The organism is Paenibacillus sp. BGI2013, from assembly GCF_002843485.1.
Taxonomy (GTDB): Bacteria; Bacillota; Bacilli; order Paenibacillales; family Paenibacillaceae; genus Paenibacillus; species Paenibacillus amylolyticus.
Genome location: NZ_PJFA01000005.1, coordinates 1 through 57,671, shown reverse-complemented (window position 1 = coordinate 57,671; position 57,671 = coordinate 1). Strand labels below are relative to the sequence as shown.

General features: G+C 46.6%; 53 protein-coding genes (1 of these 53 running past the window's edge). 6 read left to right on the top strand and 47 right to left on the bottom strand.

All coding sequences use genetic code 11. The features are described 5' to 3' along the window. From CXK86_RS14230 to CXK86_RS14195, 8 genes are all read right to left on the bottom strand, one after another. Positions 1–97, bottom strand: the 5' portion of a protein-coding gene (locus CXK86_RS14230; protein WP_101313897.1) for a DeoR/GlpR family DNA-binding transcription regulator. Its footprint begins 665 nt before the window's first position; 97 of the gene's 762 nt are visible here — the first part of the coding sequence; the start codon lies at positions 95–97; the stop codon falls past the left edge of the window. Between the two features lies 1 nt (position 98). Continuing rightward, entirely contained in the window at positions 99–1,592 is a 1,494-nt protein-coding gene (locus CXK86_RS14225; RefSeq protein ID WP_101313896.1) for a rhamnulokinase, read from the bottom strand. 235 nt (positions 1,593–1,827) lie between these two features. Continuing rightward, positions 1,828–2,328 carry a DUF2500 domain-containing protein gene (locus CXK86_RS14220; protein ID WP_257467852.1) on the bottom strand — a complete coding sequence of 167 codons (501 nt, stop codon included), beginning with the start codon at positions 2,326–2,328 and terminating at the stop codon, positions 1,828–1,830. A gap of 125 nt (positions 2,329–2,453) precedes the next feature. Then, positions 2,454–4,256 (bottom strand): oligoendopeptidase F, encoded by a 1,803-nt coding sequence (pepF, locus tag CXK86_RS14215; RefSeq protein WP_101313895.1) that lies wholly within the window; start codon positions 4,254–4,256, stop codon positions 2,454–2,456. 488 nt (positions 4,257–4,744) lie between these two features. Next, entirely contained in the window at positions 4,745–5,104 is a 360-nt protein-coding gene (locus CXK86_RS14210; protein WP_036608849.1) for a winged helix-turn-helix transcriptional regulator, read from the bottom strand. Between the two features lie 267 nt (positions 5,105–5,371). Next, positions 5,372–5,935 (bottom strand): 6-phospho-3-hexuloisomerase, encoded by a 564-nt coding sequence (hxlB, locus tag CXK86_RS14205; RefSeq protein WP_047842632.1) that lies wholly within the window; start codon positions 5,933–5,935, stop codon positions 5,372–5,374. Positions 5,936–5,939: 4 nt separating this feature from the next. Further along, positions 5,940–6,572 carry a 3-hexulose-6-phosphate synthase gene (hxlA, locus tag CXK86_RS14200; protein WP_036670570.1) on the bottom strand — a complete coding sequence of 211 codons (633 nt, stop codon included), beginning with the start codon at positions 6,570–6,572 and terminating at the stop codon, positions 5,940–5,942. 387 nt (positions 6,573–6,959) lie between these two features. Next, entirely contained in the window at positions 6,960–8,042 is a 1,083-nt protein-coding gene (locus tag CXK86_RS14195; protein ID WP_101313894.1) for a lactonase family protein, read from the bottom strand. 214 nt (positions 8,043–8,256) lie between these two features. On the opposite strand from CXK86_RS14195, the gene CXK86_RS14190 reads away from it, so the two are divergent. Continuing rightward, positions 8,257–9,186, top strand: a complete 930-nt coding sequence (locus CXK86_RS14190) for an AEC family transporter (protein WP_047842630.1) — start codon at positions 8,257–8,259, stop codon at positions 9,184–9,186. Here the strand turns inward: CXK86_RS14190 and CXK86_RS14185 are convergent. The 5 genes from CXK86_RS14185 to CXK86_RS14165 form a co-directional block, all read right to left on the bottom strand. Next, positions 9,164–9,754, bottom strand: a complete 591-nt coding sequence (locus tag CXK86_RS14185; RefSeq protein WP_074094725.1) for a DUF2062 domain-containing protein — start codon at positions 9,752–9,754, stop codon at positions 9,164–9,166. The two genes, CXK86_RS14190 and CXK86_RS14185, sit on opposite strands and share 23 nt — an antisense overlap. A gap of 58 nt (positions 9,755–9,812) precedes the next feature. Then, on the bottom strand, positions 9,813–10,271 hold the full coding sequence (locus CXK86_RS14180) for an OsmC family protein (RefSeq protein ID WP_074094724.1): 459 nt from the start codon (positions 10,269–10,271) through the stop codon (positions 9,813–9,815). A 20-nt stretch (positions 10,272–10,291) separates the two neighbouring features. After that, a complete protein-coding gene (locus CXK86_RS14175) occupies positions 10,292–11,059 on the bottom strand; it encodes a DeoR/GlpR family DNA-binding transcription regulator (RefSeq protein WP_101313893.1) in 768 nt (255 codons plus the stop codon). A 137-nt stretch (positions 11,060–11,196) separates the two neighbouring features. Next, entirely contained in the window at positions 11,197–12,327 is a 1,131-nt protein-coding gene (locus CXK86_RS14170; protein WP_076249620.1) for an NADH-dependent flavin oxidoreductase, read from the bottom strand. A 187-nt stretch (positions 12,328–12,514) separates the two neighbouring features. Beyond that, entirely contained in the window at positions 12,515–13,192 is a 678-nt protein-coding gene (locus CXK86_RS14165) for an SOS response-associated peptidase (RefSeq protein ID WP_036608866.1), read from the bottom strand. 228 nt (positions 13,193–13,420) lie between these two features. Here CXK86_RS14165 and CXK86_RS14160 point away from each other — a divergent pair, with 228 nt between their 5' ends. Both CXK86_RS14160 and CXK86_RS14155 read left to right on the top strand, forming a co-directional pair. Further along, positions 13,421–13,942 carry a zinc metalloprotease gene (locus tag CXK86_RS14160; RefSeq protein WP_101313892.1) on the top strand — a complete coding sequence of 174 codons (522 nt, stop codon included), beginning with the start codon at positions 13,421–13,423 and terminating at the stop codon, positions 13,940–13,942. A gap of 44 nt (positions 13,943–13,986) precedes the next feature. Beyond that, positions 13,987–14,658 (top strand): hypothetical protein, encoded by a 672-nt coding sequence (locus CXK86_RS14155; protein WP_101313891.1) that lies wholly within the window; start codon positions 13,987–13,989, stop codon positions 14,656–14,658. A gap of 132 nt (positions 14,659–14,790) precedes the next feature. Here the strand turns inward: CXK86_RS14155 and CXK86_RS14150 are convergent, their stop codons facing one another. The 10 genes from CXK86_RS14150 to CXK86_RS14105 all read right to left on the bottom strand — a co-directional run bounded on the left by CXK86_RS14150 (position 14,791) and on the right by CXK86_RS14105 (position 26,867). Continuing rightward, positions 14,791–16,701 (bottom strand): AraC family transcriptional regulator, encoded by a 1,911-nt coding sequence (locus tag CXK86_RS14150; protein ID WP_180361763.1) that lies wholly within the window; start codon positions 16,699–16,701, stop codon positions 14,791–14,793. A 236-nt stretch (positions 16,702–16,937) separates the two neighbouring features. Next, entirely contained in the window at positions 16,938–18,026 is a 1,089-nt protein-coding gene (gene msrB / locus CXK86_RS14145) for a peptide-methionine (R)-S-oxide reductase MsrB (protein WP_101313889.1), read from the bottom strand. A gap of 16 nt (positions 18,027–18,042) precedes the next feature. After that, positions 18,043–18,624, bottom strand: coding sequence for a redoxin family protein (locus CXK86_RS14140; protein WP_101313888.1), 582 nt, complete (start codon positions 18,622–18,624; stop codon positions 18,043–18,045). Between the two features lie 18 nt (positions 18,625–18,642). Beyond that, positions 18,643–19,368, bottom strand: a complete 726-nt coding sequence (locus CXK86_RS14135; RefSeq protein ID WP_257467851.1) for a cytochrome c biogenesis CcdA family protein — start codon at positions 19,366–19,368, stop codon at positions 18,643–18,645. A 34-nt stretch (positions 19,369–19,402) separates the two neighbouring features. After that, positions 19,403–20,443 (bottom strand): sensor histidine kinase, encoded by a 1,041-nt coding sequence (locus CXK86_RS14130; protein ID WP_017688949.1) that lies wholly within the window; start codon positions 20,441–20,443, stop codon positions 19,403–19,405. Further along, a complete protein-coding gene (locus tag CXK86_RS14125; RefSeq protein WP_101313886.1) occupies positions 20,440–21,144 on the bottom strand; it encodes a response regulator transcription factor in 705 nt (234 codons plus the stop codon). The genes CXK86_RS14130 and CXK86_RS14125 overlap by 4 nt, the downstream gene beginning before the upstream one ends. A 77-nt stretch (positions 21,145–21,221) precedes the next feature. Then, complete coding sequence (locus tag CXK86_RS14120) at positions 21,222–21,737, bottom strand: hypothetical protein (protein ID WP_101313885.1); 516 nt, start codon at positions 21,735–21,737, stop codon at positions 21,222–21,224. 166 nt (positions 21,738–21,903) lie between these two features. Beyond that, positions 21,904–24,453, bottom strand: a complete 2,550-nt coding sequence (locus CXK86_RS14115) for a beta-mannosidase (RefSeq protein WP_101313884.1) — start codon at positions 24,451–24,453, stop codon at positions 21,904–21,906. A 246-nt stretch (positions 24,454–24,699) separates the two neighbouring features. Further along, positions 24,700–25,731, bottom strand: coding sequence for a LacI family DNA-binding transcriptional regulator (locus tag CXK86_RS14110; RefSeq protein ID WP_101313883.1), 1,032 nt, complete (start codon positions 25,729–25,731; stop codon positions 24,700–24,702). Between the two features lie 188 nt (positions 25,732–25,919). Beyond that, the gene (locus tag CXK86_RS14105; RefSeq protein ID WP_101313882.1) at positions 25,920–26,867 is read right to left on the bottom strand and encodes a DMT family transporter; all 948 of its coding nucleotides are present in this window, start codon (positions 26,865–26,867) and stop codon (positions 25,920–25,922) included. Positions 26,868–27,032: 165 nt separating this feature from the next. Here CXK86_RS14105 and CXK86_RS14100 point away from each other — a divergent pair, with 165 nt between their 5' ends. After that, positions 27,033–27,908: a LysR family transcriptional regulator gene (locus CXK86_RS14100; protein ID WP_101313881.1), complete on the top strand. Its 876-nt coding sequence runs from the start codon at positions 27,033–27,035 to the stop codon at positions 27,906–27,908. Between the two features lie 42 nt (positions 27,909–27,950). On the opposite strand, the gene CXK86_RS14095 is transcribed toward CXK86_RS14100, so the two are convergent. The 5 genes from CXK86_RS14095 to CXK86_RS14075 all read right to left on the bottom strand — a co-directional run bounded on the left by CXK86_RS14095 (position 27,951) and on the right by CXK86_RS14075 (position 31,038). Further along, a complete protein-coding gene (locus CXK86_RS14095; protein WP_101313880.1) occupies positions 27,951–28,148 on the bottom strand; it encodes a hypothetical protein in 198 nt (65 codons plus the stop codon). Positions 28,149–28,178: 30 nt separating this feature from the next. Next, on the bottom strand, positions 28,179–28,661 hold the full coding sequence (locus tag CXK86_RS14090) for a tetratricopeptide repeat protein (RefSeq protein WP_101313879.1): 483 nt from the start codon (positions 28,659–28,661) through the stop codon (positions 28,179–28,181). A gap of 196 nt (positions 28,662–28,857) precedes the next feature. Beyond that, on the bottom strand, positions 28,858–29,715 hold the full coding sequence (gene cyoE / locus CXK86_RS14085) for a heme o synthase (RefSeq protein ID WP_076318604.1): 858 nt from the start codon (positions 29,713–29,715) through the stop codon (positions 28,858–28,860). A 157-nt stretch (positions 29,716–29,872) separates the two neighbouring features. Then, positions 29,873–30,439 (bottom strand): hypothetical protein, encoded by a 567-nt coding sequence (locus tag CXK86_RS14080; protein ID WP_036609022.1) that lies wholly within the window; start codon positions 30,437–30,439, stop codon positions 29,873–29,875. Between the two features lie 245 nt (positions 30,440–30,684). Continuing rightward, complete coding sequence (locus CXK86_RS14075; RefSeq protein ID WP_036609024.1) at positions 30,685–31,038, bottom strand: DUF3243 domain-containing protein; 354 nt, start codon at positions 31,036–31,038, stop codon at positions 30,685–30,687. Between the two features lie 246 nt (positions 31,039–31,284). On the opposite strand from CXK86_RS14075, the gene CXK86_RS14070 reads away from it, so the two are divergent. Then, on the top strand, positions 31,285–31,500 hold the full coding sequence (locus CXK86_RS14070) for a hypothetical protein (RefSeq protein ID WP_036670540.1): 216 nt from the start codon (positions 31,285–31,287) through the stop codon (positions 31,498–31,500). Between the two features lie 116 nt (positions 31,501–31,616). Here the strand turns inward: CXK86_RS14070 and CXK86_RS14065 are convergent, their stop codons facing one another. The 13 genes from CXK86_RS14065 to CXK86_RS14005 form a co-directional block, all read right to left on the bottom strand. After that, positions 31,617–32,534: an NAD(P)/FAD-dependent oxidoreductase gene (locus tag CXK86_RS14065; protein WP_101313878.1), complete on the bottom strand. Its 918-nt coding sequence runs from the start codon at positions 32,532–32,534 to the stop codon at positions 31,617–31,619. A gap of 181 nt (positions 32,535–32,715) precedes the next feature. Further along, positions 32,716–34,347: an S-layer homology domain-containing protein gene (locus tag CXK86_RS14060; protein ID WP_257467850.1), complete on the bottom strand. Its 1,632-nt coding sequence runs from the start codon at positions 34,345–34,347 to the stop codon at positions 32,716–32,718. A gap of 94 nt (positions 34,348–34,441) precedes the next feature. Further along, on the bottom strand, positions 34,442–35,041 hold the full coding sequence (locus CXK86_RS14055; protein ID WP_074094703.1) for a nitroreductase family protein: 600 nt from the start codon (positions 35,039–35,041) through the stop codon (positions 34,442–34,444). A 148-nt stretch (positions 35,042–35,189) separates the two neighbouring features. Then, the gene (locus tag CXK86_RS14050) at positions 35,190–35,444 is read right to left on the bottom strand and encodes a hypothetical protein (RefSeq protein ID WP_036609033.1); all 255 of its coding nucleotides are present in this window, start codon (positions 35,442–35,444) and stop codon (positions 35,190–35,192) included. Between the two features lie 136 nt (positions 35,445–35,580). Then, complete coding sequence (locus CXK86_RS14045) at positions 35,581–36,444, bottom strand: AraC family transcriptional regulator (RefSeq protein ID WP_047842609.1); 864 nt, start codon at positions 36,442–36,444, stop codon at positions 35,581–35,583. A 65-nt stretch (positions 36,445–36,509) separates the two neighbouring features. Next, positions 36,510–37,058, bottom strand: a complete 549-nt coding sequence (locus tag CXK86_RS14040) for a glutathione peroxidase (protein WP_047842608.1) — start codon at positions 37,056–37,058, stop codon at positions 36,510–36,512. Between the two features lie 189 nt (positions 37,059–37,247). Then, entirely contained in the window at positions 37,248–38,144 is an 897-nt protein-coding gene (locus tag CXK86_RS14035; protein ID WP_373888064.1) for a carbohydrate ABC transporter permease, read from the bottom strand. Positions 38,145–38,161: 17 nt separating this feature from the next. After that, positions 38,162–39,043, bottom strand: coding sequence for a carbohydrate ABC transporter permease (locus CXK86_RS14030; protein WP_036670532.1), 882 nt, complete (start codon positions 39,041–39,043; stop codon positions 38,162–38,164). Positions 39,044–39,251: 208 nt separating this feature from the next. Further along, positions 39,252–40,568 carry an ABC transporter substrate-binding protein gene (locus tag CXK86_RS14025; RefSeq protein ID WP_101313877.1) on the bottom strand — a complete coding sequence of 439 codons (1,317 nt, stop codon included), beginning with the start codon at positions 40,566–40,568 and terminating at the stop codon, positions 39,252–39,254. 168 nt (positions 40,569–40,736) lie between these two features. Next, positions 40,737–41,588 (bottom strand): response regulator transcription factor, encoded by an 852-nt coding sequence (locus CXK86_RS14020; RefSeq protein ID WP_101313876.1) that lies wholly within the window; start codon positions 41,586–41,588, stop codon positions 40,737–40,739. Between the two features lie 182 nt (positions 41,589–41,770). Beyond that, positions 41,771–43,591 carry a cache domain-containing sensor histidine kinase gene (locus tag CXK86_RS14015; RefSeq protein ID WP_076327786.1) on the bottom strand — a complete coding sequence of 607 codons (1,821 nt, stop codon included), beginning with the start codon at positions 43,589–43,591 and terminating at the stop codon, positions 41,771–41,773. A 198-nt stretch (positions 43,592–43,789) separates the two neighbouring features. After that, entirely contained in the window at positions 43,790–46,123 is a 2,334-nt protein-coding gene (locus CXK86_RS14010) for an endo-1,4-beta-xylanase (RefSeq protein WP_257467849.1), read from the bottom strand. 360 nt (positions 46,124–46,483) lie between these two features. Continuing rightward, complete coding sequence (locus tag CXK86_RS14005; RefSeq protein WP_101313875.1) at positions 46,484–47,248, bottom strand: helix-turn-helix domain-containing protein; 765 nt, start codon at positions 47,246–47,248, stop codon at positions 46,484–46,486. A 146-nt stretch (positions 47,249–47,394) separates the two neighbouring features. Here CXK86_RS14005 and CXK86_RS14000 point away from each other — a divergent pair, with 146 nt between their 5' ends. Beyond that, positions 47,395–49,644 (top strand): FAD-dependent oxidoreductase, encoded by a 2,250-nt coding sequence (locus CXK86_RS14000; RefSeq protein WP_101313874.1) that lies wholly within the window; start codon positions 47,395–47,397, stop codon positions 49,642–49,644. Between the two features lie 59 nt (positions 49,645–49,703). On the opposite strand, the gene bglB is transcribed toward CXK86_RS14000, so the two are convergent. From bglB to CXK86_RS13970, 6 genes are all read right to left on the bottom strand, one after another. Beyond that, positions 49,704–50,774, bottom strand: a complete 1,071-nt coding sequence (gene bglB / locus CXK86_RS13995; RefSeq protein WP_101313873.1) for a beta-galactosidase BglB — start codon at positions 50,772–50,774, stop codon at positions 49,704–49,706. Positions 50,775–50,815: 41 nt separating this feature from the next. Next, the gene (locus tag CXK86_RS13990) at positions 50,816–53,317 is read right to left on the bottom strand and encodes a hypothetical protein (RefSeq protein WP_257467848.1); all 2,502 of its coding nucleotides are present in this window, start codon (positions 53,315–53,317) and stop codon (positions 50,816–50,818) included. A 53-nt stretch (positions 53,318–53,370) separates the two neighbouring features. Next, on the bottom strand, positions 53,371–54,195 hold the full coding sequence (locus CXK86_RS13985) for a carbohydrate ABC transporter permease (protein ID WP_036609056.1): 825 nt from the start codon (positions 54,193–54,195) through the stop codon (positions 53,371–53,373). Beyond that, a complete protein-coding gene (locus CXK86_RS13980; RefSeq protein WP_036609058.1) occupies positions 54,195–55,100 on the bottom strand; it encodes a carbohydrate ABC transporter permease in 906 nt (301 codons plus the stop codon). Before CXK86_RS13980 ends, CXK86_RS13985 begins: the two co-directional genes overlap by 1 nt. Positions 55,101–55,191: 91 nt before the next feature. Continuing rightward, positions 55,192–56,463: an ABC transporter substrate-binding protein gene (locus tag CXK86_RS13975; protein WP_101313871.1), complete on the bottom strand. Its 1,272-nt coding sequence runs from the start codon at positions 56,461–56,463 to the stop codon at positions 55,192–55,194. Between the two features lie 22 nt (positions 56,464–56,485). Next, positions 56,486–57,367, bottom strand: coding sequence for an AraC family transcriptional regulator (locus tag CXK86_RS13970; protein ID WP_036609061.1), 882 nt, complete (start codon positions 57,365–57,367; stop codon positions 56,486–56,488). Positions 57,368–57,671: the final 304 nt, after the last annotated feature.

Here is a 57,671-nt window from a genome sequence, read left to right as displayed (position 1 = left end):
CCGTCACCCGGCAGCGCTCACTAAGCTCGGATACACGCATACTGCCCTTTACATTCACCATCTCCACAATCCGGTCATACCGCTCGGCTGCCAGCATGTTACACCTCACTCCCCGCTTGTGAATTAGATGAAGCCGTCACACGCAGAAATCTGCCATAAGCATCTTCCCAGATTGATCCGTCCTGCGGCTCATACACAGTTACCGGAAATGAATCACGAATGGCCTTACGAGCTTCCCAGATATCTTTAAAAGCTCCGCTCGCCATCCATTGCACAGCCATATTCCCGATGGCACTTCCCTCTGCTGGACCCGCCCATACCGGCTTACCAATGGAATTTGCAGTCCACTGACATAACAGGCGGTTCTGGATGCCTCCACCGACCATATGCAATCCGTTGAACGCCTGACCCGACAATTGCTCCGTCCATTCCAGAACTCTTCTATACTTCAATGCAAGACTCTCCAGAATTGCCCGGGCAATAGCCCCCTGATCCTCTGGTACCACTTGCCCTGTATCACGGCAATACTGACGTATACGGGTCGTCATATCTCCTGCTGGCATGAATAGTTCATCATCCGGATCAAACAAACTGGCAAATGGAGGTGCTTGTTCCGCCTGCGCCAATAACGCATCATAGCTAATTCCCTGCCCCTGGCGCTCCCACTCCCGCATGCTTTCCTGCAAAATCCATAGTCCCATAATGTTCTTCAGCAGACGGAATGTTCCGCCCGCCCCGCCTTCATTCGTGAAGTTCAAGGCCAGACTCTGGCTACTTATCGCAGGATGATCTATCTCCGTACCCATCAGGGACCAGGTTCCACAGCTCAGATAAGCAAATGAACGTTCCGTTGCAGGAACAGCCACAACGGCTGAACCCGTATCATGCTCCGCAACAGCGATCACGGGAATCGGGGACAATCCCAGATCGTTACAGATACTGCTTCGCAATTGTCCAACACGGGTACCTGGCAGCACGGCTTTACCAAACAGTTTCTCCGAAATACGAATATGCGCCAGCAACTCACTATCCCACTGCCCCGCTGATGGATTGTATAATTGTGTTGTGGTTGCATTGGTGAACTCATTCACCGCTTCCCCTGTCAGGAAATAACGTAGCAAATCCGGAATCATGAGAAAACGCTCTGCTTCATGAAGTAACGGGGAACCGCTGCGTTGAAGCGTTGCCAATTGATACAAAGTATTAAAGCTAAGAAACTGAATCCCTGTACGTTCGAAGATTCGCTGAGAGGTCAGCTCTTGCCGTACCTGATCCATCATGCCGTTAAACTGTGTATCACGGTAATGATACGGGTTACCAAGCAACTCACCATTACTGCCAAGCAAACCAAAATCAACGCCCCAGGAATCGATCCCCAGGCTCTCTGGCTTTTCTCCCTGCTGTTTCACCAAGGTAAGCCCCTGCAACAATTCATGATGCAATCGCAGAATATCCCAGTGCATCCGCTCGCCAACCTTCACTGGTTCATTCTTGAACCGATGAATTTCGCTTGTTTCGATCCCACGATCATTCAGATGTCCCAGTAGCGCTCTCCCGCTCCCAGCGCCCAAATCATAAGCCAGCACACTCACCGCGCTTCACCAACCTTTCGAACCAATCCTATTTTCCAAACCGTATCACTTGATTCAGTCCGTAACCCTGTACTTTATTCTGCATTTGTTGTTTGTTTGTTTTTGTTTAATACTGTTTAACTTTATTTTACGAGTATATCACCATTGTAAGCGTTTGAATACCCTTCGGTTTTTCTTTCTTTTGGGTATAGCAAAAACGACTCTCTCCCACCTGGGAGGAGCCGCAGTTCTTTTTTTACGTATAAAATTGACCTTTGCTTACCCCCGACTGGGGTTGTACATCTCTCTCAAAATGCTTGAAACGTGTCCCCTGATACGTCAGCATCCCTCGATCATTTTCCACCATCATACCATAATGGTTTCCGCCAACAATCAGTTCAGTGCGCTCCCCATTGTCGAATTCAAATGTAACATAATACCGGGTAGTCGCACTGCTATCGCCGCTTCCACCTGAGACTTCCGTTCGTTTAGCCACCACTGTTGAGTGCAGGGTTAACAAGGTTGCTGCGTTATTTGACATCCCTGAGCGTATGCCTGAAAAAATAACAAAAACAATGACTCCCGCAATGATGAGAAATATGGCACCAATGAAAATCGAAGCAAATGCATTCATTGCAGCAAACTCACTAAATCCCGAAAAAAAACCACCCTGATTGCCTTCAAAACCTGGTACTCCATTCATGTCGTCAAACACACCAAAGCCATCTACGCTTAATCGGCCCATCGATGAGGACACGCTTGTTAACGCCATTCATCATCGTTCCTTTCCCCTTGCAAAAATAAGATGCACCGCCCCCACGCAAGGAAGGCGGTGCATGCAGACAACCCGTTCTGCCTTGTCCATATACTATATGAACCAGATCAGGAATACAGACGTTCAAGTTCGTCGACCAGACTGCCGACATAAGCAACCGCAGAGCGAATCGGCTCAGGTCCGGACATATCCACACCCGCAAGCTTCATTAACTCCTGTGGTGTGAGACTTCCACCAGCTTTGAGTGCATCAAGCCAGCGATCTACCGCAGGCTGTCCTTCTTCACGAATCTGCTGTGCAGCCGCTGTGGAAGCCGTCAAGCCTGCCGCATAGGTATACGGATATAGTCCCATATAATAATGAGGCTGTCTCATCCACGTGAGCTTGGCCCCTTCATCAATTACCAGATCAGGTCCCCAGAATTCGGAAAGGATGTCTCCCTTGAGTTGACTTAACGTCTTCGCCGTAATGGGCTCATCATTGGTTGCGCGTGCGTACACCCTGCGCTGTAATTCACCTTCCAGCAGATGTGTAACGAAGTTATGGTAATACGTGTTCAACAATTGCAAAATGACCCAGCGACGCATTCTCGGATTATCGGAACGCTTCAATAGATGATCGGCCAGAAGCATTTCATTCATGGTCGACGGCGCCTCAATGAAATAAAGAGATGGCCGTGTATTCGTGAGCCGTTGGTAACGTCCCGCAAGCATGAAGTGGCCTGCGTGCCCCACTTCATGGGCAAGTGTAAATGCTCCGCGCATATTGTTCGCCCATGAAATTAAGATATAAGAGTGTGAACCATATATAGAGGAGCAAAATGCCCCTGTGGATTTGCCTGCGTTATCTGCGTAATCCACCCAGCGATCACTGAATGCGCGCTCTACGATCTCGCCGTACTCCGGCCCAAGCACATCAAGTGCTTCTCGAATGAGTATGCACGCCTCATCATATGTAATGGCAGGGCTAAATTCAGGATCAAGCGGCGCCTTCAGATCACAAAACATCAGTTTGTCCAGACCCAGCTCACGTTTCTTGAGAGCCGCCAGTCTGCGCATATGAGGTGCGAGTTCCTGCTGGATAATATCCAGAATATTATTGTACATCTCTTTGCTCACTTGCTGTGGGCTGAGAAGCATATCTGTAACATCGTCGTAACCACGCAGCCTGGATAAAACAACCTGTTTCTTCACTTCGGTTGCATAACCTTCTGCAAACGTATTTTTGTAATCATTTAATGTCGAGCTGAATGCAGCATAAGCAGAACGGCGCAGCTTTGTATCAGACGACATCTCATAATTATTTTCATAAAATGACCAGGATAACGGACGATTATTGTCCTCTCCATCGAGAGCATCGTCAAACGTCATGTCTGCCAGTTTACCGCGCAGATAGATACGGTATGGCGAATCCAGTACCTCTCCTAATGAAGCGAGTACCTTCTCGGTCTCGGGCGTAAGCCGATGTTCTTTTTCTCGAATCAAACGCTCCAAACTGCGCGCATACGGCTCCAATCCCGGAAGTTCTTCAAGGTAACGTTCAACGGTTCCCTCCGGCAGATCAACGATCTCCGAATTGACAAAAGACAAGGACGAAGACAGATTTGATAGGATATCTCCTGCCTTGGCTGAATTCTCAATATTCACCGGATTGGTGCTGTCCTCTGACTGCTTCAGTCGAGCATAAGAAGCCGTCTTGCCGATCCGCTCCTGCAAAGCTTCACGCGCATCTAGACAAGCCAGTAATTGTTCAGCCCCTTCGCCCAGACGTCCTTTGAACGTTTCGATCTGGGTAGCAGCCTGAGGAAGTGATCGAAGCTCCTGCTCCCACTCTACATCGGTTACAAACAAGTCTCTCAGATCCCAAGTGGTTTCTGGGTTTACCTCAGCACGTGTACGTATTTTTTCCATCTTTAGTTGTCATCCTCCTTGCATTTTCCAATATCTCTCATCGTATCATATTCCAGTTCAAGGGAGTATAGATTGGACTAAAGATTATTCACACTTACCACTTCGATGACAGAACAACCTTCCGATCGCTGTTATCCCCAGATTTTTTGATTCCCCTTTTTCAAAGGTGAAAATCCGGGGATAAAGGCGAACGCTCCGCTTCTTCAGGTTCTTTCTGTCCTCTACGTTCTCGTGTGAATGTTTAGTTCCATCTATATAAAAGGGGTATTTAGGATAAAGGCCAGTATATGCTTGCGATGTAGCTTTCTTTCAGAAAGCTTTTAGCTACGCTTCTTCAAACTATTTCTGTCCTCTACGTTTCGTATAAACTTTTGCTCATGTGACCATGGTCTGAAAGTAACTAAAAAAACCGCCGGGTAATGGAAGAATCCATTTACCCGGCGGTTCATTATAGAACTTACTTATTTAGCTTCTTAGAACTTACTTATTTAGCTTTCTTTCCAAATTACATTTTCACCATAGTTTTTACCCCAATTATACATCGCGTGCAGGACGGGCATCAGGCTTTGACCGTGATCTGTCAACGTATATTCCACCCGAGGTGGTACCTCTGCATACACCTTGCGCTCAATCAGTTTGTCTTCCTCCAGCTCACGTAACTGGTTGGTCAGCATCTTCTGGGTAATATGAGGGATTAGGCGTTTCAGCTCACTGAAACGTTTGGTGCCTTCCAGGCCCAAGTGCCACAAAATAATCAGTTTCCACTTGCCACCGATCACCGCAAGGGTCAATTCCTTCTCACAGTTGATTTCTTTCAGATTAATCCGTTCCTTCACTTCGGACGCCATGGCTCCGAGCCCCCTCATCTTCAATCTTATATCGCGTATATTACGCATATCACGGGGACACTTCACACGAGGTAAGTTTTCCGCTCCATGCATGATGTAATAAGTACATTCATTCGATACAGCTATCTATTAATTCTACTACAGCCTGGTCGGGATGCAAAGTTTAACTGTAAATCACGGATAAAACCTATACAGATGAATGATTATGTATCGCAGAAAAGACCAGAACCCTTCATAATCAAAGGATTCCGGTCTTTCATCTATTCACTATTCCAGGTTCGCGTGGCGGCCAAACATATCCGCTCCGGTCATACCCTTCATTTCCATCATCGTAAGGATGAGAGCATCCATGCCGATTAACAGTCCTTGTTCGAACAACGAGCCCATCGGCTGAATGGTTACTGCCGCTCCGGAAGTTGCTGTGTCCTCTTTGGCTGAAGCCGGGAGACGTACTACCGTAGTTGCCAATTTCCCAATCGTGGACTCTGGCTTAATCGTAATGAGACCTACAGGCGCACCAGCTTGACTAGCCTTTTGAGCCATGGCCACCAGACTGCCTGTCTCTCCTGAGCCAGAGCACAGCAAGAGGAAATCTTTCGAGCTGATCCCAGGTGTTACGGTCTCGCCCACCACATATACACGAAGCCCCATCTGCATCAGTCTCATGGCAAAAGCCTTCCCCATAAGTCCTGACCGGCCTGCTCCTGCTACAAAAATCTGTTCCGCAGCCAGAATGTGCTCAGCCATCGCTTGCATCTCTGCATCGTCGATCTGGCTTAGCGTACGTTCCAGCTCCTTCAAGATGTCAGCTGCGTACTGTGTTTTGCTCATCTGCTTACCCTTGTTTAACGAGACGTTGCATTTCAGCTGCAACTGCCGCTTTGTCTGCTTGTCCTGTGATACCGCCGCCTACAATAACCAGATCCGGTTGTGCTTTGATTACTTCTGGCAATGTTTCCAGCTTAATTCCACCAGCGACAGCCGTTTTAGCATTTTTCACAGCAGCTTTGATCGTTTGCAGATCTTCGAACGGGCTTTGTCCTTCAGCTTGTAGATCATAACCTGTGTGTACACAGATGTAATCTACGCCAAGCGCATCAATTTCACGAGCACGTTGTTCCAGGTTAGGCACGTTGATCATGTCTACAAGAACTTGTTTGTTTTGTTTCTTCGCTTCTGCTACTGCACCTTTGATCGTACTGTCATTGGTTGCCCCAAGCACAGTGATCAGATCCGCACCAGCTTCAGCTGCTTTCATGATTTCATAACCACCAGCGTCCATGATTTTAAGGTCTGCAAGAACTTGCAGATTAGGGAATGCTTCTTTCATCGCTTTTACCGCGTGCAAACCTTCATTAATAACGATTGGAGTACCAATCTCAACGATATCAATATATTGTTCAACCTCTTTAACCAATGCGATACCTTCAGGGATATTTACCAAGTCAAGCGCCAATTGCAATTTCATCATTTATTTCTCCTTTGTTGTTCAAGTATGATTCGTTCCTGAAAAAATAATAATCAGATATTTAGCCTGCACCAATTGGTCTGTTCAGATGCATGCAGTGTTTGTTTTGGCTACTCACTCATTGTAGACCCTGACTATCCATTCAGGAAGTACGCACTTTGAAGTGGGGTAGTTACTTGGGGGATACTATTGATAATTATCCGTTGTTAGGTGAATCAAATATAAAATTAATCCTCTATTCCAATCCACATGCTTACAGCAGAACAGCAGCCCAATCATCCAATTATATATTCAATATAAAAGACCCCGCCACATGGCAGGGTCTTTATCTTTATCTTTATCGTTTCATTTTCAATCCAGCCAAAGCTGGTTTAGAAATTTATCATTTTACAGATATACAGGTTTCACGCATACCGGCTTGGATACACCTGTGCTGTGACCAGTGTATTTCAGACGTCCGCTCTCCTGATCTACCGTGAATGTCACGAGGTTGTTGGTATCGCGGTTAGCTGCGATCAGCAATTTGCCGTTAGGTGTCAGCGCAAAGTGACGCGGGTGCTCACCTTCTGCAGATACATGCTCAACCAGTGTCAGGTGACCTTTGTCTGCATCTACTGCAAATACAACGATGCTGTCATGTCCACGGTTAGAACCATATACATAACGTCCATCATTGGAAACCGTGATTTCGGCTGTTGTATTCTCTTTGCCATCATATCCATCAGGCAGTGTGGATACAGTAGACAATTCAGTCAACGTGCCCGCTGCTGCATCATATTTGAACGAAGTAATGGAAGAATCCACTTCATTGATGACATATGCGAACTGACCATTCGGGTGGAACGCCAAGTGACGTGGGCCTGCTCCCGGATGTGTTTTGGTTTCACTGTGCAGCACAAGTTCATTTTTGTCTGCATCAATAGAATAGATCGCGATGTTATCTGCGCCCAGATCCTGTACCATCATGTATTTACCATCTGGGCTGAAGAATGCGGAGTGAACATGTGGCTTGTCCTGACGTTCAGGATGCGCACCTTGTCCATCATGTTTCTTCTCGTCCAGAAGCACTCCAACTTCACCGTTATCCGTCAAGGCTTGCAGACCTACCAGACCACCGTGGTAGCTGGAGAGGATCAAGTATTTGCCGGAAGGATCACGCTGGATATGACATGGTGGAGCTGAAATGGAGTCATTCCGGTTCAGCAACGTTAATTTTCCTGTAGAAGGATCAATGCTCAGAGCTACAGCTTCAGACATTTTGTTGCCTTCAGCTGACGCTGTTTCACCAATCGCATACAGTTTGTTACCTTCAGCATCCACGTTGACAAACGTTGGGTTTTTCACACCAGCGATGCCGTCAAGCTTGGACAAGCTGCCTGTATCCTCATTCAATTCATATGCATAAATGCCCTCATTTTCCGCTTCGGCGTAAGAGCCAGCAAGTACGAGCAAGCGTTTTGATTCACTCATTACAGTTTCCTCCTCTATGTGTATGTAATCTTGTTGCACCTCTTCTATAATAAATCTGCCATATCAAAATAGCAATCCGCTGTCGCTGCACATCAGGGAAATCCTTAGTTAAGCAAGGCGATTACTACACATCATCATACTGAAATCCATTCATATGAGATGCATCTTCTGCTATGATAAGATAGGTTTTTCATCCAGAAGGGACTGAATTGCATTGCTTCACTCATTTTTACTCACCTTATACCATGTGTTCTTGCCGATATCACTTCCCGTAATCGGAGGTATTCTGTTAAAACGCTTCAAGAATTGGGATACCCGGTCGCTCTCGACCTTTTCCCTTTATATTTTGAGCCCTGCGCTCATCTTCAATACATTGCTGCATGCAGAGATTACCTGGACGGATGTCACCAGCACGTTCTGGTTCTCTATTATTAATCTGATTGCTCTGTGGGCACTCGCCGAGCTGTTAAGCCGGATTTTCCGTCTGGGTGCAAGCGAAAAAGCGGGTCTCACCCTCGTCTCCACGTTTACGAACTGCGTGAATTACGGGCTCCCGCTTGTACTGCTTGCCTTTGGTCAGCTTGGACTGGACAAGGCTTCGGTCTACGTCATTGGACAGATGATCATTGTTAATACGGTAGGTATCTTTTTTGCCGCGAGATCCGAATTCACGGTGAAAGATGCGATCCTTTCCGTTTTCCGCATGCCATCCATCTATGCTGCTGGCATCGCCATTGCGCTACGTGCATCCAATCTGAGCCTGCCTGAAGCGCTGGATGGAGGGATCTCCATGCTGGCTGCGGGCTACTCTCCTGTCGTTCTCGCTATTCTGGGAGCACAGATGCTCAGACCAAAAGGTGCAACGGTACCTTGGTTGCCCAATGTACGCCGAGCTTTCTGGACCGGGCTTGTGGTCCGTCTCGCAGCTGCGCCAATCCTGTCCTGGCTGATACTGACCGCGCTTCAGGTCGAAGGTACATTGTTCAGTGTACTGCTGATCCTCGCATCGATGCCGACCGCAGTGAACGCTGTTATTTTGGCTGAACAGTTCAATGCTTCTCCGCAGTTTGTATCCCGCTGCATTCTGTGGACCACCGCTGCATCCATGTTGATGCTACCCATTATGATTGTGATGGCTTCCTGATTAATACCGGAGGTGATACCGAAGCGATATCCGCTTGTCGGCGTTTCTCCAGCCGGCGTTCATAACGCCGGTTGAGCGCTCTGACGTAGAAGAATTTCACGACAAAGTACGAAATCACACCCAGAATGACACCAAATACGGACATGCCTGCCAGAATATCCAGTCCACCAAGCAACAATTCACTCACAGCCGACCAGTTACCGCGAAACAGCTCCATGAATGCACTCTCATGTACCGGTCCCTGTCCCATGCTGTGAGCAGGCAATATCCATGAGCCAATTTGTTTCGCGAGCGGCATCAGGATAATAGGTAAAAACGTAAGTTTCCCGATCACATTACCAACAATGGCTGCTGGCACCGAACCCCCAGACAGTCGCACAATCGGATAAAATACGAGATAGATCAGGGAAGCCGTCGAGATCACGATCAGTTCCAGTCCGAACCCTATGGCAAATCCGGTAGATACTTTATGGGCACCTCCGGGAGCACGTAACAATTTGAGAAAATTCAGCTTCATAACACGTGTTAAACGTACCCAGCGGTTAGTCTTGCGCTTCTGTGTGTTCATACCGAATTACTCCTTATTTTACACAAATGACAACTTGAATTGTCTATTCTTCAGTATATCACACCGCGTTAGCACCTGTAGTAACAACGACCGGCTGTGTCTCCATCTGGACATTACCTGCAACCGCTCGGGAGATCATACAGGAGGATTCAGCCTTATGCGCCAAGCGCTCAGCCTTGGTCAGATCCGCCTCAGAGGCATCTGCGCTGAGCACAATCCGGGGTCTATGTACGATCCGTTCGTACGTAAATACGTTATTCGTAACATCTACCGTTGCTTCCGATTCAAGCGTTAATTCATCCGGCGTAATATCCGAACGCTCCAGCATCGCTGCCAGCGTGATCAGGTAACAGGTGGAGGCTGCACCCAGCAGCATCTCGTCCGGGTTAGTTCCCGTACCGGGTCCGCCCATCTCCTGCGGAATCGATATGACCGTTTTTAATCCACCTGCATCGATTGTTCCCTCACTGTTACGCCCACCATTCCATACCGCTTTCAGATGAAAAGGATGTTTCATGACATTCATTCCTTTCTTGTTTACACACGTATACACGTAATATTCTGCTCAATCAATGCGCTAACGTGCTCTTCATCTACACCCTGATCTGTAATCACTTTGCCCACACTGCTCATCTCAGCAACTCTGGTAAACGCCTGTATGTTAAATTTGCTGGAATCTGCAAGTAGAATGACCTCATCCGCAATATGGATCATTTTCTGCTTCACCAAGGCCTGTAATTCATTGGATTCACTGATGCCTTTGGTCAGATGCACCCCTTTGCATGACAAAAACACTTTATCAACATGATAGGCATCAAGCGAACGTTCCGCCAGCGGTCCTACAAAAGACAGTGACTTCGAAGCCAGCTGCCCACCTGTGGCAATCACACGAATCTGCTCCTTGTTACTCAGCTCTGCGGCGACCTTAATCGAGTTGGTTAATACCGTCAGTGGAATGTTTGGCAATCCTGCCGCCATATACCACGCCGTTGTACTTGCATCCAAGGCGATCCGGTCGCCGGATTCCACCATTTTCACCGCTTCGATTGCAATTCTGCGTTTCGCTTCTGCATGGGCTACAGCCCGTTCGGGATACGGAATCTCCGACTGTAATTCATCCTTGTATTTTACGCTGACCGCCCCGCCATGGGACCGTCTGAGCCTGCCCGCCTGTTCGAGCTTGTCCAGATCACGACGAATCGTCTCTTCCGTCACCCCGCAGCGCTCACTAAGTTCGGTCACACGCATGCTGCCTTGCGTATCCACCCATTCCACTATTTTCTCATACCGTTCAGCTACGAGCATATTCCTTCACTCCAAACCGTTGATTATCCAGTTGATCCTGTTCATCCATCATACCACAGAGCGATGACAAGGAGAATTTGGACCATGTGCAAAAAGAGGGAGCTTTCGCCCCCTCCATTCCAGTTCTGAAGTGTATCTTATTTATCTTCTGCCATAGGGAACCAGCCTGGCGTGTGGATGATTGCATTCCACAATCCGTCAGGGATAACCAGACGCTCCTGATCCGATTTGGTCAGAATCGTCTCAATATCTTCTTCCCGTCCGCTCTCGATTTTCTCAACCCAATCCGGTTCAATAATCAGCTCACGTCCAATGGCAAGCAAAGGTACTCCCGTTTGAAGCGCCTCAGCGGCCTGATCAGCCGTATGAATTGAACCTACGCCAATAACAGGCAGTTTACCGTTCACACGATCCAGAATGAATTCCATTCTCGAACGCGTATCTGCTTCGCCACGTCTTGGCTTGGACCAGAACTCGTTCACAGAGACATGAAGGTAATCCAAGTTTTTATCTTTAAGCGCATCCACCAGTGCATACGTATCTTCCATTGTGAGTCCCGGTGTTTCCGGTTCTTCCGGAGAGAAACGGTAACCAATGATGAACGGCAGTTTGGTATGTTCGGCAACCACTTTCTGAATCTCATCTACTACAGCAAGCGGGAATGTCAGACGTTTCTCTACACTTCCGCCCCAACGATCTTCACGTCGGTTGGAATGCGGGGAGAAGAATTGCTGGATCAGATAACCATTAGCACCGTGAATCTCAACACCATCAAAGCCGGCTTCGATTGCACGACGTGTCGCTTCACCAAAGTCTTTGATAATCGAAGTAATCTCGGCATCCGTCAATTCTCTTGGTTCAGGAGATCCTGGACGCTCACTTGCAACCGCACTAGGAGCAACCACTTGACCCACAGGTACAGCTTGTTCAGGAGTCAGACGGCCCGCATGGAAAATTTGCAATACGGCTACGGAGCCTTGTTGTTTAATGGTCTCAGCCAGTTTTTTCAGACCAGGAATGAAGCGGTCGTCATAAACACCAAATTGAGCTGGGAAACCAATGCCTGTCTCTGTTACATGCCCTACAGCCGTAATTGACATGCCCGCACCACCGGTGCGACGTGCATAATAAGCAAGTTCAGCGTCGGATATTGTACCATCAGCATTCGAGGACATATGAGTCATGGGAGCGAGCACGATTCGGTTTTTCAGTGTAATGCCAGTCGGTAGTGAAACTTGTTCAAACATCTGGTTAAACTTTGGATTCATTCGTGGTTCCCTCCTGATTATAAATATCTCTTTTAATAGATATATGAATATATGCGTTCACTTACTGTAATGATTATAGTTACGTTTCACTGCAATTGCAACTTTTCATTTTCAGAAAGGAAAAAAAGAGCAGAGTGTCTCCAGACTCTCAGCCCTCTTCATTTTCTTCACATCATCCAAAAGATACTCAGAAACTCCGAACGTAAGCCAGCTTCTGATCCATCTCTTCTACGCATTCGTAACAATCGTGTTCATCGTTGGCGACCATTGGGGTTACTGGATACAGATTCATCTCTGTACTGTTATACGATTTCAATAGCGGTAACAACTGAGTCACCCGTGTATTTGCCGGGTCAAGCCAGGTGTTGATCTCTTCTTCGGAAAGGATCGCTGGCATTTTACTGCCAAACTCACGTGTAACCATGTTTGCGCCTGTCATAAGCATCGTGCAGGTACGAAGCGGCTCTTTCCGTGTATCTCTCCACACCTCATATAACCCAGCAATACCGAACAGGCCACGATCCGGCATAACAACACGAACCGCATAACTTTTTTTGCCCTCTTGCCGCCAGTAATATAATCCATTGCAGGGAATAACGCAGCGCTTGGTCTCTACCAGTTTGTAATAGGAAGGATTCTCATGCACCGTCATGAGATTTGCGTTAACGGCATCACGACCCCAGAATGGAATGAACCCCCACCGGAACTCATCCAGTACACGCTCACCATCCTGATGCAAAATAATCGGCGTATGCTGGGTTGGACTGATATTGTATCGGTTTTTGTAATAATACATCACTCGCTGAATCTTGAAATGATCTCTGACATCGTCCAAATCGGCTGCCAATGAAAAACGGTTGCACATGTTCAAGCACTACCTTTCCCTATGAGAAGTTGAACGTATTGTTTGTAATTTTAGGGAAATTATTCATGAACATTGAACAGGAAATGACTTATTTTGACACCATTAGGGTCGGATCAAGATATATTTCATGTTTTTCACGACAAAAACAACGACCTCGGACTCATTTCAACTCCAATATTACTTGTTACTATAATAGAGAATAAAATACATTTATTGGAGGTTTTAAGTATGAAAAGGAAGATTTTGATGAGCATCATGTTGTTCTCAGCGATTGCGATGTTTGGCAGTACCATCTATGCGGCAACCTTTCTGACCTACGGTTACCCCAGCACCACCATCCCCATTCGTACGTATAATTACGCCTCCGCATGGCAGACTCCCATGGACGCATCCCTTACCAACTGGAACAATGCAGGTGCCAAAGTTAAATTCACCAAAACAAGTAACTCCCCAAACACCATCACCGCAGGAAACTTCAATAATACAGCATATGGTGTCAACTACGCCTCCGTATCCGGCAGTCAGGTCGTAAGCTTCCGCATCGAACTCAATGCATCCACGATCACCCCTGACGCGACCAACTTATCCAACTTCATTCAAAGCGTATTTGTCCACGAACTCGGACACTCCATCTGGCTCGGTGACAACCCGACAACAAGCAGTCCTTCCATTATGTCTTACTCCCGCAACCGCAATTCCATGACCCAACCCCAAACTTTTGATATCAATAACGTAAAATCCAAGTACTAATCCGCTACGAACTTATTCCAAAAATCCAAGGAGGATTCCTGTCCATGAACAAAAATCGAGTATTAACGCTGCTTCTCTCTTCCATTTTCATTTTATCTGCTGTTGGATGTTCTTCTGTTACACCTACCGCGTCCCCATCCGATGCACCCATGACCATTATTGCTTCTGAAGATTACCCGAGTTATGCCAGCATTGGTGACCTGTCCGAGAGAGCAAATACCATTGTGAAAGGCAGTGTTGTTGAGACTCGTGTGGAAGCTTTAAACGATATCGTACAAGTTACCGATGCTGCCAATGAAAACGAGTTAAACCCCGCGTCCGATCCAGGCGGAGAGCCAGCTTCTTTTGACAAAATCTATACGATCCACACGATTCAGGTCGCTGAATCCTATAAGGGCGGTTACACTGCCGGGGAAAAACTTGAAGTGAAGCAACTTGGCGGACAACTAGGCAACACCGAGATTATTAATGATGACAACCTCAAGCTGATTCCTACCAAAGACTATGTACTCTTCCTGGAAACGTATGAAGACACCCCTGCCAGCCTGCTCAACTCCGTTCAAAGTCTCTACGTGATCAAACCTGCCTCCAAGTCGAATCAGCCAGGTCAGCAACAATCACAGTCAGAAGTCATTGTGAGCGCAAACCCCGAGAATGACCTCACACTGCAACTGGAGGATCTGCAAGAAATTCAGAACGAACAAAAGAGCGAATAAACTCTTATACGGTAATCACACTGTTATTTCATCTCCGTACAGGCAGCTAATCCCCTCTACTGTTCAGTCCTACATAAGAATATGAAAACCGTGCTGCTCAGCAAACTGGGCGGCACGGTTTTTTGAAGTTCCTTATTTAGACGGTGTATTAAGTCCAATAATCCATTCAGCCAGATCCTGTGTCTGTTTCAACAAGGCGATCGGATCACGGAACCAGGATTGCTCTTCCGTCCATATGTACACATTTCCATTTTTGATAGCAGGCAATGAACCCCAGATCGGATCTGCCTGAAGGTCCTTCAACTGAGACTTGCTGGTCAGCACAATGTAATCTCCAGCGTATTTGGAGAGCAGTTCTATGGAGAATTCATGATAGGCGCCCTGCATCAACTCGGATGGAATGTTTTTTGGTGCTTGCAAACCAAGCAATTCATAGATGTTACGCCCTCCCCGGCCCGACTGATTGCCAAAAATGAAGACTTGGCGATCATATTCCTGCATAACGGAGAATGTAGCATCAGCTGGAACAACACTCTGCACCTCCTGCTTGATTTTGGCAATCTCCTCATCAAAATCAGCCAGCCACTTCTCTGCTTCCGCTTCTTTGCCAAGGACTTTACCGAAATAGTTCACTTCGTCCTTGAGTGTCGGAAAAGTGATGGATGCGATCGAAACGGTCGGAGCAATCTTGCTATATTTCTCATAAGCCGCCTTGTCCGGATTCAATGTAATAATAAGATCAGGTTCCAGCTCCATCAATTGTTCAACGGAATCCCCTATCGTTCCAAGACCATCCATGTGACCTTCCAGATAAGGACTGTTCATCAGAAATTGGCCTCCACCAATCGGTTTGACACCAAGAGCAAGCACCGTTCCCAGATAATCTATGGCAGCAACTCGCTCGGGATGTGCAGGAATCTCTACCTCACCAAAGGTCGTATTTACCATTTGGGTTTCCACGACTGCCGGTTGTTCGGGTTCAGCCGCAACTTCGGATGTTTCTGCCCCCTGCTGGGCTGTTCCACAAGCACTCAATGTGAGTACAAGCGCAAGCGACATAATCGCTGATTTAAAATGGTTAAACATGTTGATTTCCTCATCTCCCTTATATTGATAATGATTATCATCATCAATTAAAGGATAACGTTCATCCCCTCCTGTTACAATGGATTGATTTGTTGCATTTAATGTACTTTTTGAAACTGATTTCGAGTTTTCCTGCTGCTTCAACCGATATTGCCCCGGTGTTATACCGATCTCTTTTTTGAATATACGATTGAAATAAAACGGGTCCATATAACCCACATACGCAGCAATCTCCTGTAATGAAGCTTCTGTGGACGCAAGCAGACTCTTTGCCTCACCCATTCGTAACCGAATCACATATTCTGTCGGTGTACATCCCGTCTGTTCCTTGAATTTGCGTGATAAATATTGCGGACTGTAACTCAAGGACTGGGCAAGCAAATCAAGTGAGATCGATTCCCGGTAATGAGCTTTGATATATCGCAAAACCTGATCGGTAAGCGAAGGCTGTTCAAATTCGTTAGACATGCGACTCCGCTGTAACAAGACAAGCTGTACCAGTTGAAAAAAATACACTTTGACCTGAATTTTGCCCACTCGCTCCTGCCCTGACCAGCATTCATGTATATTCCGCACAAGCTCACGCAGCTCAAGTGTATGATCCGGCACTGTCGCCCAGGACTCTTCAAACGGATTACGCTGGTTCAACATCATTCGGTACTCCACAAGCACATTGGAGGGCAAGGTTGATTTGTACAAAATCAGATGTACCTCCATAACCCCTGTCGCTTCAAGTGTCAGACGTCTTCCTTTTCCCCCATGCAGCAGCAAGAACTGGTTTGTAGTCCATACCTCTTCATCCAGCCAGACCTGCCCCCTGCCTTGAACATACACAAATGCACTCGTCGGTAACACATAATTGCGTATGAACTCGTGTGTTGCGAGTGATATAAGACGCACATCTAGCACGCGAACCTGTACCTGATCCCACAGCTTGATGTCATTCTGAATTCCCATATAAACTCCCTCTCCTAAGCGCTCAAACATGCACAATACCCTGGCATTGTGACTAAAAACCCACCTATAATTGATAATGATTATCAATTATAGCAATGATGGAACCATCTTAGAAGCCTACCTCCATTTTTGTTAGATGCCGCAGAATAAAAAACGGTCGAAATCCCTTATAGAGAGATCTCAACCGTTCTAAAATTATGGCCTTATTATGTTTTGATAAAGTCAGCTGCCCTTCTCTACTCGATAAATGACAGTAAATACCCGTATCTTTCTTCCTCCATCTTGTCTAACGGAATAAACCGGATCGATGCACTGTTAATACAGTAACGTTTGCCGCCGCGATCTTCGGGACCATCATCGAACACATGACCGAGGTGGATGTCACCTGCCCGGCTTCGTACCTCCGTGCGTTCCATCCCAAAGCTCGTATCCGTTGTATAGGTAACAACCTCAGGTACAATCGGCTTTGTAAAACTCGGCCACCCGCAACCGGAATCGTACTTATCCCGGCTGGTGAATAACGGCTCTCCCGTTGCAATATCCACATACAGACCGGGCTCCTCATTATCCCAGTATTCGTTACTGAACGCATGCTCCGTATCATTGTTTACCGTGACCGCATACTGTTCGTCTGTTAATCGTTCCTTTAATTGTTCATCTGTTGGACGTGGATATTGAGCGGGATCAATTCCAATCTCCAGGTCATTCAGGACAGTCATATCAATGTGACAATATCCGTTCGGATTTTTTTCCAAATAATCCTGATGGTACTCCTCCGCCAAATAATAATTCTGCAGAGGCATTACTTCCGTTACAATGGGTTGGTCATATTTTTCTTGCTCTGCCTCTACAGCCTGCTCGATGATTTTGGCATCTTCAGGCAACGTATAATATATGCCAGTCCGATACTGAATGCCACGATCATTGCCCTGCTTATTCAAGCTGGTAGGATCAATAACTCGAAAATAAGATTCAAGCAATTTCTGCAAAGATACTTGCTGCGGATCATATTTTACATGAACGGTCTCTGCAAACCCCTGGTCCCCGCGGATAACATCCTCATAGGTTGGATTCTTTCCTTCACCGTTGGCATAACCGGAAGTCACATCCTGAACCCCCGGAATACGAGCCATATATGCCTCCACACCCCAGAAGCAGCCTCCTGCCAAGTACAGGTTACTCAGGTTTTCCTCAGAGACACTCGATGCCTTGACAGGTTGAGTGGATATCGAAGATGAAGCTGAATGGCTCTCAGCCCTGTTTCCACAAGCAGACACAACTATCGCTATAACAAGGAGGCACAGGCCCAGCAGCGTCCTTTTCATGACACTTCCTCCTTTCTCACAAAATCTCTTGTAATGACTCCATGATCTGTTCATTGGATGCATGCCCTGGCTGCGATTTCGTTAAAATACCATCAGAGCCAATATAAAAGGAACTAGGATATGCTCTTACGCCAAATTTCTTGGCCCATACACCTTTCTCATCCAAAAGAACAGTTATGTTATCATACGGCTGTTGGTCAAACCATTCGGTAAACGCTTGGGAGGATTTCTCTCCTTTGTAGTCTGGCGTCACAATCGTAATGACTTGAAAATCATTGTTTTGACCAGCCAAATTGTTCAGGTCTTCCAAACCCGCAAGACAGATGGAACACCAGGAAGCCCAGTATTTCACATACACTTTCTTGCCTTGAACATCAGAAAGTCCAACCGTGTTTCCTTTCAGATCACGCAATGAAAATTCAGGAGCCGTCTCTCCCTTGTTCATCATGGTTGACGAACTCATATCGGATGTTGATGCTGGGGTTGATGATGACCCCGTTTGTTTTGTATCTGTTTGCTGTGATCCACATGCGCTCAAGATCAATAGTACTCCAGTGAATACGATTACAGATACCATCCATTTCCGTGCCGTCTTCATACCAAATTCCTCCAATGATTATTGAAACCAGGTCACTAAGCTGTTTAGCCGGTCTGTCATTAACAATAGTCCCATGATAATAAGAATACAGCCGGAAGTTATTTTGATGACGCCCATGTACCTGTATAAACGACGTATCCGCTTCATAACATATTCCGAAAAAACAGACAGAATCAGAAAAGGAATCGCTAACCCAAGGGTATACAGGAACATGAGAAACCCGCCATACAGTGGAGAGCCTTCTCCTGCGGCGATACCAAGAATGGCCGCGAGCACAGGCCCGATACAAGGCGTCCAGCCAAAACTAAACGTTAGACCCAACAGGAACGCTCCGACATCCCCTCCCCGTTTGGCTTGATTGTTTGACAGCTTTCTCTCCCGTTCCAGCCAGGATAGTCGGATCAACCCGGTTTGATAAATCCCAAAAAGCACTACGATGGCTCCGCAGATCGCAATAAACACAGGACTTGAGATCAAATTACCAACGATGCCGGAACCAAAACCGAGTAAAACAAATACCAGGGACAGCCCAAGAACAAATAAAAATGTCCGCAAAACAAGTGTGGACCGCAACCGATCCGAAGTGGTGTCGGACTGCTGCTGATTCGTACCGTTGACCATGCTTCCGGACAGATAAGACACGTATACCGGGATCAGCGGCAGAATACATGGCGCAAAAAACGATAACAATCCTGCACCAAAAACACCGAAAAGGAATACTAAATCACTGGTCAAGTCATTCACCACCTGAATAAATACTGCGTTGGATTAACCAAGGTTAACGACTGACGTAGATCGGAAGCGTGAACCAGAAGCAGCTTCCTTCTCCTTTTGTACTCTGAACCCCGATCTCGCCACCATGGAGTTCCACAATCGATTGAGCGATGGCAAGGCCAAGCCCGGCCCCCCCATTGCTCTTGCTACGTGATTTGTCAATTCGATAAAAACGTTCAAATATACGCGAAGTTTCCTCCGCTTCAATGCCTTCCCCTTCATCCGTAACTGAAATTCGTATAAACGGCCCCTTTTCTTCGGCAGCCAGAATGATTTTCCCTTCAATAGGAGAGTATTGAATGGCATTTTGCAGCAAATTGGAAAGGACCCGCTTCATTTGTGCAGGCATCATGACCGCGGCTGGTAATTTATCGGGCAAATCGATTTCAACGTTCAGCGTTTTCTCGGCGAGATGAAACGAAAAACTCTCCAACGTACTGAGCAGCAACTCATCGACGTGACAAGGCTGAGGGTCAAATACCTCCCCTTGCGCTTCCAGGCTGGATAATTCAAACAAATCTTGAATAAGCCCTCCCAAACGCTTCGTCTCAAGTCGTATCGTGTTCAGGTAACGTTGAAAGGTTTCTTTATCCTTAATGACATCATCCTCCAACGCTTCGACGAATGACTGAATGGATGCCAATGGAGTCCGTAAATCATGGGAAACATTGGCGATCAACTCTCGTCTGGCGGTTTCTGAGTGATGCAGATGATCAAAGCTTTCCTTCAGCTTGGAACTCATTTCATTAAATTGCTGTGCCAGAAGCTTAAATTCCTGCGTACCGATGAGAGGGACTTCCGTATGGAAATCCCCTTCGGCAATTCGTATAGTCTGCTGTGTAATACGCGCAATTGATTTCTCTAATGGCTTAGTCAGCAAATATTGAAGAATAAACGAAAGTAAGCCTACCCCTGCCGTTATAGCCGATAACCAATACAATTGTTCGATCGTAAGCAGCATTTTGGAATAACTGATGAACAAACAAATTAATAATACGCCAATGCCCGTGAGACTGGACAACACCAAGTATGTGCGAAGTTTCATGAACTACCACCCGCAAACTTGTATCCTATGCCCCAAACTGTTTTAATATATTTTGGATCAGAAGGATTCTGTTCGATCTTCTCTCGTAATCTCCGAACATGTACAGTCACCGTTGTTGTATCTCCCTCATAGCTAAAATCCCAAATCTTGCTTAACATCTGATTACGGGAGAACACCTGACCCGGGTGACTTGCCAGCAAATACAACATCTCAAACTCTGTAACGGTCAATTCAATTACCTGCCCGCTGATATGCACTTCACGCTTGGTAAAATCAATGGTAAGCCCTTCATAATTGATCGTATATTCAGATGTTGTAACAGGTGATGCCTGCGCAGTTCGCATTCTCCGCAGGATTGCCTTTACACGTAAAACAAGTTCTCTCGGACTAAATGGTTTGGTCAGATAATCATCCGCCCCCATCGTCAGTCCCATCAGACGGTCCTGTTCCTCACCCCGGGCCGTCAGCATTACAATGGGCACATCCTCAGTTTGCCGAATCTCGTTGCAAACTTCCCAGCCATTCTTATGTGGCATCATCAGGTCGAGCACAATCAAGCTTGGCGTTTCGCTGTGCCACAGCTCAATAGCCTCCAAACCGTCCTTAGCCGTCACGACAAGATAACCTTCCCGTTCCAGATACCTGCGACAAACGTCCGTAATATTTGTATCATCATCAGCAACAAGTACACATTCATTCAAACGAACCCACCCCATATTCCAGAAAATACATTTGAGCCAATCATATCATATGGTGATGGCGATGCTTAGCCCTTAAATTACTTCATTACCATGGCGGGCATCATGTATTGTTTAATTACAGACTCAGCCGCATACGAATTCCCTTCATGGATGACAGGCATCGATTTCAAGTTAACTTGCATACCGTCTACCATGATTTTTTTCGATCCAATCCACAATTTAATCGTTTTTCCCGCAGGCATCATCGTTTCTTCCATCATCATGTCGTCTTTCATCATCTTATCGTCTTTCATCTTCATGTCATCTTCCATCATGTTGTCGTCTTTCATCATCATGTCATCTTCCATCATGTTGTCGTCTTTCATCATCTTGTCGTCCATTTTGCCCATATACATCAGAGTTACAGATCTATCCTTGCTGTCCCACATAATGCTGTAATCATACATTTTCGCCGCCTGTCTCAATTGAACAAGCTCCATGCCATCCTTTTTAATCGTTTTCATATCTGCAGCACTTGCCAATCCAGAAAAGGCCATAGACATCACCAATACCGCTGCTACCATCACTTTTTTGCTCTTATTTGTTTTCATCATTCTTATCACTCTCCATTCGTTTATTACTTACATGGATTACAATAAGCAAGACAGCTTACGATTCTCTAAGCGAAGTATTACGAAACCATTACGATATATAAATGGGGTCAGGTTTCAATAAAAAAACGGTTGAAATCTCTCTTACGAGAGACTCCAACCGTTTCTTCTAGGTCAAACGAATAAAATCAATCATGGATCGAACCTCGATCGGTCCCGGATTTGATATCACATCATTAGACTGCAATCCCTCTCTGGAAGTGAACTGCACCTTCACCGGAATGCCAGGAATCAAGTCGAAGAAGTTATCTGAGAAGACACCCTCCACATCCGAAGATAACCATACCTGTTTAGCAAGCACGTCACTTTCCAGTACCAGATGAACGCCGTTCTCATCCGCTCCTCCGCTTACATTGATGTTTGCAGGCTGCAGAGCAAGGTCTTTGGACGGTACAAAATAGTGTTCCTGTACGATATTCGCAGCACCTTCCTGTTTCAGATCCAGGCGCAGCAGCGTGTTAGCTGTATCATGACCTTCAAGCCATTCCACGTTACGTAATGACAGCACTCGATCACCTGTATTAGATGCCAAGGTCACGTCATGTGTTTCATCACAATGCACCGTTCCATCGAACCCGAGCAAACGAATCTGTAACTGCCCTTTTACAGGTTGTAATTGATCCGAGATGATATATATATCTGTTGTATCTTCTTTTGTTCCATCTACCGATACCAACACATCGCTGAAGCTGCGTTTCGCATAATATTGCAATGCTTTCCAACGACCAAGGTAGTCCATACCTGCCCATGAAGCCACTGGCCAGCAGTCATTCATTTGCCAGTAAAGTGTGCCCATGCAGAATGGTTTGCGGCGACGGTGCGCTTCAATGGCTGTCTTCATCGCTTCCGCTTGAAGCACCTGACTCATATACAGGAACGATGGGAAGTCCTTCGATTCATGCATGTACATATCCATATACTGTTTGATCAGACGATTACCTGCTCCATTCTTTTGATGAGCCAACATGACTTCCGATTCCAGAGCCAGATCCTCTTCTTCTGCATAAGTGCGTACTGACTTGTACTCCGGGAAAGACTGGAATCCGTATTCACTCATGAAACGACCCACATGCACGTTGTAGTTTTCGAATGGTTCTACATTGTGCCACACGCCCCAGTAATGGATATCCCCTTCAGCTGTGGATGGGTGCGCATGTTGCGTCTCATCCCCTGTCAGTGATACCAGTGGTGAGGAAGGCCAGTAATCCACACCTGGCGCATACGCTTCAACGACTTCTGGCAGCAGATCATGGAAGATGGCTTCGTAATCGGCCCAGATGCTTTCACGCTGCTCGGCAGTAAATTCCTTTTTCCAACCCCAGCCACCATTCTCAACATAGTGAGCCCAAGCCGAATCAATCTCGTTGTTCCCACACCAGAGTGCAATACTTGGATGGTTGCGCAGACGTTTCACATTATCAATCGCCTCATGTCTCACACTGTTCAGGAACGCTTCATCTCCTGGATACATGCTGCATGCAAACATGAAGTCTTGCCATACCAGGATTCCGTATTCATCACACAGTTCGTAGAACACATCCTGCTCATAGATTCCGCCACCCCACACGCGCAGCATATTCATATTGGACTCGGCTGCGGATACGATCTCATGACGATAACGTTCATGAGTAATTTCAGTGATGAAGCTATCATTTGGAATGTGATTGGCCCCTTTGCCAAAGACCGCAACCCCGTTTAATTCAAAATAAAAGGATGCTCCTGCTTCATCTTTGTCACGTACCAAGCGAATGGAACGAAGCCCAGTCTTCACTGTAGATTCAGCCACAGCTCGCTCACCTTGAAGCACTTCGGTAAGGAAGGTGTACATATGCGGATCACCAAGCCCACGGCTCCACCACAGTTTCGGTTCATCCATGGAGATTGGAATCTCCACAGTCTGAGTTCCGGGTTGTAGTGATACGGATCTTTCCCATCTCTGTCCATCTGCGCCGATACGAATAATCGTATCTACCGCTTGTGATGTCTCGACTTCCACAACAGCAGTTAATGAAGCTGAGGTAGCGCTTACTTCATTTTGCTGGATATACACATCATTGATTCGTACCTGTGTCCAACCTTCAAGACGTGCTTCACGCCAGATCCCACTGGTTACAAAACGCGGACCCCAGTCCCAACCATAGTGATACGGGGCTTTACGTGCAAAAATACTTACTCTCTTGTCGCCAAGTCCGCCAACATCGGACTGATCATTCGATGCCGGTAATGCATATCCGAGCTTCTCTAGCTTCGGCAGATCTTCCTGAATTGGTGACCGAAAACGTATTCGGAGAATGTTGCTTTTCCCCTTCAATACAGACTTTACATCTGCCTTCCATACTCGGAACATATTATCTGCTGATAACACATGCACCTCATTCACATACACATCAGCATATGTATCCAGACCATCAAACACCAGTTCCAGATGTTCCTGCGAGAACAACGTTTCGGCAACGTCAAATTCCGTCTGATATTCCCAATCTATCTTATCAATCCATTGTACTTCCTTCTCGTTTGTTCCATAAAAAGGATCTGGAATCTTGCCCAGCTTCAGCAAATCTGTATGCACACAGCCGGGCACCTGAGCCGGCATCCACTCTTGATCTTCGCAAGCCTTGAACGTCCAATTCTGAAAAACATGTGATTGTATTGTGCTCATGACAGCCTCCATTGTTGTTAGAGTTGGTAAACATTATTTTGTTAGGTTTTGTTATTATAAAAACAAATAACTTACAAAACAAAATTAACACGATATGCTTCTTATAGTCAATCTGTTTTGTAATTTAATTTATTATTTGGTTTCTGCATACCAAAAAGACATGAAGCTCTAACCTCTCCATGTCTTTCACCTGATTTCATTTACCCGTATGATCATTGTTAAAATGACCCTTAAATTCATATCCCATTACTGTATACTGGCGTTATATTCATCACGAATAATTAATTCCGAATAGATCAGCTTGCGTTCATAAGGCTCATCGAGATGTTTAATCCGCCACAATAGCTGATCTACTGCTCTCGTTCCCAGATTCTCTTTGTTAATATGTACCGAAGCAAGAATGGGTTCATCCGTCTGCGTATTGTCAAATCCGGTTACGGCACAGCGTTCGGGCACCTGAATGCCTCGACTTTGGAGTGCCTGAATGACAATGACAGCTGTATGGTCATTTGCACATACGATAACTTCAGGTATATCCTCCAGTTCCATTTCAGCAATGGATCTCCGGATCTCATCATACTCTGGTCCCAGCAAGCCTTCTTGCTGTTTCCCCTCCAACTGCTTCTCTTCCAGCACCGTACGATATCCAAGCCAGCGTTCTCTAAAACTTGCCGCATCGGGCAGTTGCCCTGCAAACTGGAACCTTCTATATCCTTTTCCAACGAGCATAAGAACCAGTTCTTTCATACATTTCATATTGTCCGTAAAAACCGAGTCTGCGTATATGGCAGGGTCTTCATGATCCACCATGACAAGCGGAATACGCAGCCTGTAAATCTCCAGCAATACCGATGTCGAGATGGTACCCACGGTAATGACTCCGCTGATCGCTTCGGGATTAAGGACCGAGAACATCCGATCTGAAGAGGGTTCTGTCAGCGTTAAAATATCCATTCCCTTCTCATTCAACCTCTCAGAAATGCCATCAAATACTGGCCCCCAGTATAAGGAAGATCGATTCTGAGAACGAACGTTAGGAAACAAAATCAATATCGTGCCTTGTCGCTCCGCTTCTGGCTTCATCTCAGCTGATATCTGTGTCTCCCCCGGATAACGCTTAGGCTCAGTTCTGAAATACCCAAGCTGCCCCGCCGTTCTGACAATCATCTCGCGTGTATGCTCACTCACACCAGGCTTGCCCGTCAGCGCACGGGAGACTGCGAATTTGGACACCCCCGCAGCATCCGCAATTTGCTGCATCGTTACTCTTTTGGCCATCCTACTCACCCGTTTTTCCTAATTTTCCATTCAGTGTAGCATAAAAAACAAAAATCAACAAAACAAGGTTATGTTATTCTGTTTTTGTTAGGTAGTTGTTTATCTGTTTCACAAGGTGTTCGACATAACCAAAAAAGGCCCTCTCCCCACCTTCCATAGAAGATGACGAAAGGACCCTTGTCCCCCAATTATACGCCTGATACTCCCTGATCGCCAAGTTCCGACTGTAAAACAGGGCGTTTTCTGCGCCAGAAGATAGGCTGTGGAAGTTTGATCTCTGTGATCAGAACACCGACCAACATCAAAGCTGCTCCCACATACCCTTGCAACGTTAGCGATTCCCCTTGAAAGGTAAATGCAAAGGCTGCTGCAAACAGTGGTTCTAGTGAAAAAATCAGACTTGTTCTTGTAGGAGAGGCATGACGCTGCGCGAGTGTCTGCAGAATATACCCCAAGCCGCTACACAAAACACCTAACCCAAGAATGGCTGCCCAGGATTCAGCCGTATCGGGCATACGTGGCGTTTCCAGCATAAATGTAGCTGCAATTCCCCACATCGCTGCAACACCTAATTGAACTGTCCCCAATGTTAGTGGATCATGCTTCGGTGTGAACTTGCCAGCAATCATGATATAGATGGCATACACAAGTGCTGCTAGTATGCAGAGAATATCCCCCGTGTGCAGACTAAGCTGATGCTGAAGCGTCAGCAAGCCAAGCCCGGTAACGGCAACCAGGATACTGAGCGTCAATCGTTTATCCGGCATACGACGATGCTGGATCGTCGTCAGGATCGGTACAAAAATAACGGCCAAGCTTATCAGGAATCCCGCTTGGGATGTCGTGGTTCGTTGCACACCATAGGTGATGAATACAAATGCAGCGAATAAAGCTGTCCCCATAATAGCGCCTGCCACAAGTGTTCTGCGATCCATGTTAAACAACCGCCGATGAAAAAGAAGTCCTGCGGCAATAAAGGCAATTCCGAAACGAAATGCGACCAGATTCAATTCTTGCATGGACTCCAGGCCCGATTTCATAAACAGATAGGAAGATCCCCATATAACCGTTGCGAGCAGCATCTGTATGTCCGCTCTTCTTGTTGTCTGACCTTGATTAACCTGTACACCATTCATCTTGCTTCAACCTTCATTCTATGTATTCTGAGCTGTGTGATCGTGCGTCAAACTAACTCGCCTTGGCAAGTATAAACCATCTCTTTGCATTATAAAAATGAATATTTATAATGTATTATATGAAATAAATTCATTCATCAAAAATGGGAAGGAACGGAACCATTCATGTCACTAATCAAATACGAAATTTTGAATACCGTTGTGGAATATGGCAGTCTCACCAAAGCGGCAGAAGCGTTGAACATCACCCAATCCGCAGTCAGCCATGCCATCGCCAGTCTGGAGACAGAATGCGGTTTTTCCCTGCTCCATCGCAGCCGCTCGGGTGTGCGGGTTACCGGTGAAGGGGAACGCATTCTGGGATACACACGTGAGATTCTGCGCTGGACGGAACTCATGAACCAGGAAATTTCCCTCATTCGCGGCGCGGAGATTGGTACAGTGCGTATTGGTACCTTCGCAAGTGTCTCCACACAATGGTTGCCGGGCATCCTGAAACAATTTCGCCTGCGTCATCCCGGAATTGAGATTAAGCTGTGGGAGGGCGATTATGCTGAGATTGAGGGCTGGCTGGCTGGAGGTGCCATCGATCTCGGATTTCTGTCCCTCGGCGATTCATCACCTTTTGAGACGATCCCATTGCAAAAAGACAGGATGATGTGTATCCTGCCTCTTGATCATCCTCTCGCCTCAGAGGAGTCTGTTTCGTTTGATATTCTGCTGGAGCAACCCTTTATTCTGCCCAAGTGGGGCGGAGATAACGAGATAGAACGACTGATCCGGCAGCATGCGGCCAAGCTCAATGTCGTCTATGAAGTCGCAGAAGATCAAGCCATCATGGCGATGGTCCGGAATGGTCTCGGAATCAGTTTGCTGCCGGAAATGGTACTTCAAAATCATACTGATTCACTCGCGCTCGTGCCACTCACTGGAGATCCTTATCGTACGATTGGCATGGCCTGCCCATCTTTGGGCAATCTATCGCCCGCTACGCGACGTTTTATAGAAGAGGTGCAACAGTGGCTTGGCCCGGCTATGTAAATTTGGAGAACTCACTACCTCTGTCGTTAAGATCCATTTCTCCTATCCGATACTCACAAATTGGATAACACCAAGAGTCAGCAACAGTACAGATATAATCGCAATCGTGATGCCAAAACCAATCAGGAAGCGCACGCCAGGTGAGCGTTTGTTCTGATGGCTGCCTCCCAGGTTATCCAGCTTTTTCTCAATTTGATCCAACTTTTCATTTACCTGTTTCAGATCTTGATTGGAGTTCATTCATCCATCTCCCTTTTCTGTGTATTCGATCTATTCCCACACCCGATCGAGCTGATCTGCGTAGTAACGGATGGCTCTGTTATAGTCATTGATTCTCTTGTCACTTGATGTGTCCGCAAGTTGCACGAGCAGTCGTTGCATCGCTTCTGCATGTTCACCCAGATTGTAGAGCACCATGGCATAGAAAACTTCAAATTCCCGGTACGCCGGGAATTCTGTCAAGCCCGTTTCAAACCAAGCCTTTGCCTGCTCATACTGTCCAAGCGTTCGATATGTACTGCCTAGTCCGAGTATTGCACCTGCTCTGTCCTCGCCAGAAAGTCCAAGACTCAGTGCCTTCTCATAATGCGGAACAGCTTCCCGCTCCAATCCAAGCGAATCATGTGCCCAAGCCAGCTGATACCAGACATTCGCATTCTCGGGTTCCTGGACTGTAATCTCTTGCAGTAGTTCAATCGCTTCCTGCACCTTACCTTCTTGTCTCCATCGCACGGCCTGTTCCAAATTACTCATGCTGTCACTTCCCATCTTACATTATAATTTCCACATATATGATTCAATTGTTTTATTATACCAAAAAAGCACCCCAGAGAATATGTTGTAACAACTCAAGGTTGTCCAAACGCTATTCCATAGTGTGCTTTTTCATTCAATGCAGCCAGCTAGTTTAAGCTGAAATCTCTCTGAAAACGATCTGTTCATCGTCTAATTAAGACCATACCGTATTCGCTACCATAACAATAAATACAAGCATGAGATAGTTCACCGAGATCAGAAAGTTTACTTTTGCCCACTTCTCATCATCCTGTGTCTTCAGTCCGCTAAGTGTATGCACGAACCAGATCAATCCACCGACCAGAGATACAATCAGAAATACCAGACCTACGTAGTCGTAATAATACAACAGGAATACAGCAGGAAGCAGCAGAAAAACATAAGGAATCATCTGAAACTTGGTGCGTTTCACCCCTTTAACCACTGGCAACAACGGGAAGCCAGCAGCACGATACTCCTCTACCCGGCGAATACCCAATGACCAGAAGTGTGGTGGTTGCCACAAGAATAATAGTGCAAATAGCAACCAGGCACCTGCATCAATCTCATTGGTTACAGACGTATAACCGATGACAGGCGGCATTGCTCCTGCAATTCCACCCAGCGACGTGCTCCACGTCGAACTGCGTTTCAACCACATCGTGTAAATCACGATGTAAGCGAACCACCCAAGCAGTGCCATCCACCCTGATAACGGATTCACCAGGAAAAATAGTACTGCTAGTCCCACAACACCAAGGATAATGCCATAGCCAAGTACAAACCCTGGCTTCAGATGGTTAATGTAATCCATCCTTTTTTTGGTGCGCTCCATCTTTTGGTCCAATTCACGATCCCAATAATTGTTGATTACACAAGCTGAAGCAATAACCAAGGTTGATCCAATCACGACCATGAGCAGAGATAACCAGTTGATATCCCATTTTGAAGCTACCCAGAATCCTACCGCCACCGCAAACACATTTAACCTTAGAAGTCCGGGCTTAGTTAATGCAATCATGTCTTTAAGCATGAGGCTCCTCCTGAACTATGTAAAAACGCCATTCCAATAATGATACATGTACCTACCATTAATTACAATCGCTTTCATGAATTTGTCATAACCAAAAAGCATCCCTCACCGTTCCAATGAACAGGAGGAATGCTTAAATGATGAATTTCATCTTATTTTATGGGATGTATTGTTGCACAATTTTAGTCACTTTTCCGTCCTGCACCGTCAGATGATACGGGAATACGGACAGATCAAGAATACGGGTATTCTCATACAACGATTCGAACTTGGATAATGTCACGGGTTCATTCCACTGAATGTCTGCGCCCTGCATCGTACCATCCCGATCATACAACTGCATCAACACTTCAGCATTGGCACTAACTTCAACTTGTTCCTGCTCTTTGCTGTCATTGACAATATAGTAACCATCTGGAGCACCGTCTATACCTGCTTCCGGATTGCGCTGTGCAAAAATCGCATCGGCTTCTTCACCCTGATACCAGCCAATCTTGTCCACTGTCATAAACAATTTGCCGTCTTCTATATGCATACCTTCAACATAGGCTGTAAACATCTCGGAGTTTGCAACTTGAGCTTCTTTCGCAGAAGGTTGTTGAGCGTCCGTACTACCTTGAGCATTCGCAGGGGTAAGTAAATATGTAGTCAGCACAATCATGCCAAGTAAAGCAACAACTGCACCGATCATTCCTAGTTTCCATTGTTTTGTCGCGTTCTTCATAGGTAACATCTCTCCTTAATATGAACGTTACTATTCCTTAACCGGAAGTCTTGCTTCTCAAACGCTCATGTGAACTATCGATTCCAACGTTCTTTCTTTTCCTATCATACTTCGAACAGGGATTATAAAAGTATCAGCCAGATTAAAAATAGTTACAATGTGCGTCATCACTCCTGTCTGTAGTCTCCGTAAACGGCAATAACCCCTGAAGGCATCGCCATTCAGAGGTTATTAACTTACTAATCTTAATGATTGGGTGTGGAGCTTTGTGCCAAACGAACGAGCATATGAGCCAGCATGTGACGTTCATCTTCCTTGCCGACATTCCACAGCTCCTGAAGCAGTTTTTCTTCACGATTACGTGGTTCCTCCCGAGCTGCCAGATAATCCGCTACTTTCTCGGCAATTTTGGCCATCTGCTCCTCACTTAGTCCAATCGATTCTCCCATGGCAATTCGCTTACCCAGGTATTCTTTGAATGCATCAAAGTTCTGTAAAATCTGTTCTCTTTCTTCCGGCGCAATCTTCTCAATTGCATTGTCCACCTTGTCAGTTGATACTTGGCCATCTTTATGGATTACATGATTTTCTTCATTCATTTGAATAACCTCCTGCATAATAGTTATTTATTGGTTTCAAGCTTTAAACTTAATACTCATTGGTTATCTATAATATAAACGTATTGCAGAAGTTTAATCAGTACGTTCAATTCTGTATATATCTTCTATATATGAGCAAGTACACGTTTCAAAAGAACTACAGTGGTTAATCGTTTACATATACGTAACGGTGTTTGGATATGTTAATGAACACCTTATACAATATCGAACCAGGAGGGATTTCCCATGCGTGATAAAACCAAACATGAGAAGACAAACGATGAACTTGAACCAGGAGTGAATACCGTTATCCATCCAGACAAAAACAATCCCGGACCAACCGATATGATCGAAGGCGTGGTTGGTGATATCGTGGACAACATTCGCAAAGATTTCTCACATAACTCGAAGGACAAGAGTTCTTCTTCCAAGTCAACGGATTCATCGGATAAACAAGCGTAATCCTTTTCTCCCTAGCAAAAGATAGCTCAAAAAGTCCTCCTGCCACATGCATGGCTTGGGAGGACTTTTTTGGTAATGAGCAATGGAATAATCAACCTCATAGTTGGAGGTGAAATTCATCGTGAATCCTTGGTCATCTGCTGTAACGCCTTATGAATCCAGATCGCGGCAATGGAACCTTCACCCATCGCAACGGTTGCTTGTTCTGCGTGCAGGCCCAGATCCCCGGCAATCCACACATTAGTCGCTGCCTGCAAGCTGCGCGGATCGGCTTCCACATGTTTATTATCTGCGATTACAGCTCCCAGCTGCTCCGCCAGTTCATAGTGTACCCGGTTGCCTCCAAATGCGATAAATCCACGCTCCGACTCAAAAATCTGCCCATCTTCGGTCAGAACACCGGTGATATAGCCATCCTCAATCTGTTGTACTTCCTGAACAGCCGCTTCCAGATAACGAACTCCCGCCTCTTTCATGCTCCGATGCAGCTCTGCAGATATGGGAGCCTGCTCATGATTGATATATAACAGATCATTCGTACGCTGAATTAAAATCATCGCCATATTGGCACCTGGTTCGCCAGATCCCAATAGTACCGTACGTTGATCCTGAATCTCATAACCATCGCAATCAGGGCAGACATACACCGTTCGGCCCAGCGTAGGGGTTAGTCCCGGAATGTCCGGAACTCTATCCGTGAGCCCCGTTGCCAATAACACGGTTTTGCTCCTATATTCAGTTCCTGAAGTACCGAACAATTGGATCATCTCTCCATGACGTCCTGCTTTAACAATACGGTCTTTCTCAAAAGATACACCGGTCCGCTCTGCCTGCATCCTGCCTCGTTTTCTAAGCTCTTCACCGGATACCCCATCGGGGAAACCGAGGATATTATGATAAGTCCGGCATAACGTCGATCTGCCTTCTCCCGCGTCGATTACCAACACCTGATGAGCTGAATAACGTCCAAGCTGAATGGCTGCCTGAAGCCCTGCGAGCCCTCCACCTACAATTATGCAATCAACCTCTCGCATGCTCCTTCTCCTCCTGAACTTCCATTTATCTAATTTAATTAAACAGTTTGTCCTTATATACATTAAACCGTTCAGCCAAGCTTAAACGATTCCTCATATTCCTTATCTTATACCAAAATAAACAGGCCCAAACCATCCGTAGGAATCACGGTGAGTTTGGGCCTATAAGATTTATGATTACTTAGAAGTTATAAGATTCAAATCGCGATGCATTCGAGATGGCGTTCCATACATCCGCTGTTTCGCCGCCCATATACCAGTAAGCCAGTCCAGCAATTTGCCGTTGCTCACTCATTAACACTTTGGCTGATAACGAACGACTGTCCTCTGCCCATATATATCTTGGCTTACCATTACTGTTGTACCCGATAATATATTGAACCAGACTTGCATCCCATCGTCTTACAGATCCCGTAGCATGCGCACGCATTCCCTGGTCTGCCAGTGTAATGTCCCAAGAACTGGTTGCCGGATTCACGGAAGACCAGTCTCGTGTATATAACGGAAGGGCCAAAATTGTTTTGGCACGTACCACCTCGGAGAGCATGGTATCCAAAGCCTTTTCTACCCATGGAAGAGACGCCACTGATCCTGCTTTCGGATCACCGTTCCAGTGTTCCTCGTATCCCATCAGCACCATATAATCTGATACAGCGCCCAGTTTGGCATAATCAAATGCATCCGTCCAATCAGTACCCAGGTCGGGCGAAACGTCCACGGACACCACAGCACCGAGTGCGTGCAACGTAGCCGTCAAAGAGGTCACAAATGCCGTCAGCCCTTCACGATCCGCAGGATCAACATTCTCAAAGTCCACATTAATGCCGTCCAATTTATAGGTTTTGACATAAGCGGCTACCTGTGAGATCACTGTCGCTCGGTTGGCTGAGCTGGATAACATCTGATGGGTAAGTGCCGAATCGGAACGATTCCCAAGTAATGGCCATAGCTGCCTGTCGGTGGCTGATGCCCAGGAGATCAATGCAGGGTCCGCGTGATCTGTTACTTTCATACTGCTGTTCAGGAAAAACCAGCGTGGGACAAGTGTGTTGACCTCAGACTGTTCCACTTGTTTCTTGAATTCAGTTGTAGTGGAGTTATATTGCCAGCCCAGCTGAACGCCAAGTTCATCCCCACGTTGTAACTGCTCAGACCATGTTTTCTTTTGTAAAATGGCATCGAGCATTACGGCTGCTTCTTCTCGCGTTACCTGGTCATGTGGTCGAAACACGCCTCCGCTTCCCCGCATTAGTCCAAGTTGATATACCGTCTGAACATAAGGACGTGCCCAGTCCGAGATATCCGCTGCGTCAAAATACGTTGAAGATAAGAGTGATGTCTCTACGGGTTGTTGTTTTAACATTCGAACAAGAAGGGCAGCCGCTTCTTCGCGCGTAATAGAAGCATTAGGCTGGAACGTTCCCTGACCCTTACCCTCCAGAATAAAAAGATTCGTCATGGCGGCAACATTGCCGTAATACCAAGCATTCATGCTTATATCCTGATAGGGATTAATATTATTTTTAACGGGCTTCAAACCTAGTAATCTCACCGCAAACGTCGCAAATTCTGCACGAGTAACGGCTTTCTTCGGTTCAAACGTAGTCTCTGACGTACCGGCAGCAATGCCTTTTGCCACCAGATGTGTAATGGCATCCTTGGCGTAACTGGTGTGCGTATCCTGAAACTGTTGCTGCACGGTTGCGGCCTGAACGGTAGAGCTGTATCCAGCCACCGATCCAAGTGTTAATAACCCGCATAAAACCGTTTTCCATATCCGTTGGTTCGTTATGTCTTTTAATCTATTATTCACATTAAAAAGCCTCGCTTCATTGGATTACGATCAACTATCATCGTATCAAATTGAAGCGAGGCCGTATGTGGTTAAATGTTGGGAAATGCGAAGCTTACTTGTGTACTTTTACGCGCTCTTCAATTGGTTGGAATTCTTTCTCACCCGGTGCTGCCGTTGGTTTACCAAATGGCATTTGAGCGATCAATCTCCAGTTCTCAGGAATGCTCCATTCTTGCTTCACTTTCTCGTCAATCAACGGGTTGTAGTGCTGCAAAGATGCACCCAGACCTTCTTGTTCCAGAGCAGTCCAGATTACCAGTTGTAACATACCGTTGGATTGGTTAGCCCAGATTGGGAAGTTATCTGCATAAGCTGCAAAATTTTGTTGAAGCTGTGCGATCGCATTGTTATCTTCGAAGAAGAGAACCGTACCATATCCGCTGCGGAATCCAGTCATTTTTTCTGCTGTGGATTTGAAGGCTTCTTCATTACCTACCACTTCACGCAAAATTTCTTCTGTGTGATTCCACAATTTATCATGTTGTTCACCGAGCAATACAACGGCACGGGATGTTTGTGAGTTAAAGGAAGTTGGTGTATATTTCACCGCTTCTTCTACGATTTCCTGGATTTTAGCATCCGAAATTGTAGATTCCTTGCTGATTCCATAATAAGATCTTCTGTTTTTCAACGCATCAAAAAAAGTTGTCATTCTTATTCGCCTCCCAAAATTTTTTTTCAATTGCCAACACAGTAACTATAATATAGTAACATACATTAGTCAACAAACTAATTTATTTTCACTAAATATACATTCACTGAAAACATTTCAACAAGTTTGCCCAATACAGCAATTGAAGTTATCCTTCGCCCGTCTTTTTACGATAATCCGCCCGGTATTTCTCTTCCGTAGACGAGTTACTTTTTGTCTGATCTTTATTCTTCTCTTCCTGAGCTTCCATATTCAGATCTTCCATCGGAATTGGATCTACGGTCTGTTCTTCTTCATGTCGGTCAAGCAGACTTTCGTGCTCTGTCTTATATTGTTCAGGATTGTCACGGGATTGTTCCTGTTGGGTATCGTTGTTATTCTGATCCGGTGTGCGCTGTTTCATTCATATTCGCCTCCTCTGGGTTCATTACCTTTCTTTACCTGTTCTGCGTGTCCTCTAAACACAGTGGGATGCATTCCTCAAACAAAAACCAACAAAAAAAGCCAACCAGACAAGTTGGTCAGCTCAAAGACGACTTCTATGATTGGCGATGCAATTGGGTACGGTACAGATCAGGCGAACATCCCACACTTTGTTTGAACATCCGACTAAAATGAGAAAGGCGTTTGAAACCGGACAATCGACTTGCTTCTGTCACGGTGATCTCAGGCTGAAACTGAAACAAAAGCTTCGCCTGATTGATGCGACGGTCATACAGGTATTTAAATATCGTCAAACCTGTCATTTCCTTAAACATGCCTGCCAGATATGGCTTGGACAGATGTAATTCCAGTGCCAGATCATCCAGACCAATGTCCTTCATATAATGGGTATCCACATAACGAATAATGTGTTGGACATGCCGCTCCCTCTCCGATGAGGGAAGTTGTTCCTGGACATCACCCTGGCAGATCTCTGCTACAAAATACAACAGATCACACAGTCTGACATTCATTCGCTCTTGCCTGAAATTGCTCTGACTTTGAGACAGACGATGAAGATCATGCAATAGAGCTTCGAATTCAGAGCGGTTATCTCCCTTCAGATTGACCCGGCAATTTCTGAGTTCTTCAAATGGTCTCAGGACCTCAGCCATACGGTCCGGATGCAGGCTGCTGCGAATGGCAGACGGATCAAAATGCAGTGTGCTTCGCTCATAAGCACTGCCTGGCTTCGGATGTGGTCGATGAAGAGTCAAGCCATGCATTAACACCAGATCACCCGGCTCCAGGTTATATACCCGGTCTCCTATGATGTAGGTACATTCTCCATCATGAAAATAATAAATCTCATAATGTGGATGTGAGTGGAATCCATCTGACTTGCCTGGGTTAAATATGCTGGTGGATCGGTAACTATACTCCAGTGAAGCACTAAATTGCATCATGCTCGGCACATTCATGCACCTCCTGTTCGGAAGAGGGAAACGATTTGTGTCATGCCCCTGTAGGATATATGAAAGTGAAATTATAGAATCTGTTTAATACTTTCTTGAATCTCGTCGATGGAGTCGATAGGTTCGAAGCGTTTGACCACACGACCCTCTGCATCAATCAGGAATTTCGTGAAATTCCATTTGATTGCATCGCCGTGTAACCATTCCGGTGCCTTCTCAGCCACCATTAATTTCAATAATTTGGCCTGTATATCTGTTTCATCAAAGCCAGCAAAAGGCCCTGATCTTTTCAAAAAGTCGTAGAGCGGGTGCGCCGCTTCTCCATTCACATCCAGTTTGGAGAACATCGGAAATTTCACACCATAGTTAATCTGGCAAAAGGACTCCGCTTCCGAACTGCTTCCAGGCTCTTGCTCTGCAAACTGGTTACACGGGAAACCAATAATCTGAAGTCCTTGATCCTTGTACTGGTCATACAGCTTCTGCATGTCATCAAACTGGTGCGTATATTTACATTTACTTGCCGTGTTTACGATGAGCACAGGTTTTCCTTCATATTGATAGAGTGGGAAACGCTCTCCACTGGTTCTGGTTACGGTAAAGTCGTAGATGGTTGGCATAAGTCTAGTGCACCTCGCGATAGTTATGTAGTCATACAGCATCATATGTCATTGTTAATTATATACGAAGTTTGAACTATTGTATCGCGCAAGATAAGTTACTCTCCCTTTCAACAGAAAACCCTTCTGCCGCGAAAATCTCTTCGTTCAGCAAAAGGGTTATTATATGGGATCACAGTGACAGCAGCTTCAGCCCTTCACGGCACTTCCGGCCACGCCCTGAATGATATAATGCTGACCCACGAGGAAAACGATGATCATTGGAATAATGCCTGCCGTGGCAGCGGCCATCATGCCGTTGTAATCCACATTATTCTCCAGAATAAAGTTCTGCAGTCCGAGCGGAACGGTGTACAAGTCTTTGTCGATCAGGAACACAAGCGCATTCTCATAGTCATTCCAGTGCCAGGAGAAATCAATAATGGCCAGTGTAGCCAGCGCTGGCTTCGCCAAGGGCAGAATCAGCCTGAAGAATATGCGCAGGTGACCGGCACCGTCGATGAACGCCGCTTCCGAGATCTCTGAAGGCACGGACAGGAAGAATTGCCGCAGCATAAACACCCCAAAGATCGTGAACATTCCGGGCAGGATCAATGCCCAATGCGTATTATATATGCCGACCCATTCAAACATCAGGAACTTCGGTACAAAGAGTACCTGCGGAGGCACCATCATCATCGAGAGATAGATCAGAAACAGTGTCTCCCGGCCTTTGAATTGAATACGTGCGAAGCCATAGGCTGCAAAAGCCGAGAGAAATACAGCTCCGACCGTACTAATTAGCGATATTTTCAACGAGTTCAGATAATACGTCGCAAAGGTATCCGCTCCGCTCCAGACCTTAATATGATGCTCCCAGTTCAGGCTGGAGGGTATCCACTGGATGGGATAGGTGAATACGTCCGCAGGAGATTTGAACGACGTGCTGATCATCCAGATGAACGGCATAACCATCAGCAGGGCAAACCCGGACATCAGAAGTGTCAGTATGATTTTTCGAATCTGGCTCAAGGACTCCATGCGGACTTTAACTTTAGGTGAATGTGGAGCTGTGGGCTTCGCATTCGCGGCAATTTGTTTCTCCATAACGATCCCTCCCCTCCTTAATAGTGAACCCAACGTTTCTGACCGAGCCACTGCAAAACAGTGAATATCATGATGATGGCAAAGAGTGCCCAGCTTATGGCGGCAGCGTATCCCATCTCGTAATATCGGAAGGCATTCTGGTAGATAAAAAGTGACAGGACGGTTGTGCTGTTCCCCGGCCCACCCTGGGTAATCGCTTGAATGATACCAAAGTTTTTGATCGTCATAATCAGCCCCGTAATCAGCAGCAAAAAGGTCGTTGGACTCACAAGCGGCCAGATCACTTGGCGTATCGTCTGCCAAGGACGGGCTCCATCTATCCGTGCAGCCTCAACCAATTCCTCCGGAATTTCCTGCAAAGCGGCCAGATAAATAATCATGTTGTAACCCAGCATGAACCAAATCCAGATGATATCAATCGCATACATGGACCATTCGGTTGTTGATAACCAGCCGGGAGGGTTCGTAATACCGATTCCGCGCAAGAAACCATTAATCGGTCCCGACGTTGGCTGGAACAGAAGCATCCAGACAAAGGCGATGGCAACGCCGCTGGTGATATAGGGCATAAAATAGAGAGCACGCAGCGTTTTTTGCCAATACACCGACTTGTTCAGCGCCACCGCCACGATAAATGCCAACCCCATCGATACCGGAACCGCTAACAGAAATACAAATGTATTTCGCAGCGCCACGCCAAACAGATCATCATTCAACATCCGGCGGATATTGTCCAGCCCGACGAAATTCGTCTCCGGGCTCATGAATTTGTAATCAGTGAACATGAGATAGAACGAATAGACAGCCGGTATAATAAAAAACAACAGCACGCCAATCATATTGGGCCCAATAAACAGATACCCGAGTCTGCTCTGCCGTTTCATCCAGGATTTATGCATATGCTCCCCCACTCCTTAACATCTGTTCTGGAATTAAGCATAACAAGATGTCCTCTAACATTTAAGGAACATAACCCTGTACCTGATATCACAGATATATGTATTTCGGCAGTGACTTTCGGGAGGGAAACAACATGGAATTGTTCTATTGCTTATATAGAAAAAACCGCCCCATTGGGACGGCCTTTGGACTCATTGCTTTTGCAACCTATTGATTCTGCTTCAGCCAGTCATTATGGCGTTTGACCATGTTCTGTACCGTTACTTCGGCAGTCTGGTTACCGAGGAAGAACTTTTCATACTCCTGTGCACGAAGATCGACCACTTCCTGCGCAATGCTACGGACAAACGTAGGTGTCTCGTCACCGTACAACACAAATTCCAGAGACTCTTTATCATAAGAATCGGCATAATCGCCCAGCAGATGATCGATCGCAGTCTGTTGATCAACCGCATTGGAGGAAGGCAAACGTCCACCCGCAGCCATCGGCATCATTCCCCCATCGGCGTACCATTTCAGGAACTCCCATGCGGCTTCTTTATTTTTCGACTTGGAATTAATCGCAATAAAGTCACCAAGTCCTCCACTCTTCACCATATCTGCTTCTTGTGCAGCCAGTCTCGGTACAGGGGCAAAGGCAATTTTCCAATCCCGAGGGAACTCGGTCATATTGTTTGATGTGCGGATCAGCCATTCGCCGATATTAATCATGGCAGACTCACCGCCAAGGAACATGTTTTCCACCGGCATTTTGGAAGTCAGCTGCTCTCCGAGCGGAGGGGTGGTTGCATCCTCCTTCATCATTCCGTTCAACGTCTCCAGCCATTTGGTAACGAGTGGATCATCGAGGTTGGAAGTACCGTCTGCCTTAACATAACCGTTCTTCACCAGAACGGAATCGAGCGGATCTACATAGGAAGCGGTATGCTGCACCAATCCGTACTTGAAGCCAGCAGCCTTCAGTTTGAGTGCATATTCACGAGCTTCATCCCATGTCCAGGCTTTTGGTACACTCAGTCCGGCCTGATCAAGCGCTTTCATATTTAAAGCGAAGAAGGCAGCGTTTTTCTTGGTTGGCATCCCGTAATATTTGCCGTCCACTTTCCAGGAAGCCGCATCTTCACCCATTTTCTCATCAATGTTGTAGTCGGTGAACTCGCCCAGATCCAGTGCCGTACCGCCATTGATGCGTTTATCCAGATTTGTGAGGGTATAGTTGACATACAGGTCCACGTTCTGCCCGGTGGACAGCGCCGTATCCAGCTTCAGGTTGCCATCATCATCATTCACAAACCGCACATATTCCACCTGAATATCAGGATGCTCCGCATTCCAGGTATCCACCACTTCCTGTGGACCATTCTCGGGCGGCACCGCGCCCCACATGGTGAGCTTCACTTTTCCCCCTGCCGCTCCACCTCCGTTATCTCCACCGTTCGTCTCATTTTTACCTACACAGCCGGCAAGCAAGCCCAGCATCAGCGCACCTACGATTAATCCCGTTAATCCTTTTTTGATTCTCATCTGGTCACATGACCTCCCTGAATTGAAGTGTACCTTCCGTTACATCGTAGCAGGGACCTTGCTGGGTTCATAAGATACATATCCATGATTCGGATTGAACAAAAATACGGATTTACTTGTGCTTGCCTGAGCACTCGGTACACATATTCCTTCTACTCATCCTGTGAGTCACGAACGATGGCGATACTGGCTGGGCGTGCAACCGGTCCAACGCTTGAATATTTTAATGAAATAATTATCACTTCCGAACCCTACCCGGTGACCAATCTCCTGTACAGGAAGGTCCGTCTCGCGCAAGTATTCAGCCGCTTTCTCCATCCGTACCCCATGCAGGTAGTGAATCAGGGTATGGCCGGTTTTCTTTTTAAACAGAGCACTCACATAATTCTCGCCCATCATCACATATCGTGACATGGATTTGACGGTAATGTCCTGGTCGTAATGCTGCCCGATATACTGAATTATTTTGCTAATCTCCGGATGCTTCACAATCGGCTCACGAACAGGTGTAAATGGAAGATCCGTATCAGACGGGGGCGCAGAAGGGACCGTAAGAGAATCAGGCGAAACAGGCGTTGATGTGAGAACCGATGTGGAAGGTGGCACTTGATGAGGATCTGTCTCTGTCCGGGCTTCAGTCGAAGCTCCCAGTTCTGCACTTACTTTACGGAGCGTATCACGCAGTGAATTCACACTCATGGACAGTTTCAAAATATAATTGGAAGCCCCGTATTCCATTGCACGGCGTACATATTCGAACTCCCCCATACAGGTGAGCATGACAAATTTGGTTTTTAACCCGGCCTGACGGGTCTGTTTGAGTAATTCCAGACCATCCATACCTGGCATGACAATATCGGTCAGTACCAGATCCGGTGTATCCTGTATAATCATCGCCAGCGCTTCGGTCCCATTACCGGATTCCCCGATGACCGTGAAGCCCAGCTCTTCCCAGGAAATAATCTCTCGTACCGACTCACGTACGAATACCTCATCTTCTACAAGCAATACCTTCCACATGCCAGATTCCCCTCTCCAGTCGTAGGGCGTTTCTCAAAACTCGCGAAGTGCATCTTTTACCGCCTTTTCGCCCCATGCTTCGTCACTTTCCCTTGACGTGCCTCGGCACGCCTGCGGAAAACTTCCTTGCTCGGAACGAAAATTCAGCAAAATCTGCTTCCTTCGGAGTTTTCAGACACGCCCTAGTCTGATCGCTTCTGTAAGTAAGGCGTCGACAATAAAAAAGGAATGCTGAACCTCACTAATGTCCCCGGCTTGGTATCAATCACTTCAAGTTCACTTTGGCCTTTGAACAATAATCGCAATCGTTCCTTAAGGTTAGACAGACCAATTCCCGGACGTGTGCGGGTCATCTGCTGACGCCGGGATTCCTCCATTCCAATTCCGTTGTCTGCCACCTCCAGCATCAGCTTTCCTGTGTCTTGCCTGTAAATTCCGATGCGGATCTGACCAAGCTGCTCCAGTGGCCCGACACCGTGGTGAATGGCATTCTCCACCAGTGGCTGCAAGCTCAGCTTGGGCACGAGCGCATACTCAAGTTTTTCGTCAAATTCACAAGTCACCTCAAAGCTATCACGGTAACGAATCCGCTGGATATGAAGGTAGGCTTGAACCAACTCAATCTCGTCCTTCAGGTATACCAATTCGACCTGTGAATTCAGGCTGACCTCCAGTAATTTGCCCAAGGAAACACACATCTCGGAGATCTCTTCATTCCCGCTGCGGATCGCACTCCATTTCATTGTATTCAATGTATTCAGGAGAAAGTGCGGATTCATCTGGGCCAGGAGCATATGAAAATGTACCGCTTCCTTCTGGCGTTCCTCCGCCTTGAGTCTGTTGATCATCTGATTGGCATCATCCAGCATCGTATTGAACGTACGGGTCAGTTCCAGCACTTCTCCGCGGCTGCGGCCTTCAGGGATACGGACCTTGAGGTTTTTGCGTACAACCTCCTTCATCTGGTTCTGCAGATGTGATAAAGGCCGAGTGAACGTCGCCGAGATCATAAAGGCCATGAGCACAAATGCTGCTGTGAAGCCAAAAAACGTTAAAAAATAGCGCTGCTTAAGCCCCGATATCTCCGTAAACAACACAGCTAGTGGAATACGATTTACCATGTACCAGTCCAGTGACTCGATGTATACGTAGTTAATCAGCGTATCTGAATCATTATCCGTCAGATAGGCCTCTGCCGGATGAAGTGCAATTTCCCGGGTCACGTCTGGGGAAAGTACCGCTTTTTCGGACGAGCGGGCAATCGTTTCCCCATTGCCAGTAATCAGGAAATACTCCTGATTGCTCTGCGAATCCTTCAGCATAGACTGAAACCAGTACGAATAATCGATGCTGATCCGTGCCATTCCGTACCTTTTGCCGCCACTGTCCTTCATATACGCATAGAGGGACAAGAGATACGGGCTGGAGGATAACTCCCGCAGGACATGGTTGGTATCCCGGGCATCCCAGCGGTAGAGCAACTCTTCTGATGGATATGAGTTTGAATCAGTGTTGCCCTTGATGAAGGTCATTTCTCCAAGATGCTTGCGAAATTGTTCCCGATAAGGGCCATAGGCCAGAGCTTTTTTGGGCAAATACGAAGTGTAAACGTTATCATGAAAATCTAACAGCGTGAAGTACACGGAAGGATTATATAGAAAAAAACTGTTGTTGATCATCTTGAACTTCTCTTCCACCAACGACTTATTCTCAAGCGGAGAACGATTGTCTGGAGAAGTCAGGGCGTTTCTTACGGCTGAATCCTGTTCCAGAAAAATCAGGGTTTTAAATGCAATACTCATCTGGTCCTCCAGAGAACCATACATCTGCACCAGTTGCTCGTGGCTCTGTTCGCTGATTTTTTGCTCAACCAGAGATTCGATCTGTCCATAGTTGTAGACATTAAGTACGCTGAATGGCAGCAGAATCAACACCACAAACGCACCAAACAGCCGATACCTGAGCTTATGCGGCAAAAAGGTCTTCCAGTCGGGCTTTGTCATCCCCTCAGCGCTCCTCCTGCAATTATTGAGATCATTATACCATCAGTTCCCCCGCTTCGGCCGGGGCCGGGCTCATTCGCATGGATATGTGATACCAGTTGCCAGGGAAGGGATAGAGATACACAGATTTGTTCTATTGCATTAAAAAAACCGGAGATCTGGGATCTCCGGCTAGGCTAGATATAACGACTTAGCAAATTAGGATATAGGCTCCACTCCCCAGACAAGCTCGCCGTTCCGGTAAAGAGTTACCTTGGTCCAATCGGCAAAAGAGGTCTGCAGCGGGTTAAAGGAATAATCATCCCCTTCGCTGTAATTGGACCAGTCTGCTTTGTGCAACCGGGTATGTATCTCCCCAGAGGTTCCTCCGATCGGGATCAGGCCTGCTCCGGTACCGAACTTCAGTTCCAGATAATGGTCCGCTCCAGGAACAGGTGCAGGCAGTTTCACAATGCTGCCGCTGATCTGACTGCCTCCAAGCTGTGCATAATCACAGAAAAAGGATTGTTGTTTCTCCCCGTCCACTGTATACCAGTAACGAATTGTCAGTTCATTCAGGCTAACTGTGGAGGTACCGTTATTGTGAATGACAAACTGCGGTTTCATTTGGTTATCGAGCAGATTTATATCCCCTGCACGATAGGCTAGAGTCAGATTGCCAGCAGGCTCTGGCGGCCCTCCACCCTGGACCTTTGCGGAAGCTTGAACGGAGTTCACACTCTTCCCAACGCTGTTAACCGCATTCACCACATAGTAGTAGGTGGTTCCAGCAGATACCGCCATATCCTTATAGCTTGTTCCCGATACAGCGGCCACAGATGTATACGGTCCGGCTGCTGTCAGCGACCTGTTTACCGTATAGGAGGTCGCACTTGCAGATGCACTCCAGCTTAGATTGATGCTGTTGTCGCTAACCGCAGTGGCGGTCAGATTCTGCGGAGCGGCAGGTACTGCCTCGACCTGGACCGTCTCTAATACGGACCAATAGGCTGGCTTGGACTGGAGTCGCTCGTCGAAAAGCAGCGGCCAGTTGTTGCGGGCGACCGGGAAGGTTCGTAGCCAGGTATTGGCATCATCCTTGCCCCACAAGGTAACATTTTTGACTGTATCCGTATGCCTCAGGAAGATCTGGAACAGGGACTTGTACAGCGCCGCCTGCTGTGTCTTCAGTTCTTCCGGGAAGATATCATAAGATTGCGAATCATTGGAATACACACTTACATCAAGCTCAGTAATATGTGTTTCGAGGCCCAGCGCCTTAAATTTGACAATGGAACTTTCAATTTCCGAAAGGGTTGGATAAAAGAGGCTGATGTGTGTTTGATGGCCGACTCCGTCAACAGGCACACCCTTGGCTTGAAGGCGAGTGATCAGATTGTAGAGGGCCTGACTTTTGGCCGGCTCATGGGTATTGTAGTCATTAATAAACAACTTGGCATCCGGGTCGGCTGCATGGGCGAATTCAAATGCTTTCTCAATATATTCTTCCCCGGCAATCTGGTACCACAGACTGCGCCGCAGGCCATCCGGCTCGGAGGCATCAATGACTTCATTCACAACGTCCCAAGCGTAGATCTGGCCTTGATAACGCTCCATTACCGTCTCAATATGCTGCTGCATCCGTTCATACAGCACCGTTTTGCTCACCAGATTGCCGTTGGCATCGTGGAATACCCAATCCGGAGTTTGTGTATGCCAAACGAGGGTATGCCCGCGTATCTCTTGTCCGTTCGTTGCTGCAAAAGCGACTGCGGCATCCGACCCGCTGAAATTATACATACCCTCTTGCGGCTCGGTACTGTCCCATTTCAGAACATTGCCTGGTGTCAGACTATCAAAATGCTTCGTAAGCAGCTGCTTGTCCGGTTCGGTCAGCAGTTCATTGTTCGTGAAGGCCGTCCCAATTCGAAACTTGCCCGCAAAAGCATCCTGTAGGGAAGGAATGTCTTCTTCGATCACAATGGGTCCGAGATCTGGCAGCTTCTCCAATCGGAAATCATCCACATAAAAAGAAGCTGTGGCACGGTCTGGCACTTCAAAATAAACCGATAACTGATTCGCTGGTTCCAGCATTTTAAACTGTGCAGTAAGCTTGGTCCATCCGCCTGCGGATGCGGTACCGAATGTTAAATTTTCATAATGTGTTGTATCTGGCAGGGTACGCTGTAAAGACATATTGAGGTTTGTGCTGGACGCTCCCGCCGGAAGCTTCACCCAGCCAGTGAACACATACGTCTGTCCCACCTCCAAAAGTTCTGTCACATCCAGCGCTGGCCCATGCCATGTCATAGCACGCCCGCTCACCTCCAGTCCATAATCTCCAGTACGCGCTGCAACGGCGCTTGCATGAAGCGTTTCTACTTCACCGCGTCCGCTCCAGTTCTGGACCGTGCCATCTTCAAAATCATGACTCAGAATCAAGGTATTCTCCTCTTCTGCCGCATGAACAGATGGAGCTACCCAATACAAAGGAACTAACAAAGTTATCATCAAAACAAATTTAAGCGCTTTCAAAAATATCATTTTTCTCATCGCTTCCATTCTCCTTTATCGAATATTAGGATGAATTCCTTATTCCAAAGGCTAAGGCCATATCCACCTCCTTGGTTTTAATTATAAAATCAGAGTCCTCATTCAAACGGATACGGGGGGCATACGTTCGGATAAGGACTCCATATGGTAAATTATAGTATAAATTGTCTATGATCTACAACTGAAATGTACTTCCCCTCTAATTTCGGTTAGAAATGCAGTATCCGTTGCTTCTGCACTCATTCGCACCAGCTCCTCCATAATCTGGGCAACCCGTAACGAAGTGTATACCTGGTGCTCCGCTGGCTTCAAAAGTTGTCTTTAAAGTTGTCTTCAAGCTTTCTGCTCACTTCTTTCAGCTTACACCCTGTGTCTCCTGCGATACTCAGATGGACTTATGCCCAACGTTTTGGAGAACACTCTACTCAGATAAAAACCGTTCTCATATCCGCATCGCTCGGCAATTTGGTTAAGGGTCAGGCTGCTGTCAGCCAAGAGGTTCTGCGCTTTTTTCAGACGGACCCGTTTGAGATAGCCTGATGGCGTCTCCTGAAAAGCTTCCCGGAAACGCCTTGTCAACTGCACCGGACTCAAGGCCAGTCGCTGTGCCAATTCCTGAAGGCTGATCTCCTCTTCCGCCCGCTCCTCCAGCAGCCCTGCCGCTTCAGCCATTCGTGCGTCTTCGGTAAATCTCCGCTCCTTTAAGCGATTCTGTCTGCGTTCCACCTGATACAACTGCCACAAATCCATCATAAAATGTGTCTTCCAACGGGCAACTCCCCCCTTATTTTCCTCACTGTCCTGGCGTAAATAAGCGTACGTCGAGGCTAACCGCTTCGTGTCATTAATCAGCGATTTTCCGGCTGGTGGCAGAAACTCCTCCTCCTCCAGGCTACTGCTAAACTGTAAATAGTGAAATGTCAGCGGGGTAATGACTGTCCGCCGAAAAGGAACCGCCGGGGGGCACAGCACCAGATCGCCAAAACTCGCTTCTCCGATCTGACCCCCAATCTCATAATGGAATATTCCCTCTTCGACGGCAAAAGCCACCCAAGTCGTATAGATATCTTCCGTAAGAGCAAATTCCCCTTTTTGCTTCCAGTAGATGTGGTTAAGCAGCTCCATGACTTGACCACCCTTTCTGTGAAATAAAGTATATGTTTGATGATAGTATAGTGCATTTAAAAAGTGAATATATAAATCTAAGATGAAATTATAGATATGTAGTTGGAGTGAAGGTGGATCTAACTTCAGTTAAGGAGGTCACAGATATGAAACAAGAGCATGTACAATACGACATCACCGTCATCGGCGGAGGACTTGCTGGTGTATGCGCTGCGATAGCCGCTGCCCGCATGGGGCAACAGGTGGCGCTGGTGCAGAACCGCCCCGTGCTTGGCGGCAATTCCAGCAGCGAGGTTCGGGTCTGGGTGTGCGGTGCCACCGCCCACGGGATTAACCGTTATGCCCGGGAAACGGGTATTATGGGGAAATTGTTTGTAGAGAATCAGTATCGTAATCCGGAGGGCAATCCCTATCTCTGGGACTTAATCATTCTGGAAGCCGTTCGAGCTGAATCCAACATCAGCCTGTTCCTGAACACGGATGTACATGAAGTCGAGGCTACTGGCGATGGGGATGAACGAAAGATCACCTCTGTCACTGGCTGGATGATGGGTTCTGAGCGCAAAATCCGATTCGAAAGTCAGATCTATCTGGACTGTACGGGTGATGGATTGGTCGGCTTTCTGGCTGGAGCCAAGTTTGCACTCGGCCGGGAAGCCCGCAGCGAATATGGCGAAGAGTGGGCACCTGAGGTGGCTGATCAGATCACGCTGGGCAGTACACTTCTCTTTTATACCAAAGATGCTGGTGCGCCTGTCCGCTATATCCCGCCCTCTTTTGCCAAGGATATTACACAGACCAGCATTCCGATTCGCCGGGTCATTCGCAGCGGGGATTCCGGTTGTCATTATTGGTGGATTGAATGGGGCGGTGAACATGACACCGTTCATGACAATGAGCTGATCCGTGATGAACTGTGGTCCGTGATCTACGGGATCTGGGACTATATCAAGAACTCCGGCAAGTTTGATGCAGATCATATGACGCTGGAGTGGATTGGTTCTCTACCTGGCAAAAGGGAGTACCGCCGCTTCACGGGTGACTATGTGCTCACCCAGAACGATATTATCAGCCAGCGGGAGTTCCCGGATGCCGTTGCCTTTGGCGGCTGGTCCATTGACCTGCATCCTCCGCAGGGCATGTACGCCGAAGCGAGTGGCTCGAAGCATATGCATGCCAATGGCGTATATCACGTGCCGTTCCGCTCGCTGTATTCCGCGAATGTGCGGAATATGCTCATGGCCGGGCGCGACATCAGTGCATCACATGTCGCCTTCGGCACAACGCGCGTCATGGCAACATGCGCGGTCATCGGCGAAGCCGCGGGTACGGGCGCGGCGCTCTGCACGTCCATGGGGGTGTCGCCGCGCGAGCTGCACGCGAGGCATCTAGCGGTCCTGCAGCAGACGTTGCTGCGGCAGGACGCTTCCATCATCGGGGTGCGCAGCCACGATGAGCTGGATCTGGCCCGGCGTGCCCAGGTTACAGCCTCCAGCACGCTGACGGGCATCGCCCTTGAGCAGCCTGGCGAGACGTACCCGCTGGGTACAGATGTCGCCCTGTTGCTGCCTGTGCATCCAGTGCTCAGCGGCCTGGAGCTACTGCTGGATGCATCCAGCGATACCGCACTGACGGTAGAGCTGTGGGATACGGGGCGTAAGGAGAACTACGTCCCGCATTCGTTACAAGTTACGGCGACCGTTAACGTGACGGCGGGAACCGCGCAGTGGGTGAAGCTTCCGCTCGAATGGCGACCGGAAGAACCGCAGAATGCTTTTATAATCATCCGCTCCAATAAAGCAGTCTCACTCTACCATTCGACAGAAGCACACAGCGGGGTGCTAATCTTCTTCAAAACAGAAGAAAACCACGTGTCCAAAAATCTGGAGGATCATGCCACGGATCAGCCTGTCGTATTATGGTCCATGCAGGGGTTGGCGCGTCAGCCATTCTGCTATCGTACCCTCTCTGAGACTTCGGCATATTCAGCGGACAACACGATTAACGGTTATCATCGCCCTTACGGTGGGCCGCAACAGTGGATGTCGCAGCCGATGCAGTCTGGCAATCCTGAATGGGTGCAACTGACATGGGAAGAGCCACAAACCTTGGCTGAGTTGCACTTGACGTTTAATGATGATGTGAACGAGGATCTGGTTAATTTACATCACCATCACACAACATTCCGTGTGATGCCTGAGCTGGTGCGTGATTATCACGTGGAGGTACTGACTCCTGCTGGCGAATGGACACAAGTCGCAAGTGTTCAAGAAAATCACAAAAGAAAAGTTATTCATTCCCTGGATATCCCTGTATCAGCTCAGGCTCTGAGAATCATAATTGATGCCACAAATGGCAGCAGATATGCCGAATTAATCGAGATTCGAGCTTACTAAAACAAAAAGGAGGATACAGGAAACTGTATCCCCTATCCTCCATACAAGTCTGCCTTATTCTATTCGGCGGTTGGAGCCCGTAAGCCCTCAATCAGGATAAACAACGTAAGTGCTTGTCCATAACCCATCGGACTGATCGCTATATCTTTATAAAACTGAGCATCCTGCCCCACAGGTGTACCATAGGACACCTGCTGTACAACGCCGTTATCATCAATCTGTTTCAACACCGCTTCAAGCGCACTCAAGCCATTCTGGCGATAGGATTCATCCAGGTATCCATACCGAATTCCCTTAAGAATGCCGTATCCAATCGCTGCCGTTGCCGAGGTTTCTTTGTAAGAGGTTGGATCATCCAGCACAGTGTGCCACATGCCATCCTCACCTTGAAGCTTGCTCAGTGCTCTGACTTGAGCGGTTGCTGTATCCAACAGATAGGCCTTTAACCCGTCTTCGATCGGAATGATATTCAGGAAATCCATAACTCCCGCCGTATACCATGCATTGCCTCTTCCCCAATGAACAGCACCATAGTTATGATTTTCATTGAAATCCCAGCCATGATAGAACAATCCGGTTTTCTTGTTATATAGATATTTGATATGCACAAGGAACTGTCGTTTGGCTTCTTCCACCATGTCGGGTTTCTTGAAGTATACCCCTGCCTTGGCCAAAAATAGCACCGTCATAAACAGGGTATCAATCAGAATTTGACCATCATTGGCATCTCCCGTAATCATATGTTGAAACGCACCATCTCCGGTTCGCAACAGTCCATCCATGATCCAACTGCTCCACTCCTCACAGACCTGTTCGTACTCCCTGTTTTCGGTCAGCTCGCATAGTGAGATCAAAGTAAGGAGCGGAGCGCAGGTGTTCACATTTTTTTCCGGTAACCCTTCCATCAGCCTTGCATTGTACCATGATTCGAGAAATTCCAGCACTTTAGGATCTTTCGTTGCCTCATGGAGTTGAAGCAAGCCATACAGACCGACACCTTGTGGCCATTCCCATAGATGTATGTCGATTAGTCCGATGGGAAACTGTTCATTGATACTTGTGTTTTTCATAGACTCCATCGCTTGGGATACCTTGCTTATTCTCTCCTGCAGCACCATTTGATTCGGCATGTTGGTTATCACTCCCTTGGTTTCTTGCAAATGATTCAGCGCTACATGTCCAGTAACTTCAGTTGTCCCTTCACTCCATAACCTTCATGTATAATTTCCTCTTCTTTAATAAGAAAAGGCTTGTTCATTCCCCATTGAATTGGACCATATACCGGGTCTGTTAGAGTGAGAGTTAAAGCTTGATTATCGAATTGCGGGCTTGCAGAACAAACTTGGTTGATAAAAGCGTCAAATGACCCGAATTGCTGTTCGCTTCCTGCTCTTATAATCCAGGCGTTACGCAAGCCAGGTGAAATAAGCTCACGTTTTCTTGTCACCCCGCTGCTCTCCATACTCGTCCCGTTGGCCGCATATATAGCTGCATAACCCTTATCCAAACGGGCAAAGTGCCAGTTCTCATGCCTTACCCATTCCGTGAAGGAGTGAGTAGGAAAATAAGCATGTGTCCAGTCAGAGTTGTTATCCGCAGGAATATCAAACATCATCAAAGCGATCCCCTCATGCTGAACAACATCGGGCAATATCCCATTCCCAGCCCAGAAGCAAGGTCGACCATCCCCATGCTTGTATATTTCTGCCGGATGATTCACCCAGATCAGCGCCTCAGGTGACAGAGATAAATGCTGGACATGCTCCTGATAACCTGGCTTGCCTGGACGAAAGCGAATGATTGAGGATAAGGAGTATTCCCTGGTCCGACAATGATAGAGCTTGGCGTAACCTCCCTTGCCCTGCTGATTAGCGAACACCAACTGCTGATTGTCCCCAAGCAACAGATGCTCCTGATATGCTGCTGGAGGGCTGTAATCCGATAAACTCAAGGCAACATTGCTTATTGAATAATTGTTTACATTGCCAACGCCATAAGCGATCCAGCACATTGAAGTGGTTCCCGCTGCATAACCACCCAGCAGTTCCTTCTCATAGCTGCGCCCAAACGTTGTGGACAAGACTCCTTGATGCATCTGAACGGTAATATAATAGAATAATAGGTCCATTGCCTTTTTGGCTTGCTGTCTGAGCTGTTCATTATGGGCAAATTCATAGATATGCAACAACCCAACCGCATCAATCGGAATGTATGCACTCGAATTCCATTCTGCCAATCCTTCATCCAAAAAGCGCTCAAACCATAATGCAAGCCTCTGCTCTGCTTTTTGACGGTGTACTTCACCGGATTCACCACTGTTGCTGAACGTTTCATCTCCAAACAGCTGTCCGGCTAACAGTTCATTGGTATGGAACAACAAGGCATGGTTCTCACTGAAGAACCACATCACATCATCGCCAGGTTCATCAATCCAATACCGATAGCCCAGAATACTTGCTTTCACCCGATCCCAGAACGATTCACTAAACAGACCGCTATTTCGCTCATCTCTCCAAAGACGGAACAGTCCCACCAGATAGAAGTCACTGCAATCCTTCCGTTGCTCAATCCCTTCCACACCCTCAAGCAAAATGTTCTCCGCTTCTTGCAGATTACCTCCTGTTTTGAGCATGGCAATGGCCTTATGAATATTGGGACTGCCCTTCTCGGCAATACATCGCAGAGCCAAGGATTTGCGGGCTTCAATATCCGCAGCTTGCTGAGCTGCCTCATCATAGCTCGTATCATAGGATTGGCAGCCAAACTTCTTGGTTAGTACAACATTTGAAACTGAAATAGCCAGCGTGAAATATACGTAATGATGACCGAGTTGATTCGTATGTGCAAGGACCAAGTCCGTTTCCTTTTCGGCGATGTGTATCGTCTTGTTTTCGGTACCGTCAAAAAAATTGCCATACTGAATATCAACCTCTCTAACGATATCCGGCAAGGGAAGCGGCAGCTTGAGCTTAATCTGCTCACCTCTGAAGAGATCCGAAGGAAAATAAGCCTGTTCGAGGGCTTGCTCTGCGGATTTTACAGACTCAGCCAAATGAGGAGCAATAGGCAGGGAAATCACCAATTCCTCGTCTCCCAGATATTCCAACGCAAAGGCATACATGGTATCCCGCTCAGCCAGATCCTCCCAGCAGGCATAGATCTCATTAATTCCAGCTAAAAGTTCAGCTTTAATTACGATTTCCTGCTCCTTGTTACGCATGAGTGGCGCAAAATCCGTTACCATTTCCCCATTCACCCACAACGTCAGACTGCCATAGGTCTTAATCCGCAAAGAGGCGGTATGAGCAGTCGGAGAAATGAGTCTTGTCGCCGCGTAACTGCGCAGATGTGTCGGCACAAACCAAAATCCTGATTGCTCCACACGTGGATTATTCCAAGGAGAATACAGTGCCCAAGGCATTCCGTTCTCTTCTCCAACGAAGTCGTCTCCCGGGCTAGGAAACTCGCTCCATTGATCAAAAAATCGCTTCACAGGCTGCGTTCTCCTATGTTCTACAAATTCCTTTCTGCATGGATTCTCATGAATGGCAAAACCATCGATAAGCCAATCATTAATATCTCCCTCCATCGTTGTTGGAACAAAGGCAACAGGCTTTGTATATATGCCGCTGATCATCCAATGATTAATGACCTGATTGTGACCTAATTTCATAGGTTTATAATTCAAGGTATCCATCCCACTCCGGGTGGTATCTGACATTCAACTCATCCTTTCATTCCTGAAGTAATCATACCGCTGACAAAATACCGCTGGAAAACCATAAAAACAATCAGTACCGGAAGCATCGTGATGACGGACATCGCAAGCAAACTTCCCCAATCCACGTTGTATTCACCAATAAAATTAGAGAGCGCAAGCTGAATCGTATATTTCGATGGATCACTAATCGCAATTAACGGCCATACAAAATCATCCCATCTCCACATGAAGGAGAAGATTGCAAGCACCGCAAGAATCGGCTTCGCTATCGGAAGAATAATGCTCCAGTAAATTTTCCATTCGCCCGCTCCATCCATCCGGGCAGCTTCCAACAGCTCGTCCGGTACGGACAACAAATACTGCCGCATAAGGAACACACCTGTTGGGGTTGCTGCTGGCGGGATAATAATCGCGAGTAGGCTATTATACAACCCCAGTGCACTCAGCACTTTGAATATAGGGATCATAATTACCTCAATCGGAATCATGAGTGTTGAGACAAAAGCAATTAATATGATCGCGCTTCCGCGGAAGCGATATTTCGCCAATGCAAAACCTGCCATGGAGTTAATCAATAACAGTAGCAGCGTTGAGCTTACAGTTACGATTGTACTATTCATAAAATACAAGCCAAAATCGCCTTTACTGAATGCCTCCTTGAAATGCTCGAAGGTGATTGGCTGCGGCCATAACTTGGGAGGGAAGCTGTACAGATCGCTATTCGTTTTTAGAGAAGAAATCACGACCCACAGGACAGGCAGGAGCCACACCACTGCGGCAACACTTAACAGACTGTAGATGAAGATTTTGACCATAGGCTTCATTACCATTACGTAGCCCCTCCTTTCGATAGACGGAATTGCAGAGCCGAGAATCCACCAATAAGGATAAACAGTATCACCGACATCGCACTGGCCAGACCGAGCTCCTGTCTGTTAAAGCCAATCTCATAAATATATTGAACAATATAGGTAGTATCTTTGCCCGGACCACCACCTGTAAGCGCAAACATAAGTGGAAATGCTTTGAACGCGTCAATCAGAGTCAGCATAACAACAAGCAAGCTTGTCGGCTTCAAAAGCGGGAGCGTGATATAGCGGAACACCTTCATTCCCGTTGCCCCATCCAAGCGGGCAGCCTCATAATAATCCGTAGGTATAGCCTGCAAACCCGCGATAAAAATGACCATGAAAAAGCCTGCACGTGACCATACTGTCGCGATGATTACTGCCGTATTTGCCCAAAAGGAAGAGGTTAAAAAGCCGACAGGTTCCACACCAACCACGGTTAACAGATGATTCAAGATGCCAAATGAATCTCCGAAAATCCACTTCCAGGTCAATCCTACGATAATGTAAGAAATCATGGTCGGCCAGTAAAATACGGCCCTGAAGAACCCGCGCATTCTAATCTCGCGTGCAAGCAGTAAAGCAATGCCTAACGCTGCTGCATATATTAGAGGGACAACAATCGCTGCATAAATCCCCGTTCGTCCGATGGTCGACCAAAATTCCCGATCCCCTATAATTTTGATATAATTATCCAGCCCGTTGAACTTCATTGGGTTCAATCCATCATAGACATGAAAAGAATAATAGAGGCCCAATAAAGAAGGAAATACGATAAAAGTTCCAAAGATCAGGAGGTTGGGTAGTATAAACAGATAAGGAGCAATAACGAGCTTCCTGTTCTGTTTTGCCAGCGTATTTTTGTTTAATCGTTGTCCTTCACTCATCTGCTTGCCCCTTCCTTATGCGTTATTCGAAAGGGAGGCTTCACAGGAATCGGTAAGCCCCCGTATACGAATTAACCAAAGCGCTTTACGTTTATTGACTGCCAACAGCCTCGTTAATCAGTTTGGCTGTTCGATCCAATGCCTCCTGCGGAGTTGCCTTATCGGATAAAACCTCAACAATATTATTTTTCAGGTCCGTTGAAATTTTGGATATAATGGTCTGTCTGGACCAGTCATTAGCTGCAAGAGGCGAACTGTTCTTCAGTTCATCCGCGAAAATTTCAAACATTTCCTTGCCGAATTCATAATTCAATACAGAGCTGTCCTTCCGTGGACTCATAAACAATGATTCTTGGTTATATTTTGAATTTACTTCTTTGGACGTTAAGTATTCAATAAATTCTGCCGCCTCCTGCTCATATCCGCTGCCTTTGAAAGCCATCAGAAACTTCCCGCCTGGTACTGAAGAACGTTGTGTTCCTTTTGGCATATAGGTGACTCCCCATTCAAAATCGGTGATATCCTTGTAATTGCTGATCATCCAGTTGCCAGCCCAGTGGGTAGCCACCGTCCCGGAACGGAACAGGTTGTTCGGATTTTCCCCTCCGAGCCATACGGATTCGGGCATGATCCCTTCTTGATGAAGCTGCTTGAACTGCTCCATGCTACGGATTCCGGCTTCACTGTTAATCGCTGCTGCAGTGCCATCCTCTGTTAAGATGCTTCCGCCATTCTGATACAAAAGAGTGGACCATCTATGCGGTGTGACATCCCATACCATGCCATAACGTGCTCCGCCTTTGTCCATAACCTCTTTTAACGCAGCTGTGTATTCATCCCACGTCCATACCTGGTCAGGAGAGGTCGGTACTTTGACGCCCGCTTTATCAAATAAGGTTTTGTTATAAATAAGCCCATTCGCTGTAACATCCATAGGCGCCGCTACCAGCTTGTCATTAATAACATAATAAGGTTTAAGTGAGTCAATAAATTGATCCTCGAATTGGTCCGCATTGTCCACGTAAGGTGTCAGATCAACCGCCTGATTAGCAAATGATCCGGTATCCGTGACCCGGCTCAGGGCAGGTGGCTTTCCACCGGATAACATTGTTTTTAATTTGGTTTGGATATCCTTGAAGCCAACTTCAATCAGGTTGATTTTAACCTTGGTATTGGTCTGCTCATAATCTTTAATGATTTCCTTGATGACTTCTCCTTCTTTTCCGTCAGAGAACCACAGGAAATCCAGGGTTGTTTGTTTTGGATTAGCATTGGTACCTGAATTTCCGCAAGCAGTCAATACGATGAGTAACATGACCAATACCATGCTAGTGATGAGCTTAAACGTTGTTCTTCTTGTCATATCAACATCTCCTTGGAAGGTTCTAATGAATTTTGGCTTCGTTGAGCAATTCACTTTTACGGAATAACTGTGGTGATACACCCACATATTGTTTAAAGGCCCTGCTAAAATATACAGGTGTGTTAAAACCTAGCGTCTCAGATATGGACAAAATCGGTGCATCCGTAGACAGCAACAATTTTTTGGCCTCTGCAACTCTTTTCCGTATAACATAGTTGCTTATGGTATATCCCGTCGTCTCTTTGAAAGAATGACAAATGTAGTATTTATTCAAATGGAGTGTTTTGGACAGTTCATCCAATGAAACATTCTCCGTGTAGTTCTGGTTTAAATAATGAAGAACCCGGCTTACGCTTGTTTGCTTCTGGGAAGAACATAAGATAGGATTGGCGGATTGCTCACTGGTTGTTTTCCGGTAAATCCGCAGTAGCAATTGGGTAAGACTTAATTTGACCATTGTTTTGTACCCTGTATTTCCTGCCCCCATCTCCTCCTTGATTCCCTTAAATATAGCTGTGATATACTCACGCTCCTCCGGAGGCCAATGCACCAATAACCCATTGGGATGACGGAATATGGACATCAGATTCTCCAACTGACTGACAGCAAGCATGTCCAAAAGCAATAATTCCGTGAAATTGACAAAACTTCGCTTGTACACCATTTCTCTTGAAGGATTGATTCGGTGGGGCACACCGCCTCTGAATATAAACATATCTCCAGGCAGCGGCTTATATATTCGGTCACCGATTAAAAAGGTTGCATCTCCTTGAATAAAATAATGTATCTCATACCCATTATGCGTATGAACAGGCCATTCATCCTGAAAATTATCTGCTTCTGATCGCACATAAACTTCATTTTCCTGCAAAGCAATATTCGTCGGGGTGTGTATGGTTAGCATCAGTAAGATCTCCCTTCCCAGAATATAAAAAGCAATATAGTTTAATAATTTACAATGATAGCGCTTTACAATGAATTGTATCACAGTTATTTCGATCTAATCTGAACTATATTGCTGTATTGTTGATCACAATTGTTGAAAATGATTAGAAAGGAATTTATAGGGATTTGAAAGATGAAAACAAAAACCAGCTAATGTTTGTCAAGCATTTCTGGTTGGATGAGTTCTCTTTTCGTGGTATACTTTTTCCGACCAACACGAATAACCTCCACGGGTATGGAGGTTTTGGTTAAATATGGATTAC

Coding starts and splice junctions, on each gene's coding strand:
- pepF (WP_101313895.1), bottom strand. CDS start 4,256: ATGGAAAAAATACGTACACGTGCTGAGGTAAACCCAGAAACCACTTGG.
- CXK86_RS14210 (WP_036608849.1), bottom strand. CDS start 5,104: ATGGCGTCCGAAGTGAAGGAACGGATTAATCTGAAAGAAATCAACTGT.
- hxlB (WP_047842632.1), bottom strand. CDS start 5,935: ATGAGCAAAACACAGTACGCAGCTGACATCTTGAAGGAGCTGGAACGT.
- hxlA (WP_036670570.1), bottom strand. CDS start 6,572: ATGAAATTGCAATTGGCGCTTGACTTGGTAAATATCCCTGAAGGTATC.
- CXK86_RS14195 (WP_101313894.1), bottom strand. CDS start 8,042: ATGAGTGAATCAAAACGCTTGCTCGTACTTGCTGGCTCTTACGCCGAA.
- CXK86_RS14185 (WP_074094725.1), bottom strand. CDS start 9,754: ATGAACACACAGAAGCGCAAGACTAACCGCTGGGTACGTTTAACACGT.
- CXK86_RS14180 (WP_074094724.1), bottom strand. CDS start 10,271: ATGAAACATCCTTTTCATCTGAAAGCGGTATGGAATGGTGGGCGTAAC.
- CXK86_RS14175 (WP_101313893.1), bottom strand. CDS start 11,059: ATGCTCGTAGCTGAACGGTATGAGAAAATAGTGGAATGGGTGGATACG.
- CXK86_RS14170 (WP_076249620.1), bottom strand. CDS start 12,327: ATGAATCCAAAGTTTAACCAGATGTTTGAACAAGTTTCACTACCGACT.
- CXK86_RS14165 (WP_036608866.1), bottom strand. CDS start 13,192: ATGTGCAACCGTTTTTCATTGGCAGCCGATTTGGACGATGTCAGAGAT.
- CXK86_RS14160 (WP_101313892.1), top strand. CDS start 13,421: ATGAAAAGGAAGATTTTGATGAGCATCATGTTGTTCTCAGCGATTGCG.
- CXK86_RS14155 (WP_101313891.1), top strand. CDS start 13,987: ATGAACAAAAATCGAGTATTAACGCTGCTTCTCTCTTCCATTTTCATT.
- CXK86_RS14150 (WP_180361763.1), bottom strand. CDS start 16,701: ATGGGAATTCAGAATGACATCAAGCTGTGGGATCAGGTACAGGTTCGC.
- msrB (WP_101313889.1), bottom strand. CDS start 18,026: ATGAAAAGGACGCTGCTGGGCCTGTGCCTCCTTGTTATAGCGATAGTT.
- CXK86_RS14140 (WP_101313888.1), bottom strand. CDS start 18,624: ATGAAGACGGCACGGAAATGGATGGTATCTGTAATCGTATTCACTGGA.
- CXK86_RS14130 (WP_017688949.1), bottom strand. CDS start 20,443: ATGAAACTTCGCACATACTTGGTGTTGTCCAGTCTCACGGGCATTGGC.
- CXK86_RS14120 (WP_101313885.1), bottom strand. CDS start 21,737: ATGATGAAAACAAATAAGAGCAAAAAAGTGATGGTAGCAGCGGTATTG.
- CXK86_RS14115 (WP_101313884.1), bottom strand. CDS start 24,453: ATGAGCACAATACAATCACATGTTTTTCAGAATTGGACGTTCAAGGCT.
- CXK86_RS14110 (WP_101313883.1), bottom strand. CDS start 25,731: ATGGCCAAAAGAGTAACGATGCAGCAAATTGCGGATGCTGCGGGGGTG.
- CXK86_RS14105 (WP_101313882.1), bottom strand. CDS start 26,867: ATGAATGGTGTACAGGTTAATCAAGGTCAGACAACAAGAAGAGCGGAC.
- CXK86_RS14100 (WP_101313881.1), top strand. CDS start 27,033: ATGTCACTAATCAAATACGAAATTTTGAATACCGTTGTGGAATATGGC.
- CXK86_RS14095 (WP_101313880.1), bottom strand. CDS start 28,148: ATGAACTCCAATCAAGATCTGAAACAGGTAAATGAAAAGTTGGATCAA.
- CXK86_RS14090 (WP_101313879.1), bottom strand. CDS start 28,661: ATGAGTAATTTGGAACAGGCCGTGCGATGGAGACAAGAAGGTAAGGTG.
- cyoE (WP_076318604.1), bottom strand. CDS start 29,715: ATGCTTAAAGACATGATTGCATTAACTAAGCCCGGACTTCTAAGGTTA.
- CXK86_RS14080 (WP_036609022.1), bottom strand. CDS start 30,439: ATGAAGAACGCGACAAAACAATGGAAACTAGGAATGATCGGTGCAGTT.
- CXK86_RS14075 (WP_036609024.1), bottom strand. CDS start 31,038: ATGAATGAAGAAAATCATGTAATCCATAAAGATGGCCAAGTATCAACT.
- CXK86_RS14070 (WP_036670540.1), top strand. CDS start 31,285: ATGCGTGATAAAACCAAACATGAGAAGACAAACGATGAACTTGAACCA.
- CXK86_RS14065 (WP_101313878.1), bottom strand. CDS start 32,534: ATGCGAGAGGTTGATTGCATAATTGTAGGTGGAGGGCTCGCAGGGCTT.
- CXK86_RS14055 (WP_074094703.1), bottom strand. CDS start 35,041: ATGACAACTTTTTTTGATGCGTTGAAAAACAGAAGATCTTATTATGGA.
- CXK86_RS14050 (WP_036609033.1), bottom strand. CDS start 35,444: ATGAAACAGCGCACACCGGATCAGAATAACAACGATACCCAACAGGAA.
- CXK86_RS14045 (WP_047842609.1), bottom strand. CDS start 36,444: ATGAATGTGCCGAGCATGATGCAATTTAGTGCTTCACTGGAGTATAGT.
- CXK86_RS14040 (WP_047842608.1), bottom strand. CDS start 37,058: ATGCCAACCATCTACGACTTTACCGTAACCAGAACCAGTGGAGAGCGT.
- CXK86_RS14035 (WP_373888064.1), bottom strand. CDS start 38,144: ATGGAGAAACAAATTGCCGCGAATGCGAAGCCCACAGCTCCACATTCA.
- CXK86_RS14030 (WP_036670532.1), bottom strand. CDS start 39,043: ATGCATAAATCCTGGATGAAACGGCAGAGCAGACTCGGGTATCTGTTT.
- CXK86_RS14025 (WP_101313877.1), bottom strand. CDS start 40,568: ATGAGAATCAAAAAAGGATTAACGGGATTAATCGTAGGTGCGCTGATG.
- CXK86_RS14020 (WP_101313876.1), bottom strand. CDS start 41,588: ATGTGGAAGGTATTGCTTGTAGAAGATGAGGTATTCGTACGTGAGTCG.
- CXK86_RS14015 (WP_076327786.1), bottom strand. CDS start 43,591: ATGACAAAGCCCGACTGGAAGACCTTTTTGCCGCATAAGCTCAGGTAT.
- CXK86_RS14010 (WP_257467849.1), bottom strand. CDS start 46,123: ATGAGAAAAATGATATTTTTGAAAGCGCTTAAATTTGTTTTGATGATA.
- CXK86_RS14005 (WP_101313875.1), bottom strand. CDS start 47,248: ATGGAGCTGCTTAACCACATCTACTGGAAGCAAAAAGGGGAATTTGCT.
- CXK86_RS14000 (WP_101313874.1), top strand. CDS start 47,395: ATGAAACAAGAGCATGTACAATACGACATCACCGTCATCGGCGGAGGA.
- bglB (WP_101313873.1), bottom strand. CDS start 50,774: ATGCCGAATCAAATGGTGCTGCAGGAGAGAATAAGCAAGGTATCCCAA.
- CXK86_RS13990 (WP_257467848.1), bottom strand. CDS start 53,317: ATGAAATTAGGTCACAATCAGGTCATTAATCATTGGATGATCAGCGGC.
- CXK86_RS13985 (WP_036609056.1), bottom strand. CDS start 54,195: ATGGTAATGAAGCCTATGGTCAAAATCTTCATCTACAGTCTGTTAAGT.
- CXK86_RS13980 (WP_036609058.1), bottom strand. CDS start 55,100: ATGAGTGAAGGACAACGATTAAACAAAAATACGCTGGCAAAACAGAAC.
- CXK86_RS13975 (WP_101313871.1), bottom strand. CDS start 56,463: ATGACAAGAAGAACAACGTTTAAGCTCATCACTAGCATGGTATTGGTC.
- CXK86_RS13970 (WP_036609061.1), bottom strand. CDS start 57,367: ATGCTAACCATACACACCCCGACGAATATTGCTTTGCAGGAAAATGAA.